Annotated in this window: 44 protein-coding genes (2 of these 44 running past the window's edge); 22 read left to right on the top strand and 22 right to left on the bottom strand. The window is 43.8% G+C overall.

Annotation, left to right across the window (positions count from 1 at the left end; all coding sequences use genetic code 11):
* A protein-coding gene (locus C7120_RS10685; protein ID WP_107621663.1) for an undecaprenyl-phosphate glucose phosphotransferase crosses the window boundary here: on the top strand, window positions 1–1,152 show its 3' portion. It extends 276 nt beyond the left edge of the window; 1,152 of the gene's 1,428 nt are visible here — the last part of the coding sequence; its start codon lies beyond the left edge, outside the window; the stop codon is at window positions 1,150–1,152.
* 662 nt (window positions 1,153–1,814) lie between these two features.
* Here C7120_RS10685 and C7120_RS10675 read toward each other — a convergent pair.
* From C7120_RS10675 to rlmD, 3 genes are all read right to left on the bottom strand, one after another.
* Window positions 1,815–4,016: a sodium-translocating pyrophosphatase gene (locus tag C7120_RS10675; protein ID WP_107621661.1), complete on the bottom strand. Its 2,202-nt coding sequence runs from the start codon at window positions 4,014–4,016 to the stop codon at window positions 1,815–1,817.
* A 646-nt stretch (window positions 4,017–4,662) separates the two neighbouring features.
* Window positions 4,663–5,778: a porin gene (locus C7120_RS10670; protein WP_107621660.1), complete on the bottom strand. Its 1,116-nt coding sequence runs from the start codon at window positions 5,776–5,778 to the stop codon at window positions 4,663–4,665.
* 85 nt (window positions 5,779–5,863) lie between these two features.
* Entirely contained in the window at window positions 5,864–7,294 is a 1,431-nt protein-coding gene (gene rlmD, locus C7120_RS10665) for a 23S rRNA (uracil(1939)-C(5))-methyltransferase RlmD (protein ID WP_107621659.1), read from the bottom strand.
* Between the two features lie 211 nt (window positions 7,295–7,505).
* Between rlmD and ppdK the strand changes: the two genes are divergently transcribed.
* The 8 genes from ppdK (at window position 7,506) to C7120_RS10625 (ending at window position 18,239) form a co-directional block, all read left to right on the top strand.
* Window positions 7,506–10,229 (top strand): pyruvate, phosphate dikinase, encoded by a 2,724-nt coding sequence (gene ppdK / locus C7120_RS10660; protein ID WP_107621658.1) that lies wholly within the window; start codon window positions 7,506–7,508, stop codon window positions 10,227–10,229.
* A gap of 114 nt (window positions 10,230–10,343) precedes the next feature.
* Entirely contained in the window at window positions 10,344–10,841 is a 498-nt protein-coding gene (locus C7120_RS10655) for a hypothetical protein (protein WP_107621657.1), read from the top strand.
* Window positions 10,841–11,476 carry a DUF3256 family protein gene (locus tag C7120_RS10650; protein WP_107621656.1) on the top strand — a complete coding sequence of 212 codons (636 nt, stop codon included), beginning with the start codon at window positions 10,841–10,843 and terminating at the stop codon, window positions 11,474–11,476. The genes C7120_RS10655 and C7120_RS10650 overlap by 1 nt, the downstream gene beginning before the upstream one ends.
* Window positions 11,477–11,817: 341 nt before the next feature.
* Window positions 11,818–13,083 carry an MFS transporter gene (locus C7120_RS10645; RefSeq protein ID WP_107621655.1) on the top strand — a complete coding sequence of 422 codons (1,266 nt, stop codon included), beginning with the start codon at window positions 11,818–11,820 and terminating at the stop codon, window positions 13,081–13,083.
* A 286-nt stretch (window positions 13,084–13,369) separates the two neighbouring features.
* Window positions 13,370–13,642 (top strand): hypothetical protein, encoded by a 273-nt coding sequence (locus C7120_RS14375; protein ID WP_369916875.1) that lies wholly within the window; start codon window positions 13,370–13,372, stop codon window positions 13,640–13,642.
* On the top strand, window positions 13,639–14,361 hold the full coding sequence (locus tag C7120_RS10635) for a 16S rRNA (uracil(1498)-N(3))-methyltransferase (RefSeq protein ID WP_107621653.1): 723 nt from the start codon (window positions 13,639–13,641) through the stop codon (window positions 14,359–14,361). The genes C7120_RS14375 and C7120_RS10635 overlap by 4 nt, the downstream gene beginning before the upstream one ends.
* 146 nt (window positions 14,362–14,507) lie before the next feature.
* Window positions 14,508–17,768, top strand: a complete 3,261-nt coding sequence (locus C7120_RS10630; protein ID WP_107621652.1) for a TonB-dependent receptor — start codon at window positions 14,508–14,510, stop codon at window positions 17,766–17,768.
* Window positions 17,769–17,906: 138 nt separating this feature from the next.
* Window positions 17,907–18,239 (top strand): cupin domain-containing protein, encoded by a 333-nt coding sequence (locus tag C7120_RS10625; RefSeq protein WP_107621651.1) that lies wholly within the window; start codon window positions 17,907–17,909, stop codon window positions 18,237–18,239.
* Between the two features lie 137 nt (window positions 18,240–18,376).
* Here C7120_RS10625 and C7120_RS10620 read toward each other — a convergent pair whose 3' ends face one another.
* From C7120_RS10620 to C7120_RS10555, 14 genes are all read right to left on the bottom strand, one after another.
* Window positions 18,377–20,080: an AAA family ATPase gene (locus C7120_RS10620; RefSeq protein ID WP_107621939.1), complete on the bottom strand. Its 1,704-nt coding sequence runs from the start codon at window positions 20,078–20,080 to the stop codon at window positions 18,377–18,379.
* A gap of 61 nt (window positions 20,081–20,141) precedes the next feature.
* The gene (locus C7120_RS10615) at window positions 20,142–22,667 is read right to left on the bottom strand and encodes a transglycosylase domain-containing protein (protein WP_107621650.1); all 2,526 of its coding nucleotides are present in this window, start codon (window positions 22,665–22,667) and stop codon (window positions 20,142–20,144) included.
* 44 nt (window positions 22,668–22,711) lie between these two features.
* Window positions 22,712–23,611: a tRNA (adenosine(37)-N6)-dimethylallyltransferase MiaA gene (gene miaA / locus C7120_RS10610; protein WP_107621649.1), complete on the bottom strand. Its 900-nt coding sequence runs from the start codon at window positions 23,609–23,611 to the stop codon at window positions 22,712–22,714.
* Window positions 23,612–24,382, bottom strand: coding sequence for an acyl-ACP--UDP-N-acetylglucosamine O-acyltransferase (gene lpxA, locus C7120_RS10605; RefSeq protein ID WP_107621648.1), 771 nt, complete (start codon window positions 24,380–24,382; stop codon window positions 23,612–23,614).
* 12 nt (window positions 24,383–24,394) lie between these two features.
* Window positions 24,395–25,786 carry a bifunctional UDP-3-O-[3-hydroxymyristoyl] N-acetylglucosamine deacetylase/3-hydroxyacyl-ACP dehydratase gene (locus tag C7120_RS10600; RefSeq protein WP_107621647.1) on the bottom strand — a complete coding sequence of 464 codons (1,392 nt, stop codon included), beginning with the start codon at window positions 25,784–25,786 and terminating at the stop codon, window positions 24,395–24,397.
* A 142-nt stretch (window positions 25,787–25,928) separates the two neighbouring features.
* A complete protein-coding gene (gene lpxD, locus C7120_RS10595; RefSeq protein ID WP_107621646.1) occupies window positions 25,929–26,963 on the bottom strand; it encodes a UDP-3-O-(3-hydroxymyristoyl)glucosamine N-acyltransferase in 1,035 nt (344 codons plus the stop codon).
* A gap of 47 nt (window positions 26,964–27,010) precedes the next feature.
* Entirely contained in the window at window positions 27,011–28,231 is a 1,221-nt protein-coding gene (locus tag C7120_RS10590; RefSeq protein WP_107621645.1) for an HD domain-containing protein, read from the bottom strand.
* Window positions 28,221–29,048, bottom strand: a complete 828-nt coding sequence (gene pyrF, locus C7120_RS10585) for an orotidine-5'-phosphate decarboxylase (RefSeq protein ID WP_107621644.1) — start codon at window positions 29,046–29,048, stop codon at window positions 28,221–28,223. The genes C7120_RS10590 and pyrF overlap by 11 nt, the downstream gene beginning before the upstream one ends.
* A gap of 19 nt (window positions 29,049–29,067) precedes the next feature.
* Window positions 29,068–30,180 carry a peptide chain release factor 1 gene (gene prfA, locus C7120_RS10580; protein WP_107621643.1) on the bottom strand — a complete coding sequence of 371 codons (1,113 nt, stop codon included), beginning with the start codon at window positions 30,178–30,180 and terminating at the stop codon, window positions 29,068–29,070.
* Between the two features lie 18 nt (window positions 30,181–30,198).
* Window positions 30,199–31,362 carry an AIR synthase-related protein gene (locus tag C7120_RS10575; RefSeq protein ID WP_107621642.1) on the bottom strand — a complete coding sequence of 388 codons (1,164 nt, stop codon included), beginning with the start codon at window positions 31,360–31,362 and terminating at the stop codon, window positions 30,199–30,201.
* A 10-nt stretch (window positions 31,363–31,372) separates the two neighbouring features.
* Window positions 31,373–32,128, bottom strand: coding sequence for a shikimate dehydrogenase (locus tag C7120_RS10570; RefSeq protein ID WP_107621641.1), 756 nt, complete (start codon window positions 32,126–32,128; stop codon window positions 31,373–31,375).
* 21 nt (window positions 32,129–32,149) lie between these two features.
* Window positions 32,150–32,884: a bifunctional demethylmenaquinone methyltransferase/2-methoxy-6-polyprenyl-1,4-benzoquinol methylase UbiE gene (ubiE, locus tag C7120_RS10565; RefSeq protein WP_107621640.1), complete on the bottom strand. Its 735-nt coding sequence runs from the start codon at window positions 32,882–32,884 to the stop codon at window positions 32,150–32,152.
* 19 nt (window positions 32,885–32,903) lie between these two features.
* Entirely contained in the window at window positions 32,904–33,857 is a 954-nt protein-coding gene (locus tag C7120_RS10560; RefSeq protein WP_107621937.1) for a phosphoribosylaminoimidazolesuccinocarboxamide synthase, read from the bottom strand.
* Window positions 33,858–33,873: 16 nt separating this feature from the next.
* A complete protein-coding gene (locus C7120_RS10555) occupies window positions 33,874–34,845 on the bottom strand; it encodes a PhoH family protein (protein WP_107621938.1) in 972 nt (323 codons plus the stop codon).
* A gap of 159 nt (window positions 34,846–35,004) precedes the next feature.
* On the opposite strand from C7120_RS10555, the gene C7120_RS10550 reads away from it, so the two are divergent.
* Entirely contained in the window at window positions 35,005–35,832 is an 828-nt protein-coding gene (locus C7120_RS10550; RefSeq protein ID WP_107621639.1) for a DUF5715 family protein, read from the top strand.
* A gap of 39 nt (window positions 35,833–35,871) precedes the next feature.
* Here the strand turns inward: C7120_RS10550 and C7120_RS10545 are convergent, their stop codons facing one another.
* Entirely contained in the window at window positions 35,872–36,456 is a 585-nt protein-coding gene (locus tag C7120_RS10545) for a hypothetical protein (protein WP_107621638.1), read from the bottom strand.
* Window positions 36,457–36,588: 132 nt separating this feature from the next.
* Here C7120_RS10545 and C7120_RS10540 point away from each other — a divergent pair, with 132 nt between their 5' ends.
* From C7120_RS10540 to C7120_RS10515, 6 genes are all read left to right on the top strand, one after another.
* A complete protein-coding gene (locus C7120_RS10540; protein ID WP_107621637.1) occupies window positions 36,589–37,023 on the top strand; it encodes a (deoxy)nucleoside triphosphate pyrophosphohydrolase in 435 nt (144 codons plus the stop codon).
* 550 nt (window positions 37,024–37,573) lie between these two features.
* A complete protein-coding gene (gene ileS / locus C7120_RS10535) occupies window positions 37,574–41,182 on the top strand; it encodes an isoleucine--tRNA ligase (protein WP_107621636.1) in 3,609 nt (1,202 codons plus the stop codon).
* Window positions 41,183–41,223: 41 nt separating this feature from the next.
* On the top strand, window positions 41,224–41,604 hold the full coding sequence (locus tag C7120_RS10530; RefSeq protein WP_107621635.1) for a molecular chaperone DnaK: 381 nt from the start codon (window positions 41,224–41,226) through the stop codon (window positions 41,602–41,604).
* 2 nt (window positions 41,605–41,606) lie between these two features.
* Window positions 41,607–42,287, top strand: a complete 681-nt coding sequence (locus C7120_RS10525) for a lipoprotein signal peptidase (protein WP_107621634.1) — start codon at window positions 41,607–41,609, stop codon at window positions 42,285–42,287.
* A complete protein-coding gene (locus C7120_RS10520) occupies window positions 42,277–43,254 on the top strand; it encodes a DUF4296 domain-containing protein (protein ID WP_107621633.1) in 978 nt (325 codons plus the stop codon). Before C7120_RS10525 ends, C7120_RS10520 begins: the two co-directional genes overlap by 11 nt.
* A 26-nt stretch (window positions 43,255–43,280) precedes the next feature.
* The gene (locus C7120_RS10515) at window positions 43,281–44,921 is read left to right on the top strand and encodes a dipeptidase (protein ID WP_107621632.1); all 1,641 of its coding nucleotides are present in this window, start codon (window positions 43,281–43,283) and stop codon (window positions 44,919–44,921) included.
* 257 nt (window positions 44,922–45,178) lie between these two features.
* Here C7120_RS10515 and C7120_RS10510 read toward each other — a convergent pair whose 3' ends face one another.
* Window positions 45,179–47,467 (bottom strand): NADP-dependent malic enzyme, encoded by a 2,289-nt coding sequence (locus C7120_RS10510; protein ID WP_107621631.1) that lies wholly within the window; start codon window positions 47,465–47,467, stop codon window positions 45,179–45,181.
* 130 nt (window positions 47,468–47,597) lie between these two features.
* On the opposite strand from C7120_RS10510, the gene C7120_RS10505 reads away from it, so the two are divergent.
* Window positions 47,598–48,218 (top strand): TetR/AcrR family transcriptional regulator, encoded by a 621-nt coding sequence (locus C7120_RS10505; protein ID WP_107621630.1) that lies wholly within the window; start codon window positions 47,598–47,600, stop codon window positions 48,216–48,218.
* On the opposite strand, the gene C7120_RS10500 is transcribed toward C7120_RS10505, so the two are convergent.
* A complete protein-coding gene (locus C7120_RS10500) occupies window positions 48,213–50,423 on the bottom strand; it encodes a bifunctional (p)ppGpp synthetase/guanosine-3',5'-bis(diphosphate) 3'-pyrophosphohydrolase (protein WP_107621629.1) in 2,211 nt (736 codons plus the stop codon). The genes C7120_RS10505 and C7120_RS10500 overlap by 6 nt on opposite strands.
* Before the next feature lie 115 nt (window positions 50,424–50,538).
* Between C7120_RS10500 and C7120_RS10495 the strand changes: the two genes are divergently transcribed.
* Together C7120_RS10495 and C7120_RS10490 are read left to right on the top strand one after the other, a co-directional pair.
* A complete protein-coding gene (locus C7120_RS10495; RefSeq protein ID WP_107621628.1) occupies window positions 50,539–52,056 on the top strand; it encodes a DUF4301 family protein in 1,518 nt (505 codons plus the stop codon).
* A 2-nt stretch (window positions 52,057–52,058) separates the two neighbouring features.
* Window positions 52,059–53,162, top strand: coding sequence for an AAA family ATPase (locus C7120_RS10490; RefSeq protein WP_107621627.1), 1,104 nt, complete (start codon window positions 52,059–52,061; stop codon window positions 53,160–53,162).
* 240 nt (window positions 53,163–53,402) lie between these two features.
* Here C7120_RS10490 and C7120_RS10485 read toward each other — a convergent pair whose 3' ends face one another.
* Both C7120_RS10485 and C7120_RS10480 read right to left on the bottom strand, forming a co-directional pair.
* Window positions 53,403–53,585: a DUF4250 domain-containing protein gene (locus C7120_RS10485; RefSeq protein ID WP_107621936.1), complete on the bottom strand. Its 183-nt coding sequence runs from the start codon at window positions 53,583–53,585 to the stop codon at window positions 53,403–53,405.
* A gap of 252 nt (window positions 53,586–53,837) precedes the next feature.
* Entirely contained in the window at window positions 53,838–55,025 is a 1,188-nt protein-coding gene (locus C7120_RS10480) for a transglycosylase SLT domain-containing protein (protein WP_107621626.1), read from the bottom strand.
* Window positions 55,026–55,135: 110 nt separating this feature from the next.
* Between C7120_RS10480 and hisG the strand changes: the two genes are divergently transcribed.
* The 3 genes in view from hisG to hisC are tightly spaced (at most 7 nt apart) and all read left to right on the top strand, a layout consistent with a single transcriptional unit that may run on beyond the window.
* Window positions 55,136–55,987, top strand: a complete 852-nt coding sequence (gene hisG, locus C7120_RS10475) for an ATP phosphoribosyltransferase (RefSeq protein WP_107621935.1) — start codon at window positions 55,136–55,138, stop codon at window positions 55,985–55,987.
* 7 nt (window positions 55,988–55,994) lie between these two features.
* Complete coding sequence (gene hisD, locus C7120_RS10470; protein WP_107621625.1) at window positions 55,995–57,287, top strand: histidinol dehydrogenase; 1,293 nt, start codon at window positions 55,995–55,997, stop codon at window positions 57,285–57,287.
* Window positions 57,288–57,671, top strand: partial view of a histidinol-phosphate transaminase gene (hisC, locus tag C7120_RS10465; RefSeq protein ID WP_107621624.1) — the start only. The gene runs 651 nt beyond the window's last position; 384 of the gene's 1,035 nt are visible here — the first part of the coding sequence; the start codon lies at window positions 57,288–57,290; the stop codon falls past the right edge of the window.

Genomic DNA, 57,671 nt, shown 5'->3' with positions numbered 1-57,671 from the left:
CTCTTGTTCATAACATTGCGCATACTTCAACAGAATGGTGGAAATTTTTCTCGTTTTATGCTCTATTTCGGAGCGGTAGAGTATGTGGTGTTGATAACAGCCAGGATTGTTGAACTCGGGATTGTCCGCTATTTGCGTGATTTAGGAATGAACACCAGATTGGTGTTGTTTGTGGGTAGCGACCCTTCGTTGGCAACTCTCTATGAACGCTTGGTTCTTACTCCATCTATGGGCTATCATGTTCTTGGCTATTACGCCAGTGTAGAAATGAAAGATTGTCCTGACGGACTGAATTACCTCGGTACCATTGAAGATCTGAATGAGAAAATGGATTCCGAAGAAAGAGATTCTCTGAATATTGACAAGCTTGATGAAGTGTTTTGCAGCATGTCCCATGAGGAATCGGAGGAGATGGTTGAGATTATGAGATTCTGCGATAAGAATGTAATTCGATTCTTTTATGTTCCCAGGATGTTTGGCAATTATCAACTGAATCTTAAGCCAGAGCGTTTCGGGGACATAAATGTATATACCAACCATATCGAGCCGCTGTCTATCCTGCCAAATAGAGTGTTAAAACGGTTATTTGACATTTGTGTAAGTTTGATAGTGTGTATTTGCCTACTACCGTTTATTCCAATTATTGCACTCATTATTAAGTTGCAAAGTACTGGTCCGATATTCTTTGTCCAAAATCGTACAGGAATGAATGGGAAGGTATTTAGATGTTTAAAATTTCGCTCAATGCATGTAAACAGACAGGCAGACATCCTTCAGGCCACGGAGAATGATCCAAGAAAATTTGCTTTTGGTAACTTTATGCGGAAGACCAACCTTGACGAGTTCCCTCAATTCTTCAATGTCTTGATTGGTGATATGAGCATAGTCGGTCCGAGACCACACATGCTGTACCACACGGAAATCTATGGCCAACTTATTGATAAATATATGGTACGGCATTTTTGTAAGCCGGGAATCACGGGGATGGCTCAGGTAACAGGATGCCGTGGTGAGACCAAAGAGCTCTGGCAGATGGAAGAAAGGGTGAAGAGAGATATCTGGTATATTGAGAACTGGAGTTTTTGGTTAGATATTAAAATCATGTTCATGACAGTGAAAATGATTTTCATTCATGATCAGAAAGCTTATTAACTATGTCAGTTCGGAATAAGTTTTTCTAAAATCTGCAGTGTTCAATGCTTGATTGTCAAGGCGGAATGTCTCGGCAAATGACGGTAGCCTTGCCCAACCTGGGCAAACATCAAAACAAAACAGATGTTAAATGCCCGACTTGAGCAAACGCCAAAACAAAACGGATGTTAAATGCTCAACCCGAGCAAACGTCCCAGCAAATGACGGCAGCCTTGCTCAACTTGAGCAAACGCCAAAGCTTGATTGCCAAGGCGGAACATGATGAATCATGCCCCTACGGCTCACGCCACGCCATTTTCTGGTAGACGCAAATCACTCTTTAGAGAAAAACTTATCCCGAACTGGAGTATTAACTATACTTGAAGATATAAAAGAATGGGTATATAGAGAATGGGGTTGCCGATTGGCAACCCCATTCTCTATATTCATGCACCAGGCATATATAACCAGATTACAAAGATGATGATGGCAGAGGCTATGACACACAAAGCCGTAAATGATATATTTGCTATAATCTTTTTACGCTTTTGGGAGGCCAGAGTCTTTAGCCTGGTTTTCTCAATACGCCTGTGATGATTGTGATGATGTCTATAGTTTTCCGACATAGTTTTTTTTTTATTTCTCGCAAAGATACTTTTTTAGTTTAGACTATTAAAGAAATATCATATAAAAGCGACTGTAAGGCCTGCCATAACGATACTGACCATCGACATCAACTTAATGAGGATGTTCAAACTTGGCCCGGATGTGTCCTTGAAAGGATCGCCTACGGTGTCGCCCACGATCGTCGCCTTGTGTGTAAAGCTACCTTTCCCGCCGAAGTTACCTTCTTCGACCATCTTCTTCGCATTATCCCAGGCACCACCGGCATTTGCCATAAATATGGCAAGAGTGAATCCTGCCGCAAGGCCACCGACCAGGAGTCCGAGCACTCCTGCTACACCCAATATGATTCCAACGATGATAGGGATGAGGATAGCTAAAAAGGCAGGGACGGTCATCTCGTGCTGGGCGGCCTTGGTGGAAATCTCCACGCAGCGCCCGTAGTCGGGCGTTGCCTTGCCCTCAAGAATGCCGGCTATGGTCTGGAACTGACGCCGAACTTCCACGACCATTTTCTGAGCCGCACGACCTACAGCCTCCATCGTCAGTCCACAGAATAGGAACGCTGCCATGGCACCGATGAATGCGCCGACGAGGACAGTGGGGTTCATCAAGGTTACCTGAAAGAAATTCATGAAGTCGGGCATCGTGGCCGTGGCTGGATTAAACACATTGCCTGCCGCGTCTATGAATTGCTGTCCACTTTCGGCTGCACGGCTCATGGCAATCTTGATTTCTTCTACATACGATGCCAAAAGCGCGAGGGCTGTCAGGGCCGCACTACCGATGGCAAACCCCTTGCCTGTAGCGGCAGTGGTGTTTCCAAGTGCGTCAAGCGCGTCTGTGCGATGGCGGATTTCTTCGCCCAGTTCGCTCATCTCTGCATTGCCACCGGCATTGTCGGCAATCGGGCCATATGCATCGGTTGCCAAAGTAATACCCAGTGTCGACAACATGCCGACAGCGGCGATGCCAATGCCATAGAGGCCATGGGAAATACTGCTTGCACCCATACTCAGATCGAAGCCATTGGCGCAAAGATAACTTAGCATGATGGCTATGCCAATTGTGAGGACGGGAATGCAAGTGGAAATCATACCCGTGCCGATACCCTTGATAATAACGGTTGCAGATCCGGTAAGTCCAGCTTCAGAAATCTTCTGCGTAGGCTTGTAGCTGTGAGATGTATAATATTCTGTAGCCTGGCCGATGATAACTCCAGCGGCAAGACCTGTTATGACAGAGAATGAGAGCCCGAGCCAGTTCTCGATACCTAAGAGATAGAGGATGATGAATGTGGCTATCGCAATCAGGACGGCACTTACATTTGTACCCATGGATAGAGAGTGGAGAAGGTCTTTCATGCTGGCACCTTCTTTCGTGCGCACCAGGAAAATCCCAATCAAAGAGAGAAATATCCCGACCGCGGCAATGAGCATCGGGGCGACAACGGCTTTCAGCTGCATGTCGTTGGTCATGGCAAAAGCCGTGGCACCAAGGGCTGCCGTAGACAGGATACTGCCGCAGTAGCTCTCATAGAGATCTGCTCCCATGCCGGCTACATCACCAACATTATCTCCCACATTGTCGGCAATCGTAGCAGGGTTACGGGGATCATCTTCCGGAATGTCTGCCTCGACTTTGCCAACTATATCTGCCCCGACATCTGCGGCTTTTGTATAAATGCCACCACCTACGCGGGCAAACAAAGCCTGTGTAGAAGCACCCATTCCGAAAGTAAGCATCGTGGTCGTGATAGTAATGAGGGCTGTTTCCTCATCCGCATAAACACAGTGAAGAATGATAAACCACATGGCGATGTCGAGCAGTCCAAGGCCTACAACCACCAGTCCCATCACAGCACCGGAGCGAAAAGCAATCTTCAATCCGGCATCAAGCCCTGTGCGGGCAGCATTGGCAGTACGGCCACTTGCGTAGGTTGCGGTCTTCATTCCAAAGAAGCCTGCCAAGCCAGAGAAGAAACCTCCAGTAAGGAATGCGAACGGGACCCATGGATTTTGTACTTTAAGAATATAGGCCATGAAAGCAAAAACCAAGGCCAGTACGATAAACACTATAAATACTACCTTATATTGCTGTCCCAGATACGCCATGGCCCCTTTTCTGACATACTCGGCAATTTCTCGCATGCGAGGGGTCCCTTCATCTGCTTTCATCATGGATTTGAAGAAATACCACGCCATCAACAAGGCAACTACGCTGGCAACAGGTACCAGCCAAAATACACTAGGAATGTTCATAGTTTTTAATTTAATTAATTAGGTTTCTGTAGTTATATGCCGACAAATATATTAATATTTTTTTAGAAAAGAAATTTTATTGACGAAAAAAAATACCTTCCACACAATTTTAAGATGTTTTTGGGGATGTTCTAATAGACCGGTTATATCTGAATCCCCGGATTTTATAGGAAAGTTGAAAAACTGTTAGTGAATAATTATGCAAATCGGATATGGCTTTCTGAAGAGGGGAGGGGGACACTTGGCAAGGGGCGTCGTCTGAAAGTGCGATACGGCGCGTTTATGGACTTCTCTTTCTCTTTATTTTACAAACAGTATATTTCTTCGGATTGGGATATCGGAGCCAGGATTTAAAAAAGCGGTATTTTGCAAACTAATTAGTGGCTTCCTGTTTTCAGAATTGCAGCTTCCGATATTCCTTTAAGCCGTTAAAAGAGCTTCCTTCTCTTAATTCACAGGGAATTTTTGGATAATTATTTAGAAAATAAATGCATATACAGAAATTGACTTCTATATGGCCCCATAGCGGTTTCAGATTGAAACCTATACGGAATTTTCTGTATGCGCATAGTTAAAAACAACCTATGCCCCTCGAAAAACATTGGGATTTTTTCGGGGGATATAGGTTGCTTAAGAGTCTTATCAGTTAAAAACGATATGCAACTTCTACATCAAAAATTCCATAGTTACGGTCGGAAAGGGACTTATCGTTTACAAATGAATACTCGGCACTGATCTGGAAGTTTTTATGGAACAGGTAATCTGCGCCGATCTCATACTGTGTTTTTTGTTTATTTGAATCTCCTGTAGGCTGATACATGTCGTAACGCCCCTTCACATGAACCTTCTTCTTGATGATTGGCGCGATAATCAACGCATAGACACCTTGTGCCTTGTCGCCGTTACTGCTGAGGTTGCAGTTGGTGTTGGTTGCGTTATCGGTATTTGTCAGTGTTTGGGCGAAGGCATAACCCGTGGAGTGAATATACTCAGAACGGAAAGTCCAGTCATCTACAAGATATTCTGCCGAAAAGGCATAGCGACGCTGCTGGAGCTTGCGCACTCCATTACCGCCACCGCCATCTGTCCATGTTCCTTTGCGCGCATAGCTTCCGGTCCAGCCGAAGGCGCCGATACGCATGCCTGGCACAGGCATTACCCATGCGCCTCCAATGATGTTTTTCTGCTCGTCAACATCTTTCATATTGATTCCTTGCCCATTAAAAACCCCAACCTGATAGTGAATCAGATTACGGCCATTGGCATTCTTAAGGAAGTCTCCCTGAAACTGTAGGCCAATGTCTCGGCCGTTAGAACTATGCGCTCCCGCACGGTCAGAAAATCCCGCTAATTTCTGAACCACCTGACCATATCCCATGAATCCCTGATCAATCGGGTTCATCGGATTTTCATAGGTGAACGGATTCTTGAACTGGCCGATTTTTACGCGAAAGAAATCGTACTTCTGCCACTCGACGAAGAGGTCGACAACCTTGGGCGAACTTCCAAGAGTGGAGGTGTTTCCGTTGAATTGGATTTGTGCCTTCCAATAAAAGTCTTTCAGGATACGGCCGTCCAGAGAAACACGGGCAATCCGGAGATTGAAAGAATTGCTCTTCGCTTCTTCCTGGCTGCTGGCTTGATACTGAATAATACTATAGCCGGAAAGTTTGACATTGTTAATCCAAGTCTGTTTCTTTTCCTGTGCTTTGGTAGAAATCGCGATGAAAGCCAACAATGCGATGATGATACCTTTTTTCATATTTGGTTTAATTAGATCATGAAACATATTTCAATAACAAAGATAAGAATCTTTTTTAAAAGCTATAGAGTTTTTCAGGGAAAAATCAAACTGTCTGCCGTTTTATGAGTTGCACGACATTCTCTACATGTGGCGTGTGCGGGAACATATCTACAGGTTGAACTTTAGCAACTTTATACATGGGGTCGAACAGGGCTAGATCGCGCGCCTGAGTGGCAGGGTTGCAACTTACATAGACGATTCTGTTTGGTGCGGCATTCATAATGACTTTCACCACATCGGGATGCATGCCGGCACGGGGAGGGTCGGTAATGATTATATCCGGCTGGCCATGCTGACAGATGAAATCGTCTGTCAGTATATTTTTCATGTCACCGGCATAGAAAAGGGTATTTTCGATACCATTTAAGTGGCTGTTCTCCTTTGCGTCTTCAATGGCTTCAGGCACATATTCAATTCCGATAACCTTCTTTGCTTTGTGGGCAATAAAGTTTGCAATAGTGCCAGTCCCTGTATACAGGTCATAGACAAGCTCGTTTCCTGACAGTTCTGCAAAATGGCGAGCAATGCAATATAGATGGTAAGCCTGATCGGTATTGGTCTGGTAGAAACTCTTGGGACCAACCTTGAATTTCAGGCTTTCCATTGTTTCATAGATATAGTCCGTACCTTTGAAAGTGATAAGTTCTTGATCACCAATGGTATCATTTCCTTTTTGATTATCAACATAAATTAGGGAGGTGATTCGGGGAAACTTATCTGAAATATGATTCAGTAATTCTTTGGCCTTTTCTGCGTCGCCTTCTTCGTCGTAGTGAAATTGTACTATGAGCATCCACTCACCTGTATTTGAATTACGGAATATTAAATCACGGAGAAGTCCGTGCTGCTCTCGGATGTTATAGAAAGTCATACCAGTTTTCTGGGCATACTCAAAGATTTCATTACGCACCAGATTATGGAAGTCGTCCATTAGCCAGCACTTCTCAATGGGATATACTTTGTCGAACGCGCCTGTGATATGCAAGCCAATTGCGCCTTCTGCCAAACCGGAATTTGCAGGAAGCTCTTTTAGTTCTTCCTTTGTATACCAACGCTTTTCACTACACCCATATTCTTGCTTGTTTCTGTATTCTTTGGTCTTTACAGAGCCTAAAATTGGGTAAAATTCAGGCAATTCAATCTTTCCGATTCTACTCAATTGGTCATATACTTGTTGCTGCTTGGCCTTTAATTGTTCCGCGTAAGGCAGATTCTGCCACTTACATCCTCCGCAAATTCTAAAATGCTGGCACATTGGAGTTTCGCGGACATCACTGTATTTGATAAATTTAATGGCTTCAGCCTCGCAATAGCGATGCTTCTTTTTAGTTACCTGAAGGTCTACAATATCACCGGGGACGACAAATGGTACAAATATTGCCATGTCTTCTACATGGGCAATACATTTACCTTCAGCCGCGACAGCCTCAATCGTAATATTTTCTAATAAAGGCAGAGTTTTTTTCCTGCTCATAAAACTTTGAATTTAGATGCAAAGTTACAAAAATATTATGAATTTGCCCTGGCTGTGTTTGTTTTTTATGCATGTTGTCGTAAACAATCTAAAATGTAAACTCGACCTTACAATTTTTCAATTAAATAATTTGTATATAATAAATAATTAATGTATCTTTGCAGTAGGAAATATAAATGACATTCTATAAAAATATATTTAACAACCAACTATGAGCGAAAAAAGAGTATATCTCTTCGGTAATGGACAGGCAGAAGGGAACGCGTCAATGCGTGAACAACTTGGTGGTAAGGGCGCCAACCTTGCGGAAATGAATTTAATAGGTGTACCTGTTCCTCCGGGATTCACTATCACCACTGATACCTGCAATGAATACTATAAAGTAGGGCAGGAGAAAATAATAGAAGTCTTGAAGGACGAGGTTGCCGCTGCAGTCCAGCATGTTGAGAATTTAATGAATTCCAGGTTTGGTGATGCGGAAAATCCTCTGCTTGTCAGTGTTCGTTCGGGAGCTCGTGCCTCCATGCCAGGCATGATGGATACCATCCTTAATCTGGGTTTGAATGACGAGGTTGCAGAGGGGATGGTAAAAAAGACAGGCAACCCTCATTTCGTTTACGATTCATATCGTCGTTTCGTGCAGATGTATGGTGATGTGGTGCTTGAAATGAAACCCGTAAACAAGGAAGATATAGATCCGTTCGAGGAAATCATAGAAGCTGTCAAGGCCGAACGCGGCGTTAAGTTAGATAAAGACCTTAGTGTTGATGAACTGAAAAAGTTGGTAAGACTTTTCAAGGCGGCCATTAAGGAGCGTACGGGTAAGGATTTCCCGAATGATCCCGTAGAGCAGCTTTGGGGAGCTATTTGCGCAGTGTTCCGCAGCTGGATGAACGACCGCGCTATCCTTTACCGCAAGATGGAAGGAATTCCTGATGAGTGGGGTACGGCTGTCTCTGTCATGGCAATGGTATTTGGCAATATGGGAGAAACCTCTGCAACCGGCGTTTGCTTTAGCCGTGATGCCGGTAATGGGGAAAATCTTTTCAATGGAGAATATCTTGTAAATGCACAGGGCGAGGATGTCGTTGCCGGCATTCGCACTCCACAGCAGATTACTAAAATCGGTTCGCAGCGTTGGGCTCAGCGGATTGGTATTTCTGAAGAAGAACGGGTAGAAAGATTTCCTTCAATGGAAGAAGCCATGCCGGAAATCTATGGGCAGTTGGATAAAATTCAGGATAAGTTGGAGCATCACTATCATGATATGCAAGATATGGAGTTTACTGTACAAGAAGGAAAACTCTGGTTTCTCCAAACTCGTAACGGAAAGCGTACGGGCACCGCAATGGTCAAGATTGCAATGGACTTGCTGCACGAAGGGATGATAGATGAAAAGACGGCAATCATGCGTTGTGAGCCACAGAAACTTGACGAATTACTCCATCCTGTATTTGACAAGCTGGCACTTCAAAAGGCTGAAGTTATTACCCAGGGCCTTCCCGCAAGTCCTGGCGCAGCTTGCGGCCAGATTGTATTTCATGCGGATGATGCTCAGGCATGGCATAAGGATGGACATAAAGTGATCATGGTCCGTATAGAAACTTCCCCAGAAGATTTGGCTGGTATGTCCGCCGCAGAGGGAATCTTGACGGCCCGTGGAGGTATGACTTCTCACGCGGCAGTAGTTGCTCGTGGTATGGGTAAATGCTGTGTATCCGGTGCTGGTGCCATTAATGTGGATTATAAGACAAAGACAGTTGAAATTGACGGCATCAAATATAGGGAAGGGGACTATATTTCCCTGAATGGCTCTACGGGACAGGTTTATACTGGAGAAGTCCCGACAAAGGCTGCAGAACTTAGTGGAGATTTTAAGGAATTAATGGATCTCTGCGACAAGTATACCCGTCTGCAGGTTCGTACAAATGCTGACACTCCACACGATGCACTTGTGGCTCGTTCTTTTGGTGCCAAGGGTATTGGCTTGACTCGTACAGAACACATGTTCTTCGAGGATAAGAAAATCATCGCTATGCGCAAGATGATTCTCGCTGAAAATGGAGAGGAAAGAGAAAAGGCATTAAACAAACTTCTACCATATCAGAAAGCAGACTTCAAGGGAATTCTTGACGCAATGGACGGGCTTCCGGTGAATATTCGCTTGCTGGATCCGCCATTGCATGAGTTTGTTCCTCATGATAAGGAAGGCCAGCAGCAGATGGCCGACGAGATGGGAGTTTCCTTGGAGACCATCAAGCGTCGTGTGGAATCTTTAGCCGAAAATAATCCTATGTTGGGGCATCGTGGTTGTCGTCTGGGCATCACTTTCCCGGAAATAACAGCGATGCAAACTCGGGCTATTATCAGTGCAGCTTGTGAATTGAAACAGGAAGGCAAGAACCCAAAACCGGAAATAATGGTTCCTCTAATTGGCACGGTAGCAGAGTTCCGCCAACAAAAGGCTGTAATCTTGAAGAGTGCTCGTCGTACATTCGACCAGTATGGATTCAAGATAGACTTTGAGATTGGTACAATGATCGAGATTCCGCGTGCAGCCCTTACCGCCGATAAGATTGCCAGCGAGGCACAGTACTTCTCGTTTGGCACGAACGACCTTACGCAGATGACTTTCGGATATTCTCGTGATGATATAGCAAGCTTCTTGCCTGTATACCTTGAGCAGAAGATTTTGAAGGTTGACCCATTCCAGGTTCTTGACCAAGAAGGCGTAGGCCAGTTGGTAAAGATGGCTGTTGACAAAGGACGCAAGGTTCGTCCGACACTCCGTACGGGTATATGTGGCGAGCATGGAGGTGAGCCGACATCTGTTAAGTTCTGTGCCAAGATTGGCATGAATTATGCAAGTTGTTCTCCGTTCCGTGTGCCAATTGCTCGGTTAGCAGCGGCGCAGGCAGCAGTGGAAGAAGGATAGCCTTTAAAAAACTTATTTTGTGAGGGGCGGAATTCTTAGGAGTTCTGCCTCTTACTTCTTGTATATGTCGGGGAAAAAATGTATCTTTGTATCCAATTAGAATTCTAAAGGTTGATGAGAAAGCTTCTTGTATTATTTTGTTGGTTTACGGTCGTTGCTGCACATGCAGTGGGAAATGAGTTTGTAGGTGTTGACTTCGGCACTTCTCGCCATGATGCCCTATCTATATTCAAAGCAAGGTATGGAGAACCAAATACTATTGATGGAGACAATTTAATCTACTATGATTTGACGATTAATGGATATTATTTCAACAGAATAATCTTCGGCTTTGAACCCAAGCAAACTGGCGACTATTTCAATGAAGCTCGTTTTTTCATGGTTGCACCGTCTCGTCCGGGGGCCGTTGCAGATAGAGATTCCCTTGCTTGCGACTTGGGTAAGAAATATAGTATGACATATGACTTTGAGGAAAATGGCAATAAGTTTTATAAAGGTGGGGTAGCTCCATCTGGAATAGGACATCTTTTTACGCTCTCAACGCATCTCCGGGGAGGACAGTGGACAACGGAATTGCGTTTTGGGGCATTTCATAGGCTTATTAAAAAATAATGAAAAAACTATTAATCTTGTTTTTGGTATCGTTGTCTATGATACCTCTCTCTGCGAAATCAGTTAGAGAGATGTGGCTGTCTATGCCCGATTCCATTATACCTTATTTAAATAATAACCAGCGGATAGAGTTGGTAGACTTTATCAATCTTAATGTGAAATCTGAGGTAAGTAATTTATTAGGGGATAGTACAGTGCTGGATACATTGTCAACAGATTATCTGCATTTGACGGTCAATCCTTCCACTAAGATTGAATTGAAAATGTTGCCCTTCGTTAATGCGGATTCCATATTGTGCATGATAAAGACCTTGAATGCTCCGGAATCAGAGAGCATGATAGAATTTTATGATAAAGATTGGAACAGATTACCCTCAGAAGCTATGTTTGATGGTTCTGACCTCAATAGCATCAAGGATAGTCTCGTTTTTGCTCAGCATGCCCTTTTAGAAAATAAGCATGATATGCCCGATCCTGTGTTGATGTATGCCTCGTTAAATTTGGCAACCAATGAAATTCTCTTCCGTCTCTCCTTTCCCTTGATGAGTAGGGAGGAGAAAGAGGCAATTAAAGACTTTATTTTGCCAAAAAAGCTTAAATGGACAGGAGAAATGTTTAAGAGTGTTATAATTTAAAGCAAATTTGCGCACTATATTGGAGTTTCACAGAAGATGTGCTATCTTTGCATTGTGTTTTTCATGGTATTAGATTATTAAGGTTAAGAAAAGATTGGTTGTCGTGAGACAATCAATTTTTTTTGTTATGATACTCTTGGCCTTTATAAAAAGGTGTTAAGAATATTCTCTTTGTCAGCAGTAAATGTCGTTGAAAGATCTTAAGATGAATTAAAGATTTCACGGCCTACCTGTTCTGGGGGCTTTTGGCTTTGCATGACTTATAAAAAATAATCTAAAAAATGCTTTTTATTCACGGCCATTTTTCGTATCTTTGCACTTGTATAAAATAACTAGTAACTATGAATCTGAAGATTAGACTGATCTTGATGAACTTCTTGCAGTACGCCGTGTGGGGAGCTTATCTTACATCAATGGGAAGATATTTGGGTAATCTTGGACTTGGCACTCATATCGGGTGGTTTTATTCAATGCAAGGAGTTGTATCTATCTTTATGCCTGCTATTATGGGTATAATTGCAGACAGATGGATGGCTTCTCAGAAAGTCTTAGGGTTATGCCATCTGATTGCCGGCATTTTTATGATTGCCACAGCCTATTATGGCTATACGGCAGGTACAGATACTCAGTTTGGCATAATCTTTACATTATATTCATTAAGTGTTGCTTTCTTCATGCCGACCATTGCATTGAGTAATTCTGTTGCTTATTTTTGCCTGACGGATGCAGGACTTGATACAGTGAAGGATTTTCCGCCAATCAGAGTTTTTGGCACTATCGGCTTCATCTGCTCTATGTGGTTCGTAGATATCATGAATTTCCAGATAGATCAGAATCAGTTTATTACATCCGGTATTTTGAGTCTCTTCCTGTTTCTTTATACATTTACATTACCGGATTGTGCGAATGTGAAAGAAGGAAAACAGAAGACTCTTGCGGAGGCTTTTGGCTTAAAGGCATTTGCACTATTCAAGCAGAAGAAAATGGCTATATTCTTTATTTTCTCGATGATGCTTGGCGTCAGCCTTCAAATAACCAACGGGTTTGCCAATCCGTTTATCTTTAGTTTTGGGGCAGATCCTCAATATGTATCGACTTTTGGTGTCCAGCATGCGAATATTCTGATCTCTCTTTCACAGATTAGCGAAACTTGCTGTATTCTGCTGATTCCATTTTTCATGAAACGCTATGGAATAAAGAATGTCATGTTGATTGCAATGTTTGCCTGGGTACTTCGCTTTGGACTGTTCGGTCTGGGAAATCCAGGAAATGGAGTCTGGATGTTTGTTCTTTCCATGCTCGTCTACGGTGTCGCTTTCGACTTTTTCAATATCTCAGGTTCATTATTCGTAGATAAGTCGACTGATCCTGACATTCGTTCAAGTGCTCAGGGATTGTTTATGTTGATGACTAATGGTGTAGGGGCAACTGTCGGCACTCTGGCTGCGCAGGCCATTATTAATACATATACCCATTCAGAAGTTTTGGATGGCAATATACTTACCGTTGGCGATTGGCCTACATGTTGGTTTATCTTTGCCGGATATGCATTGCTTGTCGGAATAACCTTTGCATTGGTATTCAACCCGAAGAAAAAAGCAATATAGCTATATGTCTCAAGTGCGGCTGAAATATAAGTGTATAACGGAGATTGTAGGCTCTGATCATCTGGGAATCTTGGTGCTTGTCAATGAAGATGAGACATTGCAAGTATCCATTCCTTGTAACAAGCATGCGACTTATGATTTCAGTCTTAGAGATTTTGCTACACCAAATTGCAATCGATTACTGCCGGAGGTATTGGTGCGTCTTCTTAAGTCCGAGACGGATATGCATTTCGAAATCAGAATAGAAGACATCCGGAAAGGAGAATATCTCTCAAGGATTTATAATATGAAGACTCTGGAAATGGTGCCTATACAAATTGCAGATGCGGTTCTTTTGTCGATAATAAGTGGTATCCCCATCTATATTGATGAGGTGCTTATACGGAAGCAGGGTGCAGAGTTTCATAAAGATAGTCATGGATTAAAATTGCCGATAAACGCATTAAGTCTTGACATGCTTGAGAAGGCCATAGACCGGGCTATCAGTGAAGAAAACTACGAGTTGGCCTCAATGCTGAAAGAAGAAATAGATCACAGAAAAAAGAATCTGCAAGAATGAAAGAATCAAGATATTTTTATGTTCCCGATGCCGCATCACAAACAGAGCTTCCCATTGAAGAAGCTATGCACGCATTGCGAGTGTTGAGGCTTAAGTCGGGGGATGAAATGTATCTGATGGATGGGCAGGGTACTTTCTATCGTGCCACCGTAACTTTGGCAGCAACCAAAAGATGCATGTATGAAATACAGGAAGTCCTTCCCCAAAGAAAAACATGGAAAGGCCACATTCACTTGGTTATTGCTCCGACCAAGATGATGGATCGCATAGAATGGATGCTGGAAAAGGCAACGGAAATAGGCTTTGACGAGCTGACATTTCTTCAGACACGGTTTTCTGAGCGGAAATACATGAGAACTGTTAGGTTGGAAAAAATAATGATATCTGCTGTCAAGCAAAGTCGGAAACCATGGAAACCAAAGATTAATCAGATGATTTCATTTCAAGAATTCGTCAATCGACCATGTGAGGGATCTAAATACATAGCCCATTGCCACGACGAGATAGATAAAGTTGATTTGTTTAATGATGTACAGATACAACCCCAAAATGAACATGTTACGATTCTCATTGGTCCGGAAGGAGATTTCTCTTTAGAGGAAGTGAAACTAGCAATGGATAAAGGTTATGAATCCATAACATTGGGAAACAATAGGCTGAGAACAGAAACAGCTGGTCTTATGGCTGTAACCATGGCCCAGCTCGCTAAAAGGATTTAACTCAAAACGATTTAAAACGGATCAGGAAATCTTTTATATTTTAACACTCTTCTATCAAATATATGAGAAATTTTAAGTAATTTTGTAGCATATAAAGATAATCAGGGGTCTCGTCCCGTAATATTAATCAAAATTTAATAAAAGCTATGCAAAGACGATTGCACTTTTTGGCTGTTCTGTTATTGTTGTTTACAATTTCTGTTTCAGCCCAAATTACAACTTCTGGTATTAGTGGAAAGGTTACTTCTTCTGGCGAGGAAGTCGTTGGTGCTACAGTTACGGCTACGCACCTACCTTCCGGCACTATGTACCGTGCAGTTACCAATGTAGACGGTCGCTATACCATTCAAGGTATGCGTCCGGGGGGACCTTATAAAGTTGAGATCACCTATATTGGTCATCAAGCAAAGACTTTTAACGATGTAAGTCTCTTGTTGGGTGAAACTCAAACTCTTTCTTGCTCTCTTGAGGAGAATGCACAGCAATTACAGGAGGTTGTTGTTGCGGGAAAAGCGGGAATGAATGCAACTAAAACAGGTGCAGCAACAAGTATGAATGCTCAGCAAATTAATGATATGCCGAGCATTTCACATGGCATTGCCGATGTAGCTCGTCTGAATCCACAGCTGACAACGACAAGCACCGGAGCAATGTCGTTTGCTGGTACTAATAACCGCTATAACTCCTTCATGATTGATGGTGCCGCCAACAATGATGTCTTTGGTCTTACAAGCAATGGCAGCAATGGCGGCCAGGCGGGAACACAGCCGGTATCCATGGAGACAATTGAGCAGATTCAGGTAAATGTAGCTCCTTTTGATATTCGTCAAAGTGGTTTTACGGGTGGTGCGATCAATGCAATTACCAAGAGCGGAACTAATAAGTTTCATGGAAGTCTGTATGGTTTTGGAAATAACCAGAATTTGATCGGGCACAAGTTTCCCTTGGCCGATGGCAGCGGATATGCCGCAAAATACAATAAGCAGCAAGAATACAATGCAGGCATTACATTAGGTGGCCCCATTGTGAAAGATAAGTTGTTCTTCTTTGTGAACTATGAGAAATCTAACAAGACCTATCCAAATCTTTATGGGCTCGGTTCTAAAGAAGCCAAGTTTGACTCTAAGCAGGCCGCGGATATTCTCGCTTGGGTGAAAGAGATGGCTGCTGCTCAAGGGGTAGAATATAATGGGGAGTTGACCAATCCTGATGTTTACACGAAGAGTGATAAGGCAGGTGCCAAATTAGACTGGAATATCAATGAGTTCAATAAATTCAGCTTAAGATGGAGCTTAGTAAGTGCATCTCAGTTGAACAATACAGGAAATAGGTCCTCAATTAACGCAAATACCTACAGCTATCCATTTAAGAGCAAGACTAATTCCTTTATTGCGGAGTTGCAGAGCCGCTTATCTCCTGTTTTGAGCAATGAGGCCCGCGCTTCTTATGTCCGTGTTCGTGACCAGCGTGCCATATCGTCCGAATTTCCAATGATATCGGTCAATGGTGTCGGGGGCGGTAGTGTGAATCTTGGTGTGGAGCGTTCCTCCATGGCAAACAGACTGAATCAGGACATCTATACCATAGAAGACAACCTGACATGGTATAAGGGCAGTCATACATTTACATTCGGAACGCATAATGAGATATATAAATTCTCAAATCTTTTCATTCAAGATTTGTTTGGTTCCTATAATTTCAAGACTTATGATATGTTCAAGTCATATTATGATGCATGGAAGGCTGGTACTATAGATCCAAAGGTGGCTTACATGAATCAATATCGTTATGGTCACGCGAATACGGATGTAACAGGAGATCCCCGTTGGCGAGCCAGCTTCGGCGCAGCTCAGTTCAGCTTTTATGCCCAGGACAAGTGGGATGCCACGAATAATTTCCAGCTCACTTATGGACTGCGTGTCGATGTTCCTGTTTTCTTTGATACACCTGCAGAAAACGCCGGTTTTAATACCTATGCAGAGTCGCAGGGATGGAATGTCAAGACTAACCAGAGGCTTTCCAGTTCCCCATTGTTCTCTCCGCGTGTAGGTTTCCGTTGGGATATCAATAATGATCACAAGTTCATTCTTCGTGGTGGCATAGGTGTTTTCACGGGTCGTATTCCTTTCGTCTGGATTAGTAACAACTTCTCTATGACAGGTATTCAGCTTTCCACTTATGACACCTACGGCACCAAAGGCTTAGAATTGATTCTGAATCCAAACGGACAAGAAGCGAACGCGAAGAAACTGAATGTCGATGGCAGGCAGAAAGTAAATGTCTATGACCGCAAATTTAAGTTTGCGCAGAATCTTCGCCTGAATCTCGGATTTGATTTCCAGTTGCTTGGCATCGACTGGACCTTGGAGGCTATTTACTCAAAAACCCTGAATGACATTGTCTACAAGAACCTTGCCTATGAGCAGACAGGCAAGACCATGAACCAAGTTTATACCGACATAGCCTGGGATAATCGTCCTCTGTTTACCCGCATAACAACAGGTCAGCCCTATACTAATGTCTATGGACTTTATAATACATCCAAGGGCTATACCGCCAATCTCTCTCTGAAGGCAGAGAAGAAATTCTACTTCGGCCTCGATTTGATGGCAAGCTACACTTTTACCAAGTCGAAGAGCGTGAATAATGGCGGATCGTCGGTGGCGGAGAGCAACTGGCGCTACAATTATACATACCGTAATTCAAATGATCCGGAGTTGGGGAACTCTGCCTATAATGTTCCTCACCGCATTCAGGCTTCGGCATTCTATCATGCTGCCTATGGCAAGAATAAGGCATGGTTGACCACCGTAGGCTTGATTTATCAGGCTCGCAGTGGCTCACCTTATACCTATTACTATTATGGGGATGTCAATGAAGACGGCGCCAATGGCAATGATCTTCTTTTCATTCCCACGGATGAGCAAATTGACAAGATGCGGTTTGAGCCTTCTGCACCCAACACTACGCCCAACGCCTTGACCAACAGGGTGTTCGGAGATACCTATAAGGGTGGCTCACTCTCTGAAGACCAGCAACGCCAGCTGATGAAATACTGGATGGGCAATGATTCGTATATGAAAGATCATCGTGGCGAATACTATAAGCGCTATGCCGACAACCTTCCTTTCGAGCACCATTTCGATGTGCATCTTGCCCAGAAATACAGCTTCAAGGTTGCGGGGCAGACCAATTCCATCGAGTTGAGCTTCGACATTATAAACCTTGCGAATCTGCTCAATAAGGATTGGGGCCACACGATGGGCGACGGATTCGGACTATATTCCAGTCCTGTAAACTATCAGGGCAAGGGCGTATACCAGTTCACGGGCAGTTATGCTTCAAGAGACTATAGTGATTATTACAGCCGCTGGCGTGGCCAGATCGGTTTGAAATATACATTCTAATTAACAGGATAGTAGAAGAAAAGCGGGTAACTTGAACTGCATCCCAAGAGTTTTTTGTTCAACTCATTTAGGGTTCATTTCAAAGTTATCCGCTTTTGGCTATCCTTGCATTGACAAACCATTTAAGTCAAAGACATTATGATTATCGATTTTGATAAGATACCGGAAGTGCGTCAGGTCGGCTTCAAGGGAGGCAAGGGTCTTCTTGATACTCGTAATTATATCGATGACAAGGTAAAGATTATGTATTCCACTTTGCACCCAGGAGCCTCAACGGGCATACATAGCCATGATGAGAACTGTGAGGTTGTCTTTGTCGTTAGTGGAGAGCTGAGTTTTCATTACGACGGAAAGGTAGAGGTGGCTCGTGCTGGACAGGTGCACTATTGCTCCCAAGGGCACTCTCACTATATGGAGAACCTGACCGACCACGACGCGGTTTACTTTGCCATAGTGCCAGAGCATCATTGAGCATTCCGAGGAGCGGCCCCCAATATTGTTACAGACCGTTTGTAATCGTGTTACAAGCCGTGTGTAACAGTGTTACAAGCGGCGTGTAATGCCATTACTTGCGGCTTGCAACCCGACCATATACCTCAAACGCGAATTCAGGGGATGGCAGACTTGCGAAGCTTCTTCAGTCTCCGTTTGGCTTCGGGAATGCCCGGATACAATTCCAGTGCCTTCTCATAGTTCTTGATAGCGGCCTCCAGGAAGTCTTCCTTCTCGCAGTCTCTGCCCATCTGGACATATTCCACGGCCAGGCGTTTCAGGAATTCCTCTTTCTTCCGGGCTTCGGCCTTGAGTTTCCTGATTTCTTCTTTCTGCCGGTTGATGACATCCAGCTTCCTTCGGAGCAGCCTCTTGACTTCTGGCTTCTCTATGTCATATCGGCTATGAATGGCCAGAAAGAATTTGTCCAACGCTTCCTGCATGTCGCCCCGGTTAAAAGCCGTCATGGCATCAAAGTATTCTTTATCGGCCTTGCTTTGCCGTAATGCGAGGGATATCATGTTTTTGTTGTTGTAATTACGGGCAAAATTCTGTACTGCCGCCTTTACGAATACATCCTCTCGGCGGATGGGCTCCTTGAGGCTTATACCGTCCAATGATGTGCAGCGCGATAGCGCTACATAGGTCTGTCCGCCGGCAAAGACACCGCCCGTAAAGTCTATCTTCACTTTATTGAAGGTTAGTCCCTGGCTTTTGTGCACGGTTATCGCCCATGCCAACCGCAAGGGAAACTGTGTATAGGTGCCGATTGCCTGTTCTTCTATTTTCTGTTCTTTTTCATTGAATGTATATTTCACATTCTCCCAGAGCTCCCGTTCCACATCGCAGTCGGCTCCTTCCTCCGTACGGACATAGATAATCCCATCGGCTTCGTCCCCGAAACCGATGATGGTGCCCAGCGTGCCGTTTGCCCACCGTTTCTCCTTGTCATTGCGGATGAAGAGTATTTGGGCACCTGTTTTCAATACCAGTTCCTGAGGGGTGGGCAGGCTGCTCTCGGGGAATTCCCCCTCAATGACACCATGGAATATGGTGGGCTCACCGGGCAATTCCTCTAATCTCTTCTCGTTAATATAGTCTACTGTGTCCCTGCGGGTAGAAAGGGTAATTGCCAGTTTGGAATCATTATTCTCCAGTGCCGCTCCCACATGTTGGTTTAGCATGACTAAATCTGTAGTTCCCACCTTGGAAGTCCGTATATGGTCGAGAATATTTATAAAAACAGGGTCTGACTGGCGATATACCTTAGTCAGTTCGATGCTCACAAGCTGCATTTGCCGGAAAACCCTGGCGTCGAAAAAGAACGATGATGGATAGAATGGTTGCAAAAGCTGGCGGTCTTCTTCCTTCAGCACAGGCTCGAGCTGGTAGATGTCTCCTACCAATAAGAGCTGCTTGCCGCCAAAAGGCTCTCGCATGTTGCGGCTGTAAATCCGCAAGACTTTATCAATGAAGTCGATGATATCAGCACGAACCATGCTGATTTCATCAATGATGATGAGCTCGACCTCTCGCAACAATTTGCGCTTTTCCGCATTATACTTTAGGGTTTCCCTTATATTTCGGGCACTATAGCGGCTATCGTTAGGAAGTAGGGGATGGAAGGGCAACTTGAAGAAGCTGTGTAGCGTGGCTCCGCCAGCGTTGATTGCGGCTATTCCGGTTGGTGCCAGAATCACATGTTTCTTTTTGGTTGTAGCCGCGATATGGCGTAGGAAAGTTGATTTACCCGTCCCTGCCTTTCCTGTGAGGAAAAGTGAGCGACGGGTAAATTCCAATATTTGGAGTGCGTTCTGCAACTCCGGGTTGTTTAAATCAATGTTTTCTACACTGATATGGTTCACTTATAGTGTCTGCTTTTTAAAGTTCATCAAACTTGACAACTTGTTCTGTCGGTTGACGATGCTTAGACTCTGTGGGTTGCTCCGATTTCTTTTCGCCCTCTGTTGTCGCATGCCTTTCTATGGGGTTGCCATTCTTGTCGAGGATAATCTCCTCCGTAACAACTTCAAGACTGTCTTTCTGTGTCGTATCTTTCTTTACTGGGGGATAATAGCTTGCACACTCATACATGTCTCGCGTAATTCCTTCGTCGGTTGGCCGAGTGAATTTTCCATGATACTTTTCAAATGCCGGATCGCTGAATACCGATTGCAAGAAGTATCCACAAATGGGGAGCGCCGTCCTTGAGCCTTGGCCCAATGCCCCTGTGCGGAAGTGGATGGAGCGATATTCACCACCGACCCACGCGCCGACTACAAGTTTGGGACTTACACCCATGAACCAGGCATCGGAATGGTTATTAGAGGTTCCGGTCTTTCCACCGAATTCCGTGTCTCTTACATTTCCTATATATCCCCATAAACTTTGTGATGTTCCTCCGGGTTCACGCAAGCCCCCCTGTAATAGCTGCTGCACGAGAAAGGCGCTTTTATATGGGATGGCCTGTTCCGTCGTACTTGGCCCGACAAAGACTTCGTTGCCATCTTTATCCAATATGCGAGTTACCAGAACGGGATCGTGATGCTTTCCGTCGTCAGCAGCAGTGCAATAGGCGTTCACCATCTCAAGAAGATTCACATCACTGGAGCCTAATGCCAGAGACGGAGCATCTTCAAGAGGGCTCTTGATGCCCATTTTGTGTGCCGTCTCGATAATTCGCTTGATACCCATTTCCTGGCCAAGCCTCACGGCTACGGAATTGACACTCCGCGCAAATGCTGATTTCAAAACCATGGAGTCTCCTGTGAAATATCCATTAGCATTGCCAGGAGTCCATTTGGTCATTTCATGTTTCTTCTTGTCGTATACATCCATGGAAATGTATTCGTCTCTACGCTTATCACAAGGGGTCAATCCCTGATTCATGGCTTCGGTGTAGACAAAGAGCTTGAATGTGGAGCCAGGCTGGCGCATGGCTGTGGCTTTGTCATACTTCCAATGCTTGAAGTCGATGTCGCCCACCCATGCTTTCACATGTCCAGTCTGTGATTCCATCGCAACCATCGCACAGTGCATGAAAGTTGTCATGTATTTGATAGAATCCTCGGATGTCATCATCTTTGTGATTTCCCCCTTTTCATAATCAAAGACCTTCACCGGGTGTATCCATTCCTTATAGTAATAGGCCACGGAGTCCGGATTGTTGCGATATTTTGCCAATAAAGCCTTATAGAAAGGTTGTTTTTGGGCAATATCTTGTATAAAATTAGGAATCGCCTGATGGTTCTCGTCCTGCCATGGCTCCTGTCTTAGCCAGTTGGAATCCTGTCTGCGATAAATGCCCCAATGATTATTGAAATTCTGTTGGACTTGCTTCATCTGTTTACGAGCGGCTTCCTCCGCATACTTCTGCATGCGCGTATCGATGGTGGTGTATATCTTCAGTCCGCTACTATATAGATCGTAGCCGTTTTCCTCGCACCAGTCTTTCAGGTAGTCTGCCACGGCCTCACGGAAATACAATGCCTGTCCATCATAGTTGTTTTCAACCGTATAGTCAAGTTTGATAGGTAGTTGACTTAGTCGAGAGTATTCACTCTGATCCAGATCTCCATGAATGAGCATATTATTCAATACCACATTGCGGCGTCTGATACTGTTTTCCGGATGGGTCTTGGGATTATAGTAGGTAGTAGCCTTCAGCATTCCGACCAGTATGGCTGCCTGATCAGTAGTTAAGTCTTTAGGAGAGCAGTTGAAGTATGTCTTTGCGGCAGTCTTAATGCCATATGCGTTAGAACCGAAATCAACCGTGTTGACATACATCGTAATAATCTCCTTCTTGGAAAATACGGTTTCAAGTTTGGTGGCTATAATCCACTCCTTACTTTTCATGATAAGGATTTTGAGACCAGGAATCTTTCCTAAGAGGCCTGTAGAATATTGCGTGCGGACGCGGAACATGTTTTTGGCTAATTGCTGTGTAATGGTCGAGGCACCGCGGCCACCATGATGGAGCAGGGCGTCTTTTGCGGCGGCAAAAAGTCCGATAGGGTCTATTCCCCAATGACTGTAGAATCGTTCATCTTCTGTGTCAATGAGTGCCTTGAAGAATGCAGGATTGACCTCTTCGTAAGTTATGGGGGTGCGATTCTCGTTGAAGTATTTTCCGATCTGTTTGCCATCCGCACTATATATCACTGATGCCTGGGAAGTTTGTGGATCTCTGATTCCGGAAAAATAACCGGGTGATTTACCAAATAGCCAGAACAGGTTCAGATCGACTGCTCCAAGGTAAAGAATAAATAGAACCAATAAGGAAGTCGCCGCCACAATCGTCTTTTTCCACCATGGCGTGTCCTTATAAAGGGCCTTATACCATTTACAGAAAGCCTTGGCCCTGTGTCTGCACCAATTGAAAATATTCTCAATTTTGTTCCACATAATCTATAGTATTACGATACAAAAGTACTAAAATACTTCTATATTTATATCGATGTATCGATATAATTTATAATTTCTTTACTATTCTCGGGATTGAACCATTGAATGCGGTCGTCTTTCTTGAACCATGTAAGTTGCTTACGCATATACCTGCGGCTGTTAGACTGAATCTGTCGGACGGATTCATCTTTGTCGATATTACCGTCAAAGTAATTGAATAATTCTTTGTAACCTACTGTATTCAACGCATTTAATCCTTTCAGAGGATATACATTGCGAGCTTCTTCTTCCAGTCCAATCTGCATCATTTGAAGAACTCGCTTGTTGATTCTTTCATAAAGTTCTTCTCTTGGACGATTCAGCCCAATCTTTAAAATCTTGAACGGGCGTTCTTTTTGAGAGTTTGTTCGAAAAAAAGAATAAGTCTTTCCCGTCATATGGCAGATTTCAAGAGCATGTACAATGCGTCGGGGATTGTTCTTATCTACAATCTCATAATGTTCCGGATCAAGCATCCTGAGTTCTTCGGCTAATGCCGGAAGTCCTTCCTGGGCCAATCTGTCTGTCATTAACCGTCTGGTCTCCTCGTCCACAGTCGGTATGTCATCAATGCCATTACATACAGCATCGATATACATCATGCTGCCGCCGCTCATTAAGGCAATGTCTGAAGTTTGGAACAGATGATTTTGTAATAGACACATTACCTCGTTTTCAAATTTTGAGGCGCTGTAATAGTCTTGTATGTGGTGGCTGCCTACAAAATAATGGGCAACGCGCCGTTGTTGTTCTGGGGTTGGTGCGGCGGTACCGATAGGCAGTTCTGTGAAAATCTGCCGAGAGTCTGCATTTATAATAGGTGTTTTTAGATGTTCTGCAATTTGCAGGCAGAGGTCAGTTTTGCCGACACCTGTTGGTCCGAGAACAACAACGAGTGTTTTCATTTATCTGATGATGCCTCGCTTTGAAGAAGAGACAAAGTCGATGATGTATTGAATTTCCGGGATGATATCAACATTCTTTTTGATTTCTTCAACACCTTCTTTCAATATTCCTTTAGAATAAAGCAGACGGTAAGCCTCATGAATCTTGTCAATCAGTTCATTACTGAATCCGTGTCGACGGAGACCAATAATATTGATGCCTGCATAACGGGTTGGCTCCTTTCCCGCAATGACATAAGGAGGAATGTCCAGAGAGAAGCGGCAGCCCCCTTGGATCATTACATATCCGCCAATGCGGCAGAATTGATGGCAGAGGACCACGGCACTGACAATCGCATTATCGTCAATGGTTATCTCTCCCGCGAATTTGGTGGAATTGCCAATGATGCAATTATCTCCTAAAACACAATCGTGAGCGAGATGCATGTTCTCCATGAGAAGATTGTTATTGCCAACCTTCGTGGTTCCAGCAGATGCCGTTCCTCTGGAGATGGTTACATTTTCACGGATACTATTATGATTGCCGATTTCGCACAATGTTTCTTCACCCTTGAACTTCAAGTCTTGGGGTTTGGTGGAAATGCTTGCACCTGGGAAAAACTCGTTGTTGTCGCCAATGCGTGCGCCGTAATTAATGGTAACGCTGTTCCGCATTACATTATTATCTCCAATAATAGTATTACGGTCGATAAAGCAGAATGGGCCAATAACATTGTTATTCCCTAACTCTGCTTCCGGATGCACATACGCCAACGGACTGACTTGATTCATATCTTATAAGTTTTATCTGTTCTTTATGATCTGAGCCGTGAAAGTGGCTTCCGCTACGACATTGTCTCCAACAAACATATATCCTTTCATGGAACTAATCCCATGGCGGACAGGATGAAGCAGTTCGACTCTGAATAGAAGGGTATCTCCCGGAATCACTTTTTGGCGGAATTTGACATCATCGATGGCAAGGAAATAAGTAGACCACCTCTCGGGCTCTTCAACCTGATTTAATACAAGGAGCCCACCACATTGAGACATCGCCTCAACCATAAGTACACCTGGCATTACAGGTTCTTGTGGGAAATGCCCTTGAAAGAAGGGCTCATTGGCTGTTACATTCTTGACACCAACAATACTTGTAGGGCCAATGGCAATAACCTTATCGACCAATTGCATGGGATAGCGATGGGGAAGAAGCTCGCGAATACGGTTATTATCCATGATTGGGATTTCTGTCGGATCATAAATTGGAGCCTGAACTTCATGCTTTCTAATTTCCTTGCGCATTAAGCGGGCAAACTTATTGTTTACCGTGTGTCCTGGTCTGGTGGCAATAATGCGTCCCTTGATAGGTTTTCCAATCAAGGCCATGTCTCCAATGATATCGAGGAGTTTGTGGCGGGTACACTCATTCTCCCACATCAAAGGCTTATGTTGAATATATCCAATCTTTTTAGCATTCATGCGTGGCACCTTCAAAATATCGGCAAGTTTATCAAGGCTTTCTTGTGTTACCTCGCGTTCATAGATGACAATGGCATTGTCCAAGTCGCCTCCCTTGATGAGATTGGCCTCAAGGAGAGGGACAATATCGCGCACAAATACGAAAGTACGAGCAGGAGCGATTTCTCTTGCAAAATTATCGATATTGTCGAGTGTCGCAAACTGGCTGTTGATAAACTTGGATTGAAACGAGCACATAGCCGTAATGCTGAACTGCTCGTCTGGCAAGATGGTGATGCATGACCCGGTCTTGTCATCTTTAAATTCAATTTTTCTGCGAATGATATAATAATCCTTCGGCGCATTCTGCTCGACAGTTCCCACTTCATTGATTTTGTCTACATACATGATGGACGAACCGTCGAGGATGGGGAATTCGGGGCCATTTACTTGTATAAGGCAATTGTCGATACCCATTGCATAAAGGGCGGCCATACCGTGCTCAATAGTGCCTATACGAACTTCCCCGCTTGTTATTACTGTTCCACGCTGCGTTTCCGTCACTTTTTCGGCCAGAGCCTTGATGACGGGCTGTCCGTCAAGGTCAATACGCTGAATCTGATAGCCGGTATTCTCTGGAGCTGGATTGAAAGTTACCGTAAGGTTCAAGCCTGTATGCAGCCCCTTGCCGTATAAGGAGAAACTGCCTTTCAGGGTTTTCTGCTTTTCTGCGTCCATCTTTTATATTTTATTTTTTAGTTCAAATTTATTGATTTCGTAGATAGTGGCTTTTCAACTTCTTCTTATCATATAGCTTTTATGTAGCTTTAAGCTTTTCTTTAGAAAATTTCTGTAGTTTTCTACCTTAGATATTTGGAATCTATTTCCGTTTTTTGAGCTCTCCAACCTCTTTCTGAAGTTCATTGAGCTGTTTATAAATCTCTGGTAATCTTTGGAATATGGCCTGAGATCTAAAGTAGTTTCTTGGCTCAAAAGGAGGAGTGCCGATAAGTGTCTGGTCTTTCTTGAGATTTCCAGGGACACCTGACTGGGCACCCAAGAACACTTTATCGCCAATCTCAATGTGCCCAGCAATGCCTACTTGCCCACCAAACATGCACCATTTTCCAATTTTGGTTGAACCGGCAATGCCAACCTGAGAACTCATAACCGTGTTCTCGCCAATATCCGTGTTATGGGCGATTTGCACAAGGTTATCAAGCTTGACTCCCTTGCGGATAAAAGTGGAACCCATTGTGGAGCGGTCTATACAGGTATTCGCGCCAATTTCTACATTGTCTTCAATGGTAACAATACCAATCTGCGGGATTTTATCGTAGTCTTCGCCGTTAGGAGCAAAACCGAAACCATCAGCCCCAATAACGCTTCCAGAGTGGACAATCACATTGTTTCCTAGGATGCAGTCGTGATAGATGCTGGCATTAGGATAGATAATACAATTCTCCCCAATCTTCGATCCTTCCATAATTGTAACATGTGGATACACCTGCGTGCCGCTTCCTATCTCAGCTCCATCACCGATATAGGCAAATGCTCCGATATATACATCCTTTCCAATCTTGGCTTTTGACGAGATAAATGCCAACGAGTCTACTCCTTGTTTCTTGGGCCTCATACTGTCATAAAGTTGCAGGAGCTTAGCCACACAGTCGCGAGCATTCTTTACCCGAATGAGAGTTGGCTTAACAGGAAACTCAATTTCAATCAATTCGTCAACAAGAACGATAGAGGATTCCGTGTTCTTAAGATAATGGGCATATTTGGCATTAGCAAGGAATGAAATCGCCCCTTTTTTCCCTTCTTCTATTTTCGTAAATGTGTTAATAGAGACATTTTCATCGCCAATTATCGTGCCTTGTACAAATTGAGCTATCTGTTTTGCTGAAAATTCCATATTATCTTATATCAATTGATTTCTTTTGCAAATATAACAAATTTATTTTAGAATCTCTGATAGCAGAGATAATATTTCCGTATTTGTTTGGAAAGAAGGGCTACATTCAAGATTTCCGAAGCGTCGGTGATATCTTCTGTCGTACCATCTTTGTGAAGTATGGAGATATGGTCATCATTAATATTATACATATCCTTTTGGATCGTGTTTACGCTCATAAGATATCTGGCGTCTTCAAATGATACTCCTGCCTTTTCACTTAGTTGCTTTTGAATGGCTTTGATTTTCTCTTTAGAAAGAGGATCCTCATGGATTTCTACCTTAAAGATATTTCTATTAATTAAGTCTTTTGACAAGGTGGAAAGAATCTTATCATCATGATTCATCCAAGTTTTAACCGAACTCCAGATATCATTGTCGTCAAGAAGCTCATAGTTTAGAAGTGCTTCTTCATGTGAGATGAAAAAATCTTTGTCTATGTCGTTATATAAGAAATAATGGAGAGCCGGAGTCGCAAAAAGCTCTTTTCCCTGAGAGGCTAACTCTTTTGCCCGTAGTAAAACATTGACAAGTATTTTTTCATAGGCAACTGTTGCTTTATGGAGATAAACTTGCCAATACATCAAACGGCGGGTAGTTAAATAATTTTCAATGGAATAGATACCCTTATATTCTACAACGAGATTGTCGTCTACAACATTGAGCATCTTGATGATCCTGGCAGAACCTATATTACCTTCTGTAACACCGGTAAAGAAACTATCACGACGCAGATAGTCCAGTCTGTCCATGTCTAATTGTGAACTGATCAATTGATGTAAAAAGCGTTTAGGGTATTCATCTTTAAAGATACTGATAGCTAAATTTAAGGCTCCTTTCATCTCTTGATTGATCTTGTCCATCATCATCAATGAAATCTCTTCATGCGAGACATCTCGGATCAGGGTATTTTCTAATACATGGGAGAACGGTCCATGACCGATATCATGCATGAGGATGGCAGCTTGAATGGCTTCTGCCTCGCTATCAAAGATGAAAATACCTTTCTGACGAAGCGACACTATAGCCTCGCTCATCAGATGAAAGGATCCCAATGAGTGCTGAAATCGGGTATGTTGTGCTCCTGGATATACGACACTTGCAAGGCCTAACTGCTTGATACGGGTCAGCCTTTGTGTCAGAGGATGTTTTACAATATCGAGCAACAAACCTCTTGGAACCTTTATAAACCCAAAGACAGGGTCGCTTATTATCTTATTATCGTTCAATTTTGTCGAGCTCTATTGCCATTTGGACTTGCAGTTCTTTTGCTTTTTGAGCAACAACCTCTGCGAAATCTTCGTTTTTGCTTGCATAGATGATTCCTCTTGAGGAATTTACGAGTAATCCACAGTCTTTAATCATGCCATATTTACATACTTCCTGAAGGCTTCCACCCTGTGCACCGATACCTGGAACCAACAAAAAATTATTTGGGGCAATTCTGCGAACATCTTCAAACATTCTTCCTTGAGTGGCACCTACTACATACATTAAGTTATTGTCATTTCCCCATTTCTGACTTTTTGTGATGACTTTTTCGAAAAGTCTTTGACCATTTTTATCTTCTGTTAGCTGGAAGTCCAATGATCCTTTATTGGAGGTTAAGGCCAAGAGAATAACCCACTTATTTTTATACTCCAGAAAAGGTTTGACGCTGTCTTCGCCCATGTATGGAGCAATGGTAAGCGCATCCAGATTATATTCTTCAAAAAAAGTTTTTGCATACATAAAGGATGTGTTGCCAATATCGCCACGTTTGGCATCTGCAATGATGAGGTGGGTAGGGTAGAACTTTTTCAAATATTCAATAGTTTGCTCAAATGCTGCAATGCCTTTCCTTCCCTGGCTCTCATAAAAAGCAAGATTGGGCTTATAGGCTACGCAATATGGAGCCGTTGCATCAATAATAGATTTATTGAACAAGAAAATCGGATCGTCATTGGCCCTTAAAAATTCTGGGATTTTCTGAATATCAGAATCTAATCCAACACATAGGAAAGATTTTCTTTCGAATATTTGTTTTGTAAGTTCTTGTCTTGTCATTTGATAGCATGAGTTTTATTTATAATTCTGATTCTTTAAGTTTCTCTGCATTTTCTGCTACCGTAAGGGCATCAATCATATCTTGAATATCTCCATTTAAAAAGCCACTAAGGTCATGGGTTGTATATCCAATTCTATGATCGGTAACTCGACCTTGCGGAAAATTATATGTGCGGATTTTGGCACTACGATCTCCAGTGGAGACAAGGCTCTTTCGCCGGCTAGAGATGTCATCAACATATTTTTGATGTTCGTGGTCATAAATATATGTATAGAGACGACTCAGCGCACGCTCTTTATTCTTGGGTTGATCGCGAGTTTCTGTGCATTCTATCAGGATCTCTTCCACTTCTCCTGTATTAGGGTTTTTCCATGGATAGCGAAGACGAACACCGGATTCCACCTTATTTACATTCTGACCTCCGGCGCCACTTGAGCGGAAAGTATCCCATTTGATATCTCCCTCATTGATGTGAACCTCAAATTTGTCAGCTTCCGGTAATACAGCAACCGTAGCGGCAGATGTATGCATGCGCCCTTGGGTCTCTGTAGCAGGAACTCTTTGTACACGATGCACTCCCGATTCGTATTTTAAGACGCCGTACACATTATCTCCGCTTACGGCAAAATCGATTTCCTTAAATCCACCGACAGCTCCCTCGGAAGCATCGGTAACGCTGACTAGCCACCCTTTTGAGTCGCAGAATTTCTTGTACATATTGAACAAATCACCAGCAAAAAGAGCAGCTTCGTCTCCTCCTGTTCCTGCACGGATTTCCATCTGTACATTCTTGGCATCTTCAGGATCTTTAGGCACCAGTGCAATTTTTATTTCTTCTTCAAGCTTGGGTTGCAAGGCTTCGCTTTCAGATAGCTCGTCTCGTGCCATTTCCCTCATGTCAGGATCATTTTCGTTTGCAAGAATATCTTTTGCTTCCTTTATGGAATTTAGGCATGCTATATAGCGCCGACGAGCATCCATGATGTCTTCTAAGTCTTTATATTCTTTCGTAAGCTTTACATATCGTTGTTGATCCGCAATAACAGCCGGATCCGTGATTAGTGTTGATACTTCTTCGTAACGACTTTCCAGGCCGTCTAGTTTTCCCAGAATATTGTTGTTGTCTGCCATAATCAGTCTTCTTACCTTTTAATAAAAGAATTCTCCAAACTCAGATTTTATGGTTAAGCTTCGTTTTCCTTCTTCGATATGTCCTATGATTTGGGCATCAACATTGAAGCTTTTGCTGATTGCGATTACTTGTTCTGCGATTTCAGGGCGTACATAGATTTCCATGCGGTGTCCCATGTTAAATACTTGATACATTTCCTTCCAATCGGTTCCGCTGCAATCATGAATTATCTTGAAAAGGGGAGGAATGGGAAATAAGTTATCTTTCACGACCTTACAATTTTCATTAACGAAGTGTAGAACCTTTGTCTGTGCACCACCCGTACAGTGCACCATTCCGTGAATTTGGGGTCTAAGTTCGTCCAGTAAGTTCTTAATAATCGGGGCGTATGTACGAGTAGGAGAGAGTACAAGTTGGCCTGCATTAACGGCAACCCCCTCAATCGTATCGGTCAGATGGTATTTCCCACTATAGACAAGTTTGTTCGGAACCGCATGGTCGAAACTTTCTGGAAACTTTTCTACCAAATATTTAGCAAAGACATCATGACGGGCACTAGTAAGCCCGTTGCTGCCCATTCCGCCATTGTATCGTTTTTCATAGGTGGCCTGTCCCGTAGAACTTAACCCCACTATGACATCTCCAGGTTTGATATTCGCATTGTTAATGACATTTGAGCGTTTCATTCGGCATGTAACCGTGGAATCAACTATGATCGTTCGAACCAAATCACCCACATCTGCAGTTTCTCCACCAGTAGGGTAAATGCCGACACCCATATTATGCATTTCTGCAAGGAACTCATCAGTGCCATTGATGATGGCGGATATGACTTCTCCGGGTATCAGCATCTTGTTGCGACCGATAGTACTTGAAACGAGGATATTGTCGACCGCACCCACGCAGAGCAGGTCGTCAGTGTTCATCACTATGGCATCCTGGGCAATACCTTGCCATACATCGAGATCTCCGGTCTCTTTCCAATACATGTAAGCAAGAGAAGATTTCGTTCCTGCACCATCAGCATGCATAATATTGCAGTAAGTCTCGTCTCCCCCCAGAATGTCTGGGATGATTTTGCAAAAAGCTTGTGGATACAAACCTTTGTCTATATTCTTAATGGCATTGTGCACATCCTCTTTTGCAGCACTGACGCCACGCATCATATAACGATTATCCATTATCCTTAAATTATTGTAATCTTTCTTTTCCGTTCCAGAACTCCCACGAGGCAAAGGCCTGCAATAAGAGCATCTCCAATCCATTGATGATAGTAGCCCCTCTCTCTTTACCTCGCTTCAGAAATGAAGTCTCGTCTGGATTATATATAAGGTCGTAAAGTAGTGTATGTGTATCCATTGCTTCATATGGAAGTTTTGGGCATTCGTCTGCATGGGGATACATGCCAACTGGGGTGCAGTTGACGATGACTCTATATTCCCTTATGAGCTCAGGAGTAAGCTCTTCATAAGTAATGGCGTTTTTCTTTTTAGTCCTGCTTACGAAAAGAGTCTCAAGCCCCAGAGACCTCAAGCCGTAATCAATAGCTTTCGACGCGCCTCCTGTGCCCAGAATTAAAGCCTTTTTGTGTGCAGGTTCTAAAGCTGCTTCGATACTTTTGGTGAATCCTATGACATCACTATTATATCCTTTTAACTCTGTTTTCCGACCTTTATGCGTTACTTTAATGACATTTACGGCACCAATAGCCTTGGCTTCGGGACTGATAGAATCAAGGTATTTCATGACTTGTTCCTTGTAAGGAATTGTTACATTCAGACCTTTGAGACTCGGATTTAGATCTAGAACTTCTTTTAAATCTTCAATCTTGGGAATTTCAAAATTCTCATATCTTGCATCAATACCTTCATTTTGAAACTTCTCGTTAAAATAGCTAATCGAAAACGAGTGCCCTAAAGGGTAGCCTATCAGTCCATATTTATCCATAATTAATTTTAATAATTATATTTACTTTGATGCAAGATATATCGTACAGATGCCAAAGGTATGGCGCTTAAAGGTCGTCTTACTAAAGCCGGCTTTCTTCAGTATCACCATCATGTTTTCCCCTTGCGGAAATGCTTCGACAGACTTGGTCAGATATTCGTAAGCAGCCCTGTCTTTGCTAATCAGACTACCGTATGTAGGAAGGATATAGTGTGAATAAAACCGGAATAACTGCTTCATGGGAAACGAAATCGGAGTTGTAAGCTCCGCGATGCAGAGATGCCCGTTGGATTTTAAAACTCTGTATATTTCCGATAGGCCTTTATCAAGACATTGGAAATTCCGGATACCAAATGCTGCAGTAACAGCATCAAATGTGTTATCTTTAAACGACATATTCATACAATCCTCCATCTTGAAGCCGATCAAATTCTCTAATCCTGCTTTTCTGACTTTCTCGACACCAATTTTCATCATTTCCTCAGATATGTCAGCACCCATAAGCCGTACAGGCTGAAGCATTTGTGCGGCAAGGATAGCAAAATCTCCAGTTCCTGTGGCTATATCTAATATATATTTAGGCTTAAATGGCATGAGTTGCTTGATAGCAGCTTTTCTCCACACTTTGTCTATATTCCATGAAAGGCGGTGGTTCAAGGTATCATAAGTAGAGGCAATGTTGTTGAATAATTGTTCCACTAATTCTCCCTTTTCTCCATCTCCGTCATAAGGCTTGACATTTTCTTGCTTATACATGATGCATAAAAGTGAAAGTCTATCTTCTTGTTTTTAAGTATTCACATACATTCCTTTCAATGCGCCCGGCAATATCACCCTCTTTTTCAATCGATTTATTAAAACTTTCGCCGGTAATATGCTCATAGAGTTCGATATATCTTTGGGATACACTTTCTGCATATTGATCGGTAATTTCGGGCATTTTTTGTCCCGGTTCATTCATGAAGTTGTTTTCTATGAGCCATTGGCGAACAAATTCCTTTGAAAGTTGTTTCTGTGGTTCTCCCTTTTTAAATTTCTCGTCATATCCATCTGCATAAAAATAGCGACTCGAATCTGGAGTATGGATTTCGTCGATAAGGTATATCTTTCCGCTTCGTTTGCCAAACTCATATTTCGTGTCGACAAGGATAAGACCACGCTTAGCCGCGATTTCCTGTCCACGGGCAAACAACTTGCGAGTATAGTCTTCAATCACGGCATAGTCTTCTGCAGAAACAAGCCCTTGGCTGATGATTTCTTCTCTGGAAATATTCAGGTCATGTCCCTCGTCAGCTTTTGTAGTAGGGGTAATGATGGGTTTTGGGAATTTCTGATTCTCACGCATTCCGTCGGGAAGTTTTACCCCACATAGTTCTCGGCATCCTTCTTTGTATGCTCTCCATGCGCTGCCAGTGAGAATAGACCGAATAATCATTTCGACACGGAATCCCTCACATTTTAACCCAACAGTAACCATCGGGTCGGGAGTTGCGAGTTTCCAGTTAGGGCATATATCGCTGGTTGCATCCAGAAATTTTGCGGCAATCTGATTCAAGACTTGTCCTTTAAAGGGGATGCCTTTGGGCAGAATTACATCAAATGCGGAAATTCTGTCCGTGGCAACCATTACCATAAGTTCGTCATTAATGTTATATACATCGCGAACTTTACCATGATAAACGCTCTTCTGACCCTCAAAATGGAAGTCGGTTCTTGTTAATGCTTTCATTGCTTTTGTGTATAATTTAGTCCTTAAATTCCAATTCCTTTTCATTGTTCCGCTTTTTGTCGTAAGCCTCATAGGCGTTGACAATGCGAGTAACCAGCTTATGCCTGACGATATCTTTTTTGTTCAGCTCAACAACCGAAATCCCCTCAATTCCAGACAGGATTTTAAGGGCTTCTTTCAAACCACTCTTCTGTTCATGGGGCAGATCTATCTGGGTCATGTCGCCGGTAATAATCATTTTCGTGTTCCACCCCATTCGTGTAAGAAACATGCGGATTTGCGCCGGCGTCGTATTCTGCGCTTCGTCAAGGATTACCACTGCATCACTCAAGGTTCTTCCCCGCATGAATGCCAAAGGGGCAATTTGAATGATATGTTTGTCCATCATGTCTTGAAGCTTCACGGCGGGAATCAAATCTTCTAACGCATCATATAGTGGCTGCAGATACGGGTCAATCTTGTCTTTCATGTCGCCGGGAAGAAATCCCAGCTTCTCACCGGCTTCTACTGCCGGTCGGGAAAGAATAATCTTTTTTGCCGTCTTTTCCTTTAGTGCCTTTACCGCAAGTGCAATGCTCAAATAGGTTTTACCCGTGCCGGCAGGTCCGACGGCAAATATCATGTCGTCTTTCTCAAAGGAGTCTATCAGTTTCTGCTGATTCTCGGAACGACTCTTGATAGGTCTTCCCGATATCGAATAGACTAAGACGCCTTTTATGGAGTCGGCCTTGGTCTTTTTCCCCTTGATAATATCGAGGATGTCTTCATCGTCTAAGGAATTGTATTTCAAGACATGCTGGCGCAGGCTTTCCACATCATCCTCTATCTTTGAGATTTCTTCTTCGTCTCCGATAATGCGCATGACATTGTCGCGAGCAACGATACGAAGTTTGGGAAACAAGGATTTCAACATTTGAAGATGCCCGTTATTTACTCCATAGAACACTATGGGATCAATATCTTCAAGTATTAAATGCTTCTCTATCATATATTGCTTTTCCGCCTCACTTCCTTGGGAAATCAACATTCCCTGAACTAAGTTCAGCGAATCTTATTTTTGTGCAAATTTACAAAAATATTACGAGACAAGATAAGAAACTCTTAACTTTTTATTAACTTTGTCGCAATTTTAGATGAATTTCGAAAAATGAAGATAAGTAAGACGAGATATTTGCAAGGTTTTGGCATTGTTGTTGTTATTCTGGGAATGGTGCGGTGTATATATCCGGGAATAACAGGTGCCGATCTCAAAACAACTGATATAACTAACATTCCCGTTGATTCAGACTCCATTGCCGCCTCAATAGGAGATGTGCCCGCAACAACTCAAGATATTGCAGAATCTGTTATCCCTTCGAAAAGGATAGAGAACCGGTCGAGGTTCTTCAAGGCAGATGGGAGCTTGGCAAAAAACCGCATTTACAGCGTCCCTCACTTTGACTCTACCTTTCCTGATCAGAATGATGTGCAGTTGGCAGCTGCCCGGAAATTAGGAGTAAAACCTGTCAAGGATAGGGCGGAGGCAGAGAGGCGGAAGGCGGAACTTGTGTATATAGGCTCTAATCCATATTTTTATGTCGACAAGTTGCGCAATTCGATACCTTATCTCGTTCCTCGGGCATCGGTTCTGCTGCAGGATATTGGGCGCAGCTTCTATGATAGCCTGGTGGTGAAGGGCGTTCCCCTGCATAAGATTGTGATAACCAGTGTGCTCCGCAGCCAGAATGATGTGGCCAACCTGCGTGCTCGGAATGGTAACGCAACGCAAAACAGCTGCCATCAGTATGGCACCACTTTTGATATTGCCTATAATCGATATAAAACAGTAGAGGCGCCCGGGGAGTCTCGGCGCGAGGTGCGTAATGATACCTTAAAGTGGATTTTCAGCGAGGTTCTTCGCGACATGCATGAGTCGGGAAGATGTTACATCAAATACGAAGTTCGCCAAGGGTGTTTTCATATCACGGTAAGGTAAACTTCAAAACGGCCTGCCCGGAGGAGGAAACTTGTTTCCCTATTTTGGCGCAATTCTTATCTTGAATTCTTTTCCCGCATAAAGAACAGATCCGTCAGCACCATAGAAGTGTTCTCGTGCAATCCATTGCTGTTTCTCTATAACCGCGTTGGGATTCAGACACTTATGAGCTTTTCTTACACAGAAGCATTCGTTGCCCTTCAATGTGCCTTTCTCAATCGAGTATCCCGAACCGATCTCTTTGATTCTTCGGGTCAGCGGGTTTATCATATACAACTTCTGGCCATCGACTGCATAGGTCTTGCTCAGAGAACCGCGGTCAATGCTCACGAAAAGGAGTTTGCTCTTGTGGATAAGGTAACAGTCGAGAATCTTCAGATAACTTTCCGGAAAGTCCACCTCCTCGTTCTTGTTTCTTATCACATCCAGGCAATAGAGGCGGTGGTCGAGAATGTAATAGAGACAGTGGCGAGCGTTATCCGTGTATTTTGCCACCACTTTTATGCTCGTAGGTAGACGCTTGATAGCGGCCCTGACGCGGTCGGCAACCGGAGTCTGCGCATTTGCCGCAGCAGCCAGAAACATTGCGAACAGGCCTGTAATTATGACTCTCTTGACTCTCATATCGGCTGCAAATGTAATAAAAATAATTGATATTTCAAAATATGGATTTGTGGACTGCTTGTTCCGGACCTATTCCGAACCTATTCCTATTTATTATAAATCGCACGAATCCCGTATCTTCTTTCTGAAAAAATGAGTATATTTGTCCCGAATTTCAAATTTAAGAAACAAATGGAAGTCGTTGCGGCAATCATTCAGAAAGGCTGTCGCTATTTTGCCACACAGCGAGGACACGGCGAATGGAAAGGTTGGTGGGATTTTCCTGGCGGCAAGATAGAGGCTGGAGAAACTCCGGAAATCGCCTTGAAAAGGGAGATAAAGGAGGAATTGGATGTGGAAATCTCCATAAATGGGTTTCTTGCGACCATAGACATGGATTATCCCAAGTTTCATTTGAAGATACATTATTACCTGTGCTCTTTACATAAGGGAGAACCGAAATTGCTGGAGGCGGAAAATGCCAGATGGCTGTTATTAGATGAATTGGGAGAATTAAAGTGGCTTCCAGCTGATAAGGCTATAATTGAAAGACTTGAGGCAAGGCGTGGAAATGCTGTCATTTTGTAAATTAAATTCGCATTTTTCGCTGCTTCCAAACAATTCTTTTCCGACGCTAAACAGCTAACATCTGTGGGCAAAGATGCCATTTTGGAGAGCCTTTTTTCTCGATGGAATGGTGAAAAACGGCTGCCGGGTGTTCTTCTAACGGCATTTTGGATTGCTATTTGCAGTCTCCGGCAATGCAAAAAGCCGCTAAAAGGAAACTAAAAAGCGGCCTTTTGCATCATTCAAAGTTCTCATTCGTCACTTGGTATTTGTGCAAAACATTGGGAATCAGATCCTTATATTTTCCTCGTTTTTAGGCCCGTTTTGTGAGCAATCATAGTGTTGGCTCTTAAAACAAGGCTTTATTTTAGCATGTTTGTCAATATTTATGGAGTGTTTATTTCTCTTTTGCCTTGCTACAAGGATGTATTCAGGACTCCTCGGAACTTTTTTCTACTGCGCCGTATTGCGCGTGCGAACATAAAAAATAAGTTTTAGAATTTGGTGGAGCACCAAAAATATACTATCTTTGCACGACAAATTTGATAAAAAATAAAAGTTAGAGTATAAAATGGCAAAAAAGTTTGCAGAGCACACCGGCATGAATTTGGTGGAGACCAATCAGAAAGTGCTGGCAGAGTGGGAGAGGAACGATATCTTCCATAAGAGTATTGATGAACGCGAGGGATGTCCGGAATTTGTTTTCTTCGAGGGACCTCCTTCGGCAAACGGCCATCCGGGTATTCACCATGTGCTCGCCCGCAGCATCAAAGACACATTCAACCGCTATAAGACCATGCGCGGCATGCAGGTGCATCGCAAGGCCGGATGGGATACACACGGCCTCCCCGTGGAGCTGGGTGTAGAGAAAGAGCTCGGAATAACTAAGAAAGATATTGATAACGAGAAGTCGGACAAGTATATCTCGACCGAGGAGTATAACCGGAGATGTCGGGAGAATGTGATGAAATTCACGGCAGAATGGCGCCAACTGACAGAGGAGATGGGCTATTTTATCGACCTTGACCATCCGTATATCACATACGACAATAAGTATATAGAAACTTTATGGTGGCTTCTGAAACAGCTCTACAATAAAGGGCTGCTATATAAGGGCTACACCATTCAGCCTTATTCTCCGGCAGCAGGTACAGGTCTGAGCTCCCATGAACTGAATCAGCCGGGCTGTTATCGGGATGTCAAGGATACCACTGTTACGGCGCAGTTCTTGATCAAGGATCCGAAAGAAGAGTGGACGAATTGGGGCAAGCCTTATTTTATCGCCTGGACAACCACTCCATGGACATTGCCGTCAAACACGGCCCTTTGTGTGGGTCCGAAAATTGATTATGTAGCGATAGAGACTTATAATCCTTACTCTGCGGAGAAAATGACCCTCATCATGGCGGAGCCTTTGATAAATGCCTATCTGAAGCCGGAAGGAGAGGTTACGGATGGTGGTGAACTGCCGGAATATGTGCATGGCGACAAGTATGTACCATTTAAGGTGATAGACCGCATGAAAGGTGCTGATTTGGAAGGATATCATTATCGACAACTGATGCCATGGGTTAAGCCGTGCGAAAAACTTGATGATTTTGCGGCTCCCTTCGTGAGTTCGTATGCAGTGGCCCATCCCGAGAGAGTCTTTGTAGCGGCAAATGGCCGCGACAAGTTTGTCGAGATGGAGAGTGAGGCTTTCCGTGTTATCCTCGGCGACTATGTAACTACCGAGGATGGTACTGGCATTGTGCATATTGCCCCTACATTCGGTGCCGATGACGCAAAAGTTGCCAGAGACGCAAATATACCGGCCCTGTATCTTGTCAACAAGAAAGGGGAGACTCGCCCCATGGTTGATCTTCAGGGCAAATACTATGTCCTGGATGAACTTGACGAGAATTTTACGAAGGCTTGTGTCGATGTTCGTGCATATGCTCATCATGCGGGCGATTATGTGAAGAATGCTTATGCGCCGGAGTTCAATCCGAACGGAGTGTGGGACAAGAAGGCAAGCGAGAGGGCCGAAGACCTGAACATTGTCATTTGCATGGAAATGAAGCAGGAGGGAACCGCGTTCAAGATAGAGAAACATGTGCATAACTATCCGCATTGCTGGCGCACGGATAAGCCCATTCTTTATTATCCTTTGGACAGTTGGTTTATTAAGGATACTCAGTGCAAGGTGCGAATGGTAGAACTTAACAAGACCATTAACTGGCAGCCGGAGTCAACGGGAACGGGGCGCTTTGGTAACTGGCTTGAAAATCTAAATGACTGGAATTTGAGCCGCTCGCGTTTCTGGGGAACCCCATTGCCCATCTGGCGTGATGATAACCGTCATGAGAAATGCATAGGCTCCGTGGAAGAACTCTATAATGAAATAGAAAAAGCGGTCGCTGCCGGAGTTATGCAAAGCAATCCGCTGAAAGACAAAGGGTTTGTACCCGGAAATTATTCCCAAGAAAACTACGACAGGATAGACCTTCATCGACCATATATCGACCATATTGTATTGGCAAATGACGAAGGTAAGCCCATGCACCGAGAAAGAGACTTGATTGATGTCTGGTTCGACAGCGGCTCTATGCCTTTCGCCCAGTTGCATTATCCGTTTGAGGGAGAAATGTCAAGAGGTACGGAGACAGACCGACAGAAACTGATTCATTCAGATTATGAGGGAATACCGATTGCTCCGGCTTTCTTCCCGGCTGATTTTATCAATGAGGGAGTAGACCAGACCCGTGGCTGGTTCTTTACGCTGCACGCCATTGCAGCGATGGTTTTTGATTCTGTTTCCTTCAAGAATGTAATCTCGACAGGACTTGTGCTTGATGCCAAGGGAAACAAAATGAGTAAGCATGTAGGGAATGTAACGGATCCGTTTGAGATGATTCATAAGTATGGGGCAGACCCCGTGCGCTTCTATATGATGACAAACTCGGAACCATGGGATAACCTCAAGTTTGACCCGGAAGGCGTTGATGAAGTCCGTCGCAAATTTTTCGGGACGCTTTATAATACATATAGCTTCTTTGCCCTTTATGCCAATGTCGATGGATATGAGCCGGGGAAAGATGTTCTGAAGCCTACCGCGGAAATTGATCGCTGGATTATCTCAAAAGTTAATTCGCTGATTAAGGGTGTAGAAAGGGAGCTTGACAAGTATGATCCTACTCGCGCAGGTCGTCTTATAGAAACATTCGTCAATGACGATCTCAGCAATTGGTATGTTCGCCTTAACCGAAAGCGTTTCTGGGGTAAAGAAATGAGCCGGGACAAACTGGATGCCTATCAGACTCTCTATACCTGCTTAATGGCTGTTTCAAAGTTGATAGCCCCGTTTGCGCCATTCTATGCAGATGAGCTATATCACGACTTGGGAGGTAAGCGGGAGAGTGTGCACCTCGACTTCTTCCCGGAAGTTGACGAGACGGCGATAGATGCAGATCTTGAGGCCCGCATGGATATGGCACAGAAAATCACCTCGATGACATTGGCCCTTCGCCGTAAGGTGAACATCAAGGTTCGTCAACCATTGCAGCAGATTATGATTCCTGCTATCGACGATGAACAGAAGAAACACATAGAGGCTATAAAGGATCTCATCATGAATGAGGTGAATGTGAAGTCCTTGAATTTTGTGGAAGATAGTGGTTTCCTTGTAAAGAAGGTAAAGTGTAATTTCCGTGTAATGGGCAAGAAATTCGGAAAGTTGATGAAGGGTGTGGCAACCCAGATGGACCGCCTGTCTCAAGAAGAGATAAGCTCTCTTGAAGCTACAGGGAAATACACTTTTTCGATTGGAAGTCAGGAGATTACCGTCGACGCAGAGGATGTGGAGATAATCAGTGAAGATATTCCCGGATGGCTTGTTTCCAATGAGGGAAATCTCACAGTTGCATTAGAAGTGGAACTCACAGACGATCTTCGCAAAGAAGGTATGGCTCGTGAGCTAATCAATCGTATTCAGAATATCCGCAAAGAAAGTGGACTTGAAATTACAGACCGTATCAAAATCGTTGTGGCACCAAATGCCGAAACTGACGCTGCAATAGAGGATTATGGGGAGTATATCAAAACTCAAGTTCTTGCGGATGACATTACCATTGCGGAAAACAATGGTGTGGAAACGGATTTTGATGAGTTTAAGCTTAATATTCTGGTGGAGAAGAACTAATCTTCTCTACCTCTTCAATAACTAATTTCAGTCTTAAGCTAATGGAAACAAAAAAACGCTATAGTGATGAAGAGCTTGAAGAGTTCCGCACTATAATTAATCAGAAATTGGAGATAGCGCACGAGAGTTATGACAAGATGATGCGCCAGTTAATGAATCAAGACACCAATGATGTGGATGACACTTCTCCTACCTATAAGGCTTTGGAAGAGGGAAGCCTTACACAGACGAAAGAGGAGCTTACAACTATGGCCTATCGGCAGCAGAAATTCATCCAGGGATTGGAGGCAGCCTTGATGCGCATCGAAAACAAAACATATGGGGTGGATCGCCTTACGGGTGAATTGATTCCCAAAGAGCGTCTTCGTGCGGTTCCTCATGCCACATTGAGTGTCGCATCTAAAAATGCCCGCAAGCATTGAGAATGAACTATCATAAAAAGAAGTTTAGCAATGGCTGCCTGTCCATCCTCCTTATAGTCATTTTCCTCGTCATTGATCAGACGATTAAGATCCTCGTGAAATCCAATATGTATTTAGGAGAGTCTATCCAGATCACAAATTGGTTTTTCATCGATTTCATCGAGAATAAGGGCATGGCATTTGGCATGACATTCATCAACAAACTCTTCTTGAGTTTGATGCGTGTCGTTGTCTCATGTTGGTTAGGGTGGTATATTTGGAAGCAAGTGAACTCGGGTGCCCGCACTTGCTTTATCGTATTTCTTTCTCTGATATTGGCAGGCGCGGCAGGAAATATTCTTGACAGTGCATTTTATGGTCTGATATTTAGTGAATCTACGCCTTATGCCGTCGCAACATTCGTTCCTTTCGGTACCGGTTATGCAGATTTCCTGACAGGAAGAGTAGTAGATATGTTCTACTTTCCGCTTATCACAACGACTTGGCCTTCATGGATGCCGTTTGTCGGCGGAGAAGACTTCGTATTCTTCTCGCCAGTTTTTAACTTTGCTGATGCCTGTGTTTCCGTAGGGGTAGTCTTGCTGCTTCTTTTCTGTAGAAAAGATTTGGAGGAGTTGCTTACTTCTAAGAAAGGTCGAGCAGACAAAGACATGATGAACAAGATAGAATCCGATGAGAAATAATCCGATGAAATGGGTCCTTTTTGCAATCCAGCTACTATTTCTATCTGGTTGTAAACCATCTTTGCCAGATGGGGTCCTTTCAAAGCGAGACATGGAGGATATCCTTTATGATTACCATTTGGCCCAGACGATGGCAGAGCGGAGTGCATCCCGCTCTATTGACGAACGGACTTATGAAGATGCCGTCTTTCGTAAATATGAAGTAACTCAAGAGCTGTTTGACTCTTCTTTGGTATATTATATGCGTCATACGGGAGAGCTTTATGAAATTTATGAGAATATTGTTGAACGCTATAAGAAAGAGGCCGAGGCATTGGGTGCCAGTGAATCGGAGTTAAATAAATACAGCGCACTTTCAGCCGCTGGGGATACGGCTAATATTTGGGCTGGGGAAAAATCATTCATGTTGATGCCAAAAGTTCCGTTTAATCATAAGTCGTTCTCTTTCAAAACAGATTCCAGCTTCCACAAAGGGGATAAGCTAATGCTTAATTTTGACGCGAACTTTATTTATCAAGATGGAATGAGGAATGGCGCAGTGATTATCTCCATGCGATTTACCAATGACAGTGTTGCCACTACAAATACCCAATTAACGAATAGCAACCATTTTCGCTTGACATTGGCAGATGAGACTCATCTCGGCATTAAAGAGGTGAGGGGGTATTTCATTCTCAATCAGTCTCAGGCAGATGATGTTTCATCTACTACACTCCAATTGATGTTCATAAATAACATCCAACTTATCCGTATGCATGAAAACCAAAAGGTTGAGAAGGAAAGAAAAATGCAAGATTCTCTCAAGGCTCTCGACCAGCTCCGTCTTTCAGATGGACGCATGCCTTCTTCTGCCAACGCATCCCTTCCTCCACCACGAGTGGGGGAGACCCCAAATCACTCGCAAAAAACGAAGGAGACTGAGGCGCTTCCCGATAATCCATCGATAAACAAGCCCGTCGTAAGGTAATGAAATAATAACTAACCACTTTAAATATGAGAAAGCAAATTCTATTATCGTTTCTATTGACAATCTCGACGGCAGGAATAGCCTGCACAAATTTCATTGTCGGCAAGAAAGCGAGTACTGATGGCTCTGTCATCTGCACTTATAATGCAGATGACTATGGCATGTTTCAGAATCTGTGCCATTTTGCGGCTGCAACTCACCAGAAAGGGGCAATGCGCCAAGTATATGACTGGGATACCGGCGAATACCATGGGGAGATTCCAGAAGCATCTGTAACCTATAATGTGATTGGTAATATTAATGAATACCAGGTTACCATCGGTGAAACGACATATGGCGGCCGCAAGGAAATGGTTGACTCTACCGGTCTTCTCGATTACGGGAGCCTTATCTATATCACATTGCAGCGTTCAAGGTCTGCCAGGGAGGCCATCTCCGTGATGACTACTCTTGCTGAGACCTATGGATATAACAGCAGCGGGGAGACATTCACCATCTGCGATGCCAATGAGGCATGGATTATGGAGATGATGGGGAAAGGACCAGGCTCAAAAGGAATTGTATGGGTTGCCATGAGAGTGCCTGACAATGCAATCTGCGCACACGCCAACCAGAGCCGTATCGGGAAGTTTGACATGAACGACAAGAAGAATGTTCTTTATTCGAAGGATGTCATAAAGTTTGCCCGCTCTAAAGGGTGGTATTCTGGTAAAGACAAAGACTTCTCCTGGAAGTGGGTATATGCAGCCCCGGACTTTGGCGGCCGACGCTTTTGCGACGCCCGCGTCTGGGCCTTCTTCCGTCACTTTGATAAAGGGTTTGACCGTTATCTTCCCTGGGCATTGGGCAAAGACCCTAAGGCTGAAGACATGCCCTTGTGGATTATCCCAGATCATAAGGTGAGCGTACAGGAAGTGGAAGCCTGCATGCGTGATCACTATGAGGGAACGCCACTTGCCATGGATACGCTTGACATGGGGGGAGGTATTTGGCAGATGCCTTATCGGCCGACTCCACTTTCATTCACGATAAACGGGCAGAAGTATTTCAACGAGCGCCCTACGAGCACTCAACAGACAGGGTTCAGCTATGTTTCACAGATGCGCGCTTGGCTGCCCCGCGAGATTGGAGGCGTCATATGGTGGGGAAACGATGATGGTAACATGGTTGCCTATACCCCGGTTTACTGTGGAAATACGATTCAGCCGGAATGTTACAACACGCCGGGAGCTGACGCCGTTACCTTCTCTGACAAGAATGCGTTCTGGGTATGTAACTGGGTGAGCAATATGGTTTATCCTCGTTATTCGCAGATGTTCCCAACTCTTCGGGAAGTAAGAGACTCTTTGGAAAGAAACTATTTCGAGTTGCAGCCATCGGTAGAGGCAAAAGCAAAGTCGCTCTATGCGTCAGATAAGGCTGCGGCATTGAAGTATCTGAATGAGTATAGCAATGAGAAGGCGCAGCAGATGTTGGCCCGTTGGAAGCAATTGGCAGTATATCTGATAGTGAAATATAATGATATGGCTGTAAAACCGACAGAGAACGGCAAGTTTCTCCGGACAAAGACGGGCCTTGGAGCCAAGGTTGTTCGCGAAGGTTTTCCTACAGAATATGCCCGCAAACTGGCACAGGAGACAGGGGACAAATTCAAACAGCCAGAATAACCACACCTGATATCAAGGAGAGTGCTGACCATGTTTTAGTCGGCACTCTTCTTTTTGCACCAGAAAATCTTGCAAATTTAATCTCTGTTGATAGCTTCCTACAGAATTACAAGCAATGTGTAAGGGGATTACACACCGCTTGTAATAAGATTACAAATGGTTTGTAAGAATACTTACGGTTATATCCAAGTCTGGGCAAGATGGTCGTTGAAAACGATTCTTGCCCAGAGTAAGGATTCGGGATGCGCTTTTTGTGCCTATTGTTTTTTCTTGATTCTCTCTACATAGGCGTCAATGACCGCAATGGCAGTGATATTGACAACCTCGCGGACGGAGCATTCAAAGTCTGTAAAGTGTATCGGCTTATTCAATCCCATCTGGATGGGACCGATGATCTCGGTGTCTGGATCAAGAGCCTGTAGAAGTTTATAACCGCCGTTTGCACTACTCATGTTAGGGAAAATCAGTGTGTTCACATCCTTGCCCTTTAAGCGGGTGAACGGATATTTAGCATCCCGGAGTTTTCTGTCAAGAGCGAAATTCACCTGCATTTCCCCATCGATAGCCAGATCGGGGAAGTCTTTTTGAAGCCTGCTTACTGCTTCGTGAACACGCTGGGGACTTCCGGTGCTGTCTGTTCCAAAGTTTGAATAACTGATCATGGCAATGACGGGCTTTTCGTTAAAGAAGCTGACAGACTGGGCGCATAGCTTAGCCACATCGTAGAGAACATTCTCATCGGGGTGCCGATTTATGAGTGTGTCGGCAATGAAGAAGGTTCCCTTCTTTGTGTTTAGGATGTGCATGGTGCCGAAAGTGTTGAATTCCGGGCGGATGCCAACCACCTCCTTAGCTACCTTGATGGTATTCGAATATCTCGTATAGAGTCCTGTGATAAACGCGTCGGCATCTCCATGCTCCACCATTGACATGCCAAAGTAGTTTCGCTCGTACATCTTATCATAAGCCTCTTCGAATGTGTATCCTTGCCGTGCACGCTTTTCTGCCAAGTGCTTCGCGTATGTAGCACGCCTCCCCTGTTCCTTGTCGGCACGCATATCGATAATTTGGATGTCTGAAAGATCCAGTTTCAATCGATTGGCAAGACGGGTCAGACGGTCGGGATTGCCCAGCAGGATGGGTTCACAGATGCCTTCCTGTTTAGCCTGGACGGCAGCTTTCATCATGGTGGAGTGTCCCCCTTCGGCAAACACGACACGCTGGGGATGCATCGCGGCCGTGGCATGGAGGGTACGCGTAAGCTTAGTCTCCTGTCCCAGTAGTTGGCGGAGGTTTTCCTTGTAAGCTTTCCAGTCTTTGATGGGAGTGCGGGCAACGCCGCTGGCCATCGCAGCCTTGGCTACAGCTGCGCTTACCTCCGTGATCAGGCGAGGATCTACAGGTTTCGGGATAAAATATTGTGGACCGAATGTCAAGTCATTGACATGATAGACATCATTGACAATATCGGGAACAGCTTGCTTTGCCAAATCGGCAATAGCATGCACGGCAGCCATTTTCATTTCCTCATTAATGGCTTTGGCATGCACATCTAACGCCCCGCGGAAGATGTAGGGGAACCCTATGACATTGTTAATCTGGTTGGGATAGTCAGAACGGCCTGTCGACATCAGCACATCGGGCCGGCTGGCCATTGCGTCTTCGTAGCTGATTTCCGGAACGGGATTGGCAAGTGCAAACACAATGGGATTGTCGGCCATGGAGCGAATCATATCTTGAGTCAGGATATTGCCCTTAGACAGTCCGACGAAGACATCTGCATCCTTGATGGCTTCCTCCAGGGTGTGCACATCTCGGCGGTCGGTTGCAAAGAGTTTCTTTTGTTCATTAAGGTTTTTCCTATCAGAAGTAATGACCCCCTTGGAATCGAGCATGATGATATTTTCCTTTTTCAAGCCAAGGGCACAATATAGTTTCGTACAGCTAATCGCTGCTGCTCCCGCACCATTGACGACAAGTCTTACTTTGGCAATATCTTTGCCGGCAACTTCCAGCGCATTCTTTAAACCTGCGGCACTGATAATTGCCGTGCCGTGCTGGTCGTCGTGCATAACCGGAATGTCAAGTGTCTGTTTGAGACGGTTCTCTATATAGAAACATTCCGGGGCTTTAATGTCTTCAAGGTTGATACCTCCAAACGAAGGCGCTATGCGCTCGACAGCCTCGCAAAACTTCTCGGGATCCTTTTCGTCCACTTCAATATCAAAGACATCTATGCCTCCGTAAATCTTGAACAACAAACCTTTTCCTTCCATTACCGGCTTTCCGCTTAGCGCGCCGATATCGCCTAAGCCAAGGACGGCAGTGCCATTGGATATTACCGCCACAAGATTACCTTTATCAGTATATCTGTAGGCGTCATCGGGATTCTTCTGGATTTCCAGACATGGGAATGCCACTCCCGGCGAATAGGCTAAACTGAGATCCGTTTGTGTGTGGAATGGCTTGGTTGGCTTTACTTCAATCTTTCCTGGTCTGCCCATTTGATGATATTCCAAGGCAGCTTCTTTTGTAACTTTAACCATAGATATTATGTTTTATTTATATAGCTTGGGTATATACATTCGTTTTACAAAGGTAAGAAAAAACTAAGAAATGTGTGCGAGTTTTTGATGTTTTTTATAACTTTGCAGCAGAAAGAATAAAAGAGTTGCTATGGCTAAAGTTACAGCTTACCGTCAGGAACTTAAAGGGCGTATATTAAAAGAGTCCATTAAGGAATTCAAGAAGAATGGTATCAAACAAGTTAAAATGGATGATATTGCAAATAATCTTTCCATTTCAAAGCGTCCCTTATATGAGATTTATCCCAACAAGGAGGTGCTCTTGTTGGAAGGCTTGAGGGCTGAACACGAGGCGATGGACTTGGAATTTATGAGGTTTATGACTACAGGGAGCCGTAGCGTTATAGATGTTCTTGTCCAGTTTTTCAAGATGCAAATGCGAAGTCTTGCCACGGTAAGCCCACTATATTTCTCTGATATACATAAATTCCCGAATGCGTTATCTTTTCTGGCCGAACTACATGAGGAGAATCAGTCTAAGAGCAAGGAATTCCTGCAGAAAGGAGTAGAGGAGGGATTCTTTAGGGATGATGTCAATTTCGATATTGTTTCTCGTATGGGGCAGGCAACTATGCTGCATGTAATGCAGATACAACTCTACAAGCAATATTCATTACAACACATATTCCGCAATGTGTTTTTACTCTTAATCAGGGGCATTTGCACCCCCAAGGGAGTAAAAGTCGTGGATCAGATGTTAGAAGAGTTATAGTCTGTTGACGATTTTCACACCCTTAACAGTTCTGATTTTCTTGATAAGATTCTCGAGGCGAGAAGTATCATCAATCATGACAACCAGATTCCCGCTGAACAACCCATCATGGGAGTCGATGTTAATCGAGCGCATCACGATTTTTTCTTCTTTTGAGATAATGTTTGTAATGTTGCTTACAATTCCAATGTCGTCATTGCCAACAACTCTGAGCGTAATCGTATATAGCGAGGCTCCCTTGCCGGACCACTTAGCCTTTACGATACGATAGCCGAAGCGCTTGCGCAGTTCCGGCGCGTTAGGGCAATCTATCCTATGGATTTTTATGCCTCCACTGATGGTAACAAATCCGAATACGGGGTCTCCAAAGATGGGATGACAACATTTAGCAAGAGAATAATCAATCCCTTTCAAATTGCGATCAATAATCAATACATCGTCTTCTCCTTTGCTGCTATCTCCCTCATGGCCTTCAAAGCTGAAATTCTCCGCTGACAAAGAGGCTTTCGTGGAGTTCGAATTCTGATCGTGTTCCTTTGTCTCAATATATTTCTCGACAATCTGGTTAGGGTCAAGCTTTCCTTCTGCAATTTGCTTGTAGAATTCTGACATTTCCTTGAACCCTATCTTCTTGATCATGTGATTCATCACGCTTTCCTCCATTTCAAGTTTCTTATTCTTGAAACGGCGCTCCAGCATTTCCTTCGCAAGTAGTCCTTCTTTAGCCTGGGTTTCTTTCAAAGACAATCGAATCTTCGATTTTGCCTTGGAAGTTTTGACAATATTGAGCCAGTTGGCATTCGGCTTTTGGTTGCTTTGCGTCAGAATCTCGACCGTATCACCTGAATGGAGAATATCACGGATGGATGCATTCTTGCCATTTATTTTTCCTCCAACACATGTACTTCCTACTTTTGTATGGATATGGTAGGCAAAATCCAGCACCGTTGCGCCCTTGGGGAATTTGAACAAATCGCCCTTTGGGGTAAACACATAGACTTCGTCTTCATATAAATCCATTTTAAATTGGTCCATCACCTGCAGGTTGTCTCCTGCCTCGAGGGCGGACCGGATGCTTGCCAGCCAGTCGTCTATGGAGCCTTCGCTCTTGACGCCTTTATATCTCCAATGAGCCGCCAGGCCATGTTCTGCTATTTCGTCCATCCGTTCTGTGCGTATTTGCACTTCCACCCATTTGCTTTCCGGTCCCAGCACCGTGATGTGCAGACTTTCATAGCCGTTAGATTTTGGCACGCTGAGCCAGTCTCTAAGCCGCTTAGGGTTGGGCTGATACATATCGGTAATGATGGAGTAGGCTTGCCAGCACTGCATCTTCTCTTTTTCCAATGGGCTGTCGATGATGATGCGAATAGCAAAGAGGTCGTATATACCCTCAAAGCCACAATGTTGCTTCTTCATTTTCTGCCATATGGAATGTATGCTCTTTGTCCGGCCTTTCATATGGAATTTCAAGCCTGCAACCTGAAGTTTCTTACTGATGGGCTTGATAAATCTCTCTATGTAGGCATCACGGCTTCTTTTGGTTGCGTTGAGCTTTTCCCTTATCATGTAATAGGCATCATGCTCCAAGTATTTCAAGGATAGATCTTCGAGCTCTGACTTCAGTTGATAAAGGCCAAGTTTATGAGCAAGTGGGGCATAGAGATAGCTCGCCTCTTCGCTTACTTGTTTTTTTGCTTCAAGTTTTTCCGTATCACGAATCTGGCGCATCAAGTTGACACGATCGGCGATCATGATTAGGATGACGCGCATATCTTCAGCAAAAGAGAGGAGAAGATTGCGGAAGTTCTCGCTTTCAATGGCGGGATTTTTCTTATATAGTTCATGAAGGCGTGTAAGCCCATGGATGATATGTGCAACACTTTCACCAAAGTCTTGTTTTGTTTTCTCAATCGTGGTGAAGCCATTGATGACTGTGCAATAGAGTAGGATAGAGACCACTCCGTCCCTTTTCAATCCGATGTCGTTCACGGCAAGCTCGGCGGTCTGTAGCGCAGTGAGTATAGGATTCAGTCCGAAAATGTCCCTTTGGATTTGATTCTGCCTGATGGCAGCAGTGAGCAATTTTTCTATTTTTTGCTCATCATCCATCTTCAGAGTGCCTCCAATAGACTGTTTAAGACACTTGAGGATTGCTATGGCCTGTTGCCTTTCAGCAAGGGTGAATTCAAATATCTCGCTCATATATGCATTGATGTTGCAAAGGTACAAAAAATGATGGAAAGATTTCCTTTTTTCAGAAAAAGTAACTATATTTGTGGGTGATATATTACGGAAAATAAATAAAACCTAAATAATTATGTTTACGAATAACGATATTAAGCAAATTGAGACTCGAGGCAATAGTGTCGGGCAGGTGGAGCATCAATTACAACAGATCAGGGAAGGCTTTCCGTTCTTAGTTCTTGAAGCTGCGGCCTCCGTAGGGAATGGAATCTTCCAGCCAGATCAGGAAGATTGTGAGCATTATATAGATAATTGGAATGAATATAAGGCTCAGGACCACCAGATAGTTAAGTTTGTTCCAGCGTCTGGCGCGGCCAGTCGCATGTTCAAAGATCTGTTCGCCTTCCTGGCAGCAGACTATGAGGTTCCTACCACGGACTTTGAGAAGCAATTCTTTGCGCATATAGAATGCTTTGCCTTTGCCAAGGATCTGTGCGATAAATGCGAAGAGAATGAGGGAAAAGGAATCAAGGAGCTTATTGAGACAGGTAATTACAAAGCTGTTGTCGCTAATCTGCTTGAGGCCAAAGGGTTGAATTATGGCAATCTTCCCAAGGGACTTCTGCTATTCCATCATTACTCGGATGGGCCTCGCACTCCAATGGAAGAGCATTTGGTGGAAGCTGCGCTATATGCAAACAGTAATGGTAAGGCCGATGTTCACTTTACTGTAAGCCATGACCATCTTGAACTCTTTGAGCAAAAGGTGGCAGAAAAGAAAGCAAAATATGAAGAGCGGTTCGGCATAACCTATAATATCAGTTTCTCGGAGCAGAAACCAAGCACTGACACGATTGCCGCAAATCCTGACGGAAGCCCGTTCCGTAACGAGGATAGCACATTGCTTTTCCGTCCCGGAGGCCATGGGGCTTTACTCGAGAACCTTAATGACCTTGACGGAGATGTCGTATTTATCAAGAATATAGACAATGTGGTGCCTGACAGACTAAAGGGAGACACTACATTATATAAGAATATCCTTGCCGGAATTCTTGTAACATTACAGCAGAAAGCCTTTGGCTATCTCGAATTATTGGACAGCGGTGAATACAACCATGAACAGATAGAAGAGATCATTCGTTTCGTCCAACGAGATTTGTGTTGCCGTCGCCCGGACATCAAGGATATGGAGGACGCAGAACTTGTAAATTATTTGCATGACAAATTGAACCGCCCGATGCGCGTTTGCGGTGTCGTAAAGAATCAAGGCGAAGCCGGCGGTGGCCCGTTCCTTGTCAAGAACGCAGACGGTTCGGTATCATTGCAAATATTGGAGAGTTCGCAGATTGACAAGAACAATCCGGATTATATGCGTATGTTCACTGAAGGGACGCACTTTAACCCTGTAGATATTGTTTGCGCAACAAAGAATTATAAGGGGAGGAAGTTTGACCTGCCCAAGTATGTAGATCCTATGACAGGCTTCGTCAGCAGCAAAAGCAAAAATGGCAAAGAACTCCTGGCCCTGGAATTGCCAGGATTGTGGAATGGGGCGATGAGCGATTGGAACACCCTATTCATAGAGGTTCCGTTGATTACATTCAATCCTGTAAAGACCGTTAACGATCTGTTGAGGGAAGAGCATCAATAGGAATGAAAAGTATAAAGAAAATCGTGCTTACCGGCGGGCCATGCGCAGGTAAGACAACGGCTTTGGTGAAGGTGATAGAACATTTCTCTTCCTTGGGCTTCAAGGTGTTCACCATTCCAGAGGTGCCTACGCTGTTCACGCAGGCTGGTATGGACTACCTGACCGACAACAAGGCCTTTTTCTATGAAGGAGAGAAATCTACCTTGGAAATTCAGCTGGCTCTTGAGGATAAATTCACGCGAATGGCAGAGCAATGCACTCAACCCTCTATTATCATATGTGATCGGGGGGCTCTGGATATCTCTGCATATATGGACCAAACTACATGGAACAAGATTACTTCAGAAGTCGGGACTTCGACCATGGAATTACGAGATTGGCGATATGATGCCGTAATCCACATGGTGAGTGCTGCGGACGGTGCAGAAAAATTCTATACGACGGCGACGAATGCGCAACGCCTGGAAAGGGCTGACGACGAGGGACTCGCCGTGGCCAGGCATTTGGACAAGCGCGTCATGGAGGCTTGGGCCGGGCACTCCCATCTTCGTGTCATCAATAATCATGAGAATTTCGAGAACAAAATAAACCGTGTGCTCAAGGAAATATCATCGGTTCTCGGTCTGCCGCAGCCCATTACGGAGGAACGAAAGTATAGGGTAGAGGTTATCGGCGAAATACCCGATTCTGTCAAGAGTGAGATAATTCAGACCTATCTCACGGCAGAACCGGGCGCGGAAGTGCGCTTGCGTAAACGCATCTGGGAGGGTAAACGCGTGAATGTGCATACAACTATTAAGCGCCTTCCTAATAATGAGCAGGTGGAAGTGGAGCGTCAGGTAAGCAATAACCTTTACGATTCGTTGCTTCAACAGGCCGATCCTTATCGCCAGACTATAGAAAAGACTCGCCAAAGCTTTATCTGGAAAGGACAATATTTTGAACTTGATTCATACCATCGCTTTAACAATGGAATGCAAATACTTGAGACAAAAGGAGTTGCGTCTGATGAAATGGTAAACTTCCCGCCGTTTATAAAGGTCGTTGAAGATATAACCGGGCGTAAGGAATACTACAATTATAATTTAGCATTAAGAAACCAATAGACAGAATCGGCACCATTTTTTCATCAAGGAAATAATAAGGGGAATTGTTGTTTGCCGCTTGCAGCATGACAAAATCGCCGAATTCGTCGGACAAAATCGGCGATTTTGTCTCACAATTTCGCCGAACTTGTCCATCAGTCAGTTACTTGCTTTGGGGCAAAAATTGTTTCCCCGTATAAATAATAGGAGGCATATCACTCGACATGCCTCCTATTTATCATAATTTAAGATCGTTCCGGTTTACCAGAAGCGTTTGTCCTGTGCATCGTAATGATATCCAGCCTTAGCCAGTCTTTGCTCTAATTCCATTCTGTCTTGGCTAAAGGCAAAGCAAATCTGGTCCAAGTTATCAAATTCCTTGTCTCTCAACAAGAAATTGATAGCCGATACCAGCATCGGCAAATCATTTGGTAATCTATCCATATTTAGCTTTCTTTTAAAATTGGCAACTGCAAATTTAAGTCGCATTTTTGGATAACTCAAATAAAGTAATGCTAAATTCTTAAAAACAATCACATTTCTTGATGTTAAACAATTGATGCCTCTTCTAGCAAGATTGCCAACAGCCTCTGCTCAGATTGCAATAGATGTTTTCAACATAATCGGCATTATGATAAATAAATAAAATCGATTAAAGATGTCCGCCCTACCCAGGGCAAACAATCCGGAAGGCATTTAAACATGGTATTTATATTTCTTGGTAGCTCGTTGTGGGGTTACCACTCCCGGCGAGACATGAAACCCCGCGCCGCTGGAAATCCCGCGATATTCATTCCATCTCGCCTGAATCCGCTGCACATAATCATAAGTTTCAGAACCTCGCATGTAACCATACTTAACCACAGGGTCGTTATAGAATTTGGAATCACTCAATCTCAATATAAATCCACCCACATCGACCCATCTATACTGATCTTTTCCATATTTCTTCGCTAATGCCATTGCGTCACGAACATGGCTGTAACCGCCATTATAACTTGCAAGTACGAAGGAAATTCGTTCCATCCTGTTTGGAACATCTTGAAATTTCGCGTTGATTTGACTAATGTATCGTGCCGCGGCAGCTATGTTTGGCTCGGGTTCATACAATTGGTCGTGAGATAACCCAAGCATCTCGGCCGTAGAAGGCATGATTTGCATGAGTCCGCAAGCACCCGCCCATGAATGGGCTTTGGGGTCAAATGTGCTTTCCTGATAGCATTGAGCGGCTAATAAACGCCAATCCCAGCGGGCAATCGGAGCATATTTTTGGAAAAGGTGGTCGTAATTTGAGATAACCCCTTTGCCTCTATCGAGCATTGGAGAATATACATGCCTTGTGATGCTTGCGGTTGACAGCATCCAACTTTCTTGTTTTTTAACTTCTGCCAGCATTCCAGGCTTAAACCATTTATTCAGGGTATCTGCCAACTCTTTATTCTTTCTTTCTACGGCCCATGAAGTGCCTTTTGTGCGATCTGTTACACCAGCATAAAGAAGCCCGCTCCTTTTGTACATAGGCAATGCGCATGCTATAATATCTCCTTCTCCTCGTTCGAGTCGTTGTATCATTTCGGTCGTGTCTCTACAGACTTCAACTCTTAGTGCAACCCCTATCGTTTGTGTGAACTTCTCGCACAGCAGATATTGTGTACCCATGCCATGTCCATGGTAGTCATAATAATTCTCCGGCCCCGTAAGGGTTAGCATGATAAGTTCTCCATTATTGACGATGTCGCTTAGGCTCATATCGACAGAAATGGAATCTATACTTTGCTCCATTGGAGTGCCCCATGGAGTCAACAGTTCAGGCTTCTTTTCTTTGCATCCGACGCAGCAGCAGAAACTTGTAATGAGAGTGAATACAAATCCAATTCTGTACATGATTGGCACAAAAGTACAACAATATTTGCTAAATCGGGCAGAAAATAGTAAATTTGCCTGTGAAATTGAGATTAATTAAGTTATTGGACTTAGAAAGTTTTACATTGAAAATGTTGAGAATTGCAGTACAGTCTAAGGGTCGTCTTTTTGATGACACGATGAATTTACTCTCGGAATCAGATATCAGGATAACTCCAAGTAAGCGTACATTGCTTGTCAAAAGTAGCAATTTCCCTCTTGAGGTTCTTTTCCTTCGTGATGATGACATTCCCCAAAGCGTTGCAAATGGTGTCGCGGATATTGGAGTTGTCGGCGAGAATGAGTTCTGTGAGCAACAGGAGGATGCAGAAATCATAGAAAGATTAGGGTTTTCCAAATGTCGTTTGAGCCTGGCTATTCCAAAAACAGAGGAGTATAGTGGTATTGAGTATTTCAAGGGAAAGAAGATTGCAACCTCCTACCCTACCATCTTAAGGGACTTTTTGAAAAGCAAAGGGGTTAATGCAGATATACATGTAATTACAGGAAGTGTTGAGATTAGTCCGGGAATTGGGTTGGCCGATGCAATTTTTGATATCGTATCCTCTGGCTCTACATTGGTGCATAACAATTTGAAAGAAGTTAAAGTTATCATGAACAGCGAAGCGCTTCTCATTGGTAACAAGCAGATGGGAGTCGATAAAAAGGCGATTCTCAAGGATATGTTGTTCCGTTTTGCGGCTGTTCGCTCTGCTATGGGCAAGAAATATGTCATGATGAATGCTCCTAAGGATAAAGTAAAGGAAATTACAGAAGTGCTTCCTGGTATTAAGAGTCCTACAATTATTCCATTGGCTGATACAGACTGGTGTTCGATTCATACCGTGTTACATGAAAAGAGATTCTGGGAAATCATCGGGAAACTTAAAGAGTTGGGAGCGCAGGGAATCCTTGTCTCCCCTATTGAAAAAATGATATTATAAAATTTGTATGAAGAAATATATCTACCCGACTGAGGAGGAGTGGACAGAAATAGTTGAGCGTTCTCATTTAGATTTCTCAAAACTTAATGAAACGGTTAGCAAGATTCTATTGGATGTAAAGTTGCATGGAGATACAGCGGTGAGGAAATACAGTCGAACATTCGACCATGTGGAATTGAAATCATTGAGAGTGTCGGCAGAAGAATTCCAAGAGGCGGATTCTTTAGTTTCTTCCGACTTAAAGGGTGCCATACAACAGGCTTCTGATAACATACTGCGCTTTCATGAGAAACAAGTGTTTAATGGAGAAAAAATAGAAACAGCTCGAGGAGTCGTATGCTGGCAGAAGAGTATTCCTATTGATAGGGTTGGGCTTTATATTCCCGGCGGTACCGCTCCTCTGTTCTCTACTGTACTCATGCTGGCTATCCCTGCCAGAATAGCGGGATGCAAAAAAGTTATTCTATGCACTCCTCCAGACCGAGAAAGAAAAATTAATCCTGCAATTCTGGTAGCCGCAAAGGTGGCTGGTGTTGACGAAATCTATAAAGTTGGGGGCATCCAAGCTATTGGGGCGATGGCTTATGGAACAGAAAGTATTCCTCAAGTATATAAGTTATTTGGCCCTGGGAACCAATATGTTATGGCAGCAAAGTTACAAGTCCAAACTCAAGGAGTTGCCATAGATATGCCAGCTGGTCCTTCTGAGGTCTGTGTCATTGCGGATGAGAAAAGCAATCCCATGTATATAGCCGCAGATCTTCTCTCACAGACAGAGCATGGGAGCGACTCCCAAGCAATTCTTATCACAACTTCTGAAGCAACTCTCATGGCCGTTGAAGAGGAAGTGGGCAGACAATTAAATGCACTTCCGAGGAAAGAGACCGTCGAGAAATCGTTAGGAAACAGTAAGTTTATTCTCGTACATGATTGGCGGGAAGCCATAGCACTAAGCAATGCCTATGCTCCCGAACACTTGATTCTTGCCGTTAGTAATTATGATGAAATGGTCCAACATGTTATCAACGCCGGTTCTGTTTTCCTTGGTGAGTATTCATGTGAAAGCGCTGGAGATTATGCATCGGGCACTAATCACACATTACCTACGCATGGCTATGCGATTGCTTATAGTGGAGTGAATCTCGATTCTTTCTGTCGAAAGATAACTTTCCAGCATCTTTCAAAAGAAGGAATACGGTCTATAGGAAGGTCTGTTGTAGTAATGGCAGAAAACGAACACCTGGAAGCACATGCGAATGCTATGCGCGTGCGGATGAATAATTTGAAAAACGACGAATAAATGAAACAACTTGAGGAATTAGTACGGCCCAATATATGGGGATTAGCTCCCTATAGTAGCGCGCGAAACGAATATTCCGGGCAGGCAGCTCATGTGTTTCTTGATGCAAACGAGAATCCATACAATTCCCCTTTCAATCGCTATCCGGACCCTCTGCAGCTGGAGCTAAAAGCCCAGGTTAGTAAAGTAAAGGGTGTTCCCGCAGAAAATATATTTTTGGGTAATGGTTCCGATGAAGCGATAGACTTGGCATATCGTATATTTTGTAATCCAAGTCAGGACAATGTGGTTGCCATTGAGCCAACATATGGGATGTATAAGGTTTGTGCTGATATAAATAATGTGGAGTATAGGCCGGTCCTTCTTGATGCGGATTATCAAATC

The sequence above is a fragment of the Prevotella sp. oral taxon 376 genome (genome assembly GCF_003043945.1).
Classification (GTDB): domain Bacteria; phylum Bacteroidota; class Bacteroidia; order Bacteroidales; family Bacteroidaceae; genus Prevotella.
This window is presented reverse-complemented; position numbering and strand designations above follow the sequence as displayed.

Excerpts from the sequence above, each read along its gene's own strand:
- C7120_RS10675 (WP_107621661.1), bottom strand. The coding sequence starts at position 4,016 with ATGAACATTCCTAGTGTATTTTGGCTGGTACCTGTTGCCAGCGTAGTT.
- C7120_RS10670 (WP_107621660.1), bottom strand. The coding sequence starts at position 5,778 with ATGAAAAAAGGTATCATCATCGCATTGTTGGCTTTCATCGCGATTTCT.
- rlmD (WP_107621659.1), bottom strand. The coding sequence starts at position 7,294 with ATGAGCAGGAAAAAAACTCTGCCTTTATTAGAAAATATTACGATTGAG.
- ppdK (WP_107621658.1), top strand. The coding sequence starts at position 7,506 with ATGAGCGAAAAAAGAGTATATCTCTTCGGTAATGGACAGGCAGAAGGG.
- C7120_RS10655 (WP_107621657.1), top strand. The coding sequence starts at position 10,344 with ATGAGAAAGCTTCTTGTATTATTTTGTTGGTTTACGGTCGTTGCTGCA.
- C7120_RS10650 (WP_107621656.1), top strand. The coding sequence starts at position 10,841 with ATGAAAAAACTATTAATCTTGTTTTTGGTATCGTTGTCTATGATACCT.
- C7120_RS10645 (WP_107621655.1), top strand. The coding sequence starts at position 11,818 with ATGAATCTGAAGATTAGACTGATCTTGATGAACTTCTTGCAGTACGCC.
- C7120_RS14375 (WP_369916875.1), top strand. The coding sequence starts at position 13,370 with ATGAAGACTCTGGAAATGGTGCCTATACAAATTGCAGATGCGGTTCTT.
- C7120_RS10635 (WP_107621653.1), top strand. The coding sequence starts at position 13,639 with ATGAAAGAATCAAGATATTTTTATGTTCCCGATGCCGCATCACAAACA.
- C7120_RS10630 (WP_107621652.1), top strand. The coding sequence starts at position 14,508 with ATGCAAAGACGATTGCACTTTTTGGCTGTTCTGTTATTGTTGTTTACA.
- C7120_RS10625 (WP_107621651.1), top strand. The coding sequence starts at position 17,907 with ATGATTATCGATTTTGATAAGATACCGGAAGTGCGTCAGGTCGGCTTC.
- C7120_RS10615 (WP_107621650.1), bottom strand. The coding sequence starts at position 22,667 with ATGTGGAACAAAATTGAGAATATTTTCAATTGGTGCAGACACAGGGCC.
- miaA (WP_107621649.1), bottom strand. The coding sequence starts at position 23,611 with ATGAAAACACTCGTTGTTGTTCTCGGACCAACAGGTGTCGGCAAAACT.
- lpxA (WP_107621648.1), bottom strand. The coding sequence starts at position 24,382 with ATGAATCAAGTCAGTCCGTTGGCGTATGTGCATCCGGAAGCAGAGTTA.
- C7120_RS10600 (WP_107621647.1), bottom strand. The coding sequence starts at position 25,786 with ATGGACGCAGAAAAGCAGAAAACCCTGAAAGGCAGTTTCTCCTTATAC.
- lpxD (WP_107621646.1), bottom strand. The coding sequence starts at position 26,963 with ATGGAATTTTCAGCAAAACAGATAGCTCAATTTGTACAAGGCACGATA.
- pyrF (WP_107621644.1), bottom strand. The coding sequence starts at position 29,048 with ATGACAAGACAAGAACTTACAAAACAAATATTCGAAAGAAAATCTTTC.
- prfA (WP_107621643.1), bottom strand. The coding sequence starts at position 30,180 with ATGGCAGACAACAACAATATTCTGGGAAAACTAGACGGCCTGGAAAGT.
- C7120_RS10575 (WP_107621642.1), bottom strand. The coding sequence starts at position 31,362 with ATGGATAATCGTTATATGATGCGTGGCGTCAGTGCTGCAAAAGAGGAT.
- C7120_RS10570 (WP_107621641.1), bottom strand. The coding sequence starts at position 32,128 with ATGGATAAATATGGACTGATAGGCTACCCTTTAGGGCACTCGTTTTCG.
- ubiE (WP_107621640.1), bottom strand. The coding sequence starts at position 32,884 with ATGTATAAGCAAGAAAATGTCAAGCCTTATGACGGAGATGGAGAAAAG.
- C7120_RS10560 (WP_107621937.1), bottom strand. The coding sequence starts at position 33,857 with ATGAAAGCATTAACAAGAACCGACTTCCATTTTGAGGGTCAGAAGAGC.
- C7120_RS10555 (WP_107621938.1), bottom strand. The coding sequence starts at position 34,845 with ATGATAGAGAAGCATTTAATACTTGAAGATATTGATCCCATAGTGTTC.
- C7120_RS10550 (WP_107621639.1), top strand. The coding sequence starts at position 35,005 with ATGAAGATAAGTAAGACGAGATATTTGCAAGGTTTTGGCATTGTTGTT.
- C7120_RS10545 (WP_107621638.1), bottom strand. The coding sequence starts at position 36,456 with ATGAGAGTCAAGAGAGTCATAATTACAGGCCTGTTCGCAATGTTTCTG.
- C7120_RS10540 (WP_107621637.1), top strand. The coding sequence starts at position 36,589 with ATGAGTATATTTGTCCCGAATTTCAAATTTAAGAAACAAATGGAAGTC.
- ileS (WP_107621636.1), top strand. The coding sequence starts at position 37,574 with ATGGCAAAAAAGTTTGCAGAGCACACCGGCATGAATTTGGTGGAGACC.
- C7120_RS10530 (WP_107621635.1), top strand. The coding sequence starts at position 41,224 with ATGGAAACAAAAAAACGCTATAGTGATGAAGAGCTTGAAGAGTTCCGC.
- C7120_RS10525 (WP_107621634.1), top strand. The coding sequence starts at position 41,607 with ATGAACTATCATAAAAAGAAGTTTAGCAATGGCTGCCTGTCCATCCTC.
- C7120_RS10520 (WP_107621633.1), top strand. The coding sequence starts at position 42,277 with ATGAGAAATAATCCGATGAAATGGGTCCTTTTTGCAATCCAGCTACTA.
- C7120_RS10515 (WP_107621632.1), top strand. The coding sequence starts at position 43,281 with ATGAGAAAGCAAATTCTATTATCGTTTCTATTGACAATCTCGACGGCA.
- C7120_RS10510 (WP_107621631.1), bottom strand. The coding sequence starts at position 47,467 with ATGGTTAAAGTTACAAAAGAAGCTGCCTTGGAATATCATCAAATGGGC.
- C7120_RS10505 (WP_107621630.1), top strand. The coding sequence starts at position 47,598 with ATGGCTAAAGTTACAGCTTACCGTCAGGAACTTAAAGGGCGTATATTA.
- C7120_RS10500 (WP_107621629.1), bottom strand. The coding sequence starts at position 50,423 with ATGAGCGAGATATTTGAATTCACCCTTGCTGAAAGGCAACAGGCCATA.
- C7120_RS10495 (WP_107621628.1), top strand. The coding sequence starts at position 50,539 with ATGTTTACGAATAACGATATTAAGCAAATTGAGACTCGAGGCAATAGT.
- C7120_RS10490 (WP_107621627.1), top strand. The coding sequence starts at position 52,059 with ATGAAAAGTATAAAGAAAATCGTGCTTACCGGCGGGCCATGCGCAGGT.
- C7120_RS10485 (WP_107621936.1), bottom strand. The coding sequence starts at position 53,585 with ATGGATAGATTACCAAATGATTTGCCGATGCTGGTATCGGCTATCAAT.
- C7120_RS10480 (WP_107621626.1), bottom strand. The coding sequence starts at position 55,025 with ATGTACAGAATTGGATTTGTATTCACTCTCATTACAAGTTTCTGCTGC.
- hisG (WP_107621935.1), top strand. The coding sequence starts at position 55,136 with ATGTTGAGAATTGCAGTACAGTCTAAGGGTCGTCTTTTTGATGACACG.
- hisD (WP_107621625.1), top strand. The coding sequence starts at position 55,995 with ATGAAGAAATATATCTACCCGACTGAGGAGGAGTGGACAGAAATAGTT.